This window comes from Rhodosalinus sp. FB01 (assembly GCF_041365715.1).
GTDB lineage: Bacteria > Pseudomonadota > Alphaproteobacteria > Rhodobacterales > Rhodobacteraceae > Rhodosalinus.
Genome location: NZ_JBGFSH010000004.1, coordinates 54,891 through 110,676 on the forward strand (window position 1 = coordinate 54,891; position 55,786 = coordinate 110,676).

A 55,786-nucleotide genomic window follows, 5' to 3' on the forward strand; every position below is an offset into this window, starting at 1 on the left:
TCCGATCTGCTGCTGACCACGGAACGCACGGCGCAGGACCGTCTTGAGGCGGAGGGCGTGTGCAGGACGCGCATCCGCTTCGTCGGCAACGTGATGATCGACACGCTGTGCGAGGCGCTGCCGCGGGCTCGCCCGGCGGCCGAAACCATCGCCGCGCAGGACGGCGCGGGGCGGTTCGGCAGCGCCTGGCGCGCGGGCTTCGGCGTCGTCACGCTGCACCGGCCTTCGAACGTGGACGACCCCGCGCGGCTTTCTTCCGGCCTCGCCGCGCTGGAGGGGATCGCGGCGCGGCTTCCGCTGGTCTGGCCGCTGCACCCGCGTACCCGCGCGCGCCTCGCGGACACGGCGCTCCTGCCGCGCCTCGAGGGCTGCAAGGGGCTGCTCGTCACGCCGCCGCTGGGCTACCTGTCGATGCTGGGGCTGCTGCGCGAGGCGCGGCTCGCGATCACCGACAGCGGCGGGGTGCAGGAGGAGACCACGGCGCTCGGCGTGCCGTGCCTCACGCTGCGCGACAGCACCGAACGGCCGGTGACCATCGCGGAGGGCACCAACACGCTGTTGGGAACCGACCCTGCCGCCCTCGGCCCGGCGGTGGCGCGGGCGCTCGCGGGAGGGGCCGGGCCGGTCCGCAGCCCCGAACTCTGGGACGGGCGCGCGGCCCCTCGCGTCGCCCGTGCCGTGCGGGACTTCCTGATCCCGGCCTGAGCGTGATGCGCATCCTGCTGCTCTGCCACTACTACCCGCCCGAGACGAACGCGCCCGCCGCGCGCAGTTCGGAACACGCGCGCCACTGGGCCGCGGCCGGGCACGAGGTGACGGTCGTGACCTGCGCGCCGAGCCATCCGCGCGGGCGGCTCTACCCGGGCTACCGGAACCGCCCCTTCCAGAAGGAAACGCTGGAGGGCTTACAGGTGGTGCGCGTCTGGAGCCACATCGCCCCCAATACCGGCGTGTCGCGGCGCGCGGCGAGCCATCTTTCCTTCGCACTCTCGGCGCTGGCCGCCCTGCCACGCCTCGGCCGGCCCGACGTGATCCTCTCGACCTCGCCGCAGTTCTTCTGCGGGCTCGCGGGCCTGCCCGCGCGGCGGATGACCGGCGCGCGCTGGGTGTTCGAGGTGCGCGACCTCTGGCCGGAAAGCATCCTGGCGGTGAACGCGATGACGCGCGGCCGCGCGATCCGCGGGCTCGAGGCGCTCGAGGCGCGGGCCTATCGCGCCGCGGACCACGTTGTGCCGGTGGCCGAGGGGTTCGTGCCCCACATCGCCGACCGCCGCGGCGGGGCGGAGGGGATCACGGTGCTGCGCAACGGCGTCGACCTCGCGGCGTTCCACCCCGCCGCGCAAGAGGACGCGGCGGGTGCGAAGGCGCGCTTCGGGCTCGCGGGGCGCTTCGTGGCCACCTATGCCGGCACGCACGGGATGGCGCACGGGCTCGACGCGGTGCTCGACGCGGCCGCGCTTTTGCGCCACGAGCCGGGGGTGGGCTTCCTGCTGGTGGGCGACGGGGCGGACCAGGCGCGCCTCGCCGCGCGCGCCCGGGCGATGGCGCTGCCCAACCTTCGGGTGGCCGGCCCGCTCCCCCGCGCGGAGATGCCCTCCGTCCTCGCGGCGAGCGACGCGAGCCTCGTGCTCCTTCGGGACCGGCCCGCCTTCGCCCGGGTGCTGCCCTCGAAGCTCGCGGAAGCCATGGCGGCGGCGAAACCGGTGGTGCTGGGGGTGCGGGGCGCGGCGCGCGCCGAGCTCGAGGCCGCGGGGGCCGGCCTCGCCGTGACCCCTGAAAGCGCCGAGGAGATCGCCGCGGCGGTGCTGCGCCTCGCCCGCGATCCCGCCGAGGCCGCCCGCATGGGGCGGCGGGGCCGCGCCCATGCCGAGCGCCATTTCGACCGGCGCCGGATCGCGGCCGAGTATCTCTCGCTGCTGGAGGAGGTGGCGGCGGCATGAGCACCCTTGCCGGACTGGCCCGCGCCTGCGCCTTCGGGCGGCATATGCCGCTGGAGAAACTCGCCCGGCGCGCCGAACTCGTCGCCCGCAGACGGCTCGCCGACCGGCTCGGGCCGCGCGCGCCCGCCGCCCCGGCCGCGCGGGCGGCCGCGGCACCGCCGCAGCCGCTTTTCGCCCCGCGGCCCGGCTGCGCGGTGGCGCCCCGGGGCGCGGGCTTCGCGGTCATGCTCCTCAACCGGTGCGTGGAGATGCCGGGGCCCGGGATCGACTGGCAGGCCCCCGGCCCCGGACCGCGCGCGCAACTCTGGCGAATGACGCTGCATTACATGGAGTATCTCGAGGGCGCGGAGGACGCGCTCTGGGCGCGGCTGGTCTCGGACTGGCTCGACGCCAACGCGCGGCCCCGGCCCGGCGCCTGGGCGGATGCGTGGAACGCCTATACGCTCGCCACCCGCGCCTGCGTCTGGATGGACGAGCTCGCCCGGCGGCGGGCGCGGCTGCCGGCGTCCCTCGTCGCGCGGGCCGAGGAGAGCCTTCTCGGCCAGCTCGCCTTCCTCGCGCGGCACCTCGAGACCGATCTGGGCGGCAACCACCTGATCCGCGACCTCCGTGCCCTGATCCGGGGGGCGGCATATTTCGAGGGCCGCGCGCCCGAAGGCTGGCGCCGCCGCGCCGTGGCGCGCCTGCGCCGCGAGGTCGCCCGGCAGATCCTGCCCGACGGGATGCATTTCGAGCGCTCGCCCTCCTACCACTGCCAGGTGATGGCGGACCTCCTCGATTGCCGCGCCGCGCTGGCGGCGGAAGGCGCGTGGCTCGACGGCCCGCTCGCCGCCATGGCGATCGCGGCGGCGGACCTCGCGCATCCCGACGGCGGCGTGGCGCTTCTGAACGACGCGGGGCTCTCCATGGCGCGCCCGCCGTCCGAGTGCCTCGCAGCCTATACCCGCCTGATCGGCCCCGCCCCCGCGCCGCGCGAGACCTTCGCCTTTCCCGACGCGGGCTGTTTCGGGATGCGCCGGGGCCCGCTCTACCTCGTCGCCGATTGCGGGCGGATCGCGCCGGACGATCTGCCGGCGCACGGCCACGGCGACGCGCTCGGCTTCGAGCTCTCTGTCGACGGCCGGCGGGTGATCGTGGACCAGGGCGTGTTCGAATATGCCGAGGGTCCGCGCCGCGACGCCGCCCGGAGCACGGCGGCGCACAACACGCTGGCGCTCGCGGGGGCGGAGCAGGCGGAGTTCTTCGGCGCCTTCCGCTGCGGCCGGCGCCCCGAGGTGACGCTGGAGCGGTGGGAGGCCGGGCCTAAGGGCATCAGCCTCGAAGGGCGGCATGACGGTTATCGCACCGCGCCGGGCCGGCCGGTCCACCGCCGCCGCTTCGACGCGCACGCAACCGGCGTCACCATCGAGGACCGGCTGGCGGGCGGCCCGACGGCCGATGCGACGGCGGGCTTTCTCCTGCACCCCGACATCCGCGCCGAGCCGGGCCCGGACGGAAAGGCGGTGCGGCTTCACCTTGGCGGGTGCGCCCGGCTCGTGGTGGCCGCCACCGCCCCCATCCGCCTGGAGCCCGCCATCTGGTGGCCCGATCTGGGGGTCGAGCGGCGCACGACCCGCCTCAACGTCCTCGCCGGGCGCGGACCGCTTCGCCTGATCACCCGCATCACGCTTCTGGAAGGGAACGCCCCATGAAACAGCTTCGCCAGGATTACCGCGGTGGCGCGCCCGAGGTCGTGGAGGCACCCGCGCCCCGCGCCCTGCCCGGCCGCATTCTGGTCGCCACGCGCGCTTCGCTCATCTCCTCGGGGACGGAACGCCAGATCCTGGAACTCGCGCAGGCGACGCTCGCCGGGAAGGCCGCCGCGCGGCCCGACCTCGTGCGCCAGGTCGTCCGGACGGCGCGTCGCGAAGGGCTGCGGCGCACCGCCGAGAAGGTGCGCGCCAAGCTCGACGATCCCGCGGCGCCGGGTTACAGCCTTGCCGGCGAGGTGCTGGAGATCGGTCGCGGGGTCGCGGGGCTGGCCGTGGGCGACCGCGTGGCCTGCGCCGGCGCGGGCTTCGCCAGCCACGCCGAGATCAACGCCGTGCCCCGCAACCTCTGCGCGCGGATCCCGAAAGGCGTGAGCGACACGGAGGCGAGCTTCGCCACCGTGGGCGCGATCGCGCTTCAGGGCGTCCGCCGCGCCGCGCCCGCGCTCGGCGAGCGGGTGGCGGTGACGGGGCTCGGGCTTCTGGGGCTTCTGACCGTGCAGCTGCTGAAGGCCAACGGCTGCCGGGTCCTGGGATACGATCCCGACCCCGCGCGCGCCGCCCTCGCGCGCGAGCTTGGCGCCGAACACGCCGTCAGCGCGGATCTCGAGGGCGCGGCCGCGGCTTTCACCGGCGGCGCGGGGGCGGATGCCGTGATCGTCACCGCCGCCACACGGTCGAGCGCACCGGTCAACGCCGCCGCCGCGATCAGCCGGCTCGGCGGACGCGTGGTCCTCGTGGGCCTGACCGGCATGGAAATCGACCGCGACCTCTTCTACCGGCGCGAGCTCGACCTGCGCCTCGCGCTCTCGACCGGTCCCGGCCGCCACGACCCGGATTACGAGATCGCGGGCCGGGACTATCCGCTGCCCCATGTCCGCTGGACCGGGCAGCGCAACATGGAAGCGTTCCTGGATCTCGTGGCCTCGGGCCGGCTGACGCCCGCGCCGCTCGTCAGCCACCGGTTCGCCATCGCGCACGCGGCGCAGGCCTACCACCTGCTGGGCGGCGGTGGGCCGCACCTCGCCATCCTGCTCGACTATCCCGCCCCGCCGCGGGCCGCGCCCGCGCGCCGCCTCTCGCTGTCGCGGACGGCGGCGGACACGCGCCCGGGCGTGGGCTTCATCGGCTTCGGCAGCTACGCGCGCGGCACCCTCCTGCCGGCCCTGCGCGCCGCCAGCGGTACGACGCTCACCGCCGTGGTCACCTCGCGCGGCCTCTCGGCGCGGTCCGCGGCGGACAGCGCGGGCTTCGCCCGTGCCGCCACCGAGCCCGGCGCGGTTCTGGAAGATCCGGGAACGCAGGCGGTGGTCATCGCCACGCGCCACGACAGCCACGCGGGCTACGCGGCCGCGGCCCTGCGCGCGGGCAAGCATGTGTTCTGCGAAAAGCCCCTCGCGCTCGATCGTGAGGGGCTCGACGCCGTGCGCGCGGCGGCGGCAGAGGCGCCCGGGCTCCTGACGGTGGGCTTCAACCGCCGCTTCGCGCCGCTCATGGGCGAGATGAAGGCGGCGCTCGCCGGCATGGCGGGACCGCTCCAGATCCTCTACCGGGTCAACGCGGGGCCGCTGCCGCCCGAAAGCTGGATCCACGGCACGGAGGGGGGCGGACGGCTCCTCGGGGAATGCTGCCATTTCCTCGACGCGATGGCCCATCTCGCGGGCGCGCCCGCCGTTTCGGTCCAAGCCGTCGCGGCAAGCGGCGCGGGAGACGCGGTGTCCGCGCTTCTGCGTTTCGCCGACGGTTCCACCGGCGCGCTCGTCTACGCGCCCATGGGCGACCCGGCCCTCCCGAAAGAGCAGGTGGAGGTCTTCGCGGCCGGCCGGGCGCTCCGGCTCGAGGATTTCACGCGCCTCGAGATCGCAGCCGGCGGACGGCGAAAGGTCTTGCGCCGCAAGCAGGACAAGGGGCAGCGGGCGCTGATGGCGGCCTTCGTCGCGGCGATCCGCGAGGGCGGCGCCCCGCCGATCCCCGAGCCCGAGATCTTCGCCGCCACCGAGGCGAGCCTCGCGCTCGAACAGGCGGTCCGCACGGGCCGTGCCGTGCCCCTTCAGCGGCAGGACGGGACATGAGCGCGCCCGGCCGCCATCTCGCCTGGCGGGTCGGCCGGCGGGTCTACTGCGCCGCGCGCGGCGAGCAGCGCCGCGACGCCATCGCCCGGAACGGCGAGGCGATGCTCCAGCGCCGCGCCATCGCGGCCACCGGCGCCGCGCGCCCCTTCGCCGTCCTCGACATCGGCGCGAACCGGGGCGCATGGACGGCAAGCCTGCTGGAGCAGCTTCCACCCGCACGGCGCGCGGCCGGACGCCTTGCCGTGCACGCCTTCGAACCGGTGCGCGAGACCGCGGCGCTCTTTCGCGCCGAGATCGCGGCGCGCGCGGGGGCGGTCACGCTTCACGAGACGGCCCTGTCGGACACCGAGGGCCAGGCCGAGATCGCGCTGGAGGGGCCCGGCGCGGGGACGAACTCGCTCCACCCGTCGCGCCCCGGGCTGGCACGGCAACGCGTGCCGACAGCGCCGCTCGCCGCCGTCGCCGACGCGCTCGGCCTCGAACGGATCCACCTGGCCAAAAGCGACACCGAGGGCCACGACCTGCGGGTGCTCACCGGCGCGCGCCCGCTTCTGGCCGCCGGGCGGATCGACATCTTCCAGTTCGAGTACAACCACCGCTGGATCTTCGGGCGGGCCTTCCTGCGCGATGTCTTCGACCTGATCGGCGGGCTCGACTATACGCTCGTCCGCGTGGATCCGGCCGCCTGCACCGTGTTCGAGGACTGGCATCCGGAACTCGAACGCTTCTTCCAGTCGAACTACGCGCTCGTCCATGCCCGCGCGCTCGACTGGCTTCCGCTCCGGCGCGGGCGCTTCGACCGGTTCAACGTGCATGGCTGACGGCGCGGCCCGGGCGCACCCGTCCGTCGCGGTGTTTTTCGGTGCCTCCGGTCGCGCCCAGCCCGCCTCGGGCGCGGTCCGGAGCCTCGAGGCGCTGACGTGCGATCTGTCGGACGAATTCGCTCTCACGCTCGCGGCAAGCGCCGATGTGTTCTGCGCGACCGCGCGCGGCCTTTCACGCGTGGTGCTGGCGCCGGGCGGCGCGCGTTGGCACCCGGTCCGGCGCCTTCTGGCGCGCGGCGATTTCGACCTTGTCCATCTCAACAGCCTGTTCGACCGGGAAACCACGCTGCCCGTGCTGGCGCTGCGCCGCGCTGGGCTGGTGCCGCGCATGCCGGTCTTGGTCTCGCCGCGCGGCGAATGCGCGCCGGGCGCGCTCGCGCAGAAGGCCGGCGCGAAGCGCGCCTATCTCACGGCGCTCCGCCGCCTGGGGCTCCTGGACGACGTGTGGCTCCACGCAACCGCGCTGCAGGAACGCCGGGATATCGCCGCGCTCGGTCTTCCCGCGAGGGGCATCCTCGACGCGCCCGACACCGCGCGGCTCGCCCCTCCGCCCCAAAGTCTCAAGGGATCGAGACACCGCGGGGGACCGCTCAGGATCGTCTTTCTGGGGCGCGTCGCGCCCGTGAAGAACCTGGTCTTCGCGCTGGAGACGCTCACGCGCGTCCGCGTCCCGGTCGACTTCGACCTGATCGGCCCCGTCGTCTGCGCGCGGCACAAGGCGGCCTGCGACGCGGCGATTTCGCGGCTGCCGCGCCATGTGCGCGCGACATGGAAGCCACCGATCCCGGCGGAGGAACCAATATCCATCCTAGAGGCTTATGACGCTTTCTTCATGCCCAGCCTGAACGAGAGCTACGGCCACGCCATCGCCGAGGCGCTGGCCGCCGGCCTGCCCGTCATCACCAGCGACCGCACGCCCTGGCGCGGTCTCGCCGAGGCACGGGCGGGATGGGACCTGCCGCTTGGCGAGCCCTTGCGCTTCGCCGCCGCGATCGATCGCTACGCCGCCCTGCCGCCCGAGGAACGGCAGCGCTGGCGGCGCGGCGCGCGCCGGCTGGCGGAGCGTCGCCATGCGGAGGCGGACGCGGCACGCGCCACCGCCGCCATGTTCCGCACCGCCATGTCGCCCGAGGCGCCGCGGCCGTGACGCCCACCCAGAGCCCGCGCTGGCAGATCGGCGCAACGCTTGTCCGCCCGGGCCGGGGCGGCATCGCCGCCGTGGCGCGCATCACGCTCCGCGCGCTTGTCGAGGCGGGGGCGGATGCGGCCCTTCTGTCATATCTCGACGACCGCCCCGGAATGGCGGCGGGCCGGACCATGCGCGTTGCGCGAGGAAGCCGCGCCCGGTTTGCCGCGGGCCTGCTGGCCGCCGCCGCCCGCAGCGACCTCTTCCTTTACGATTCCGTCGGCATGGCGCGCGCGCATCCGCGACTGCCGGGCCTGCGCCGGCCCTATGCCGTCTGGGTGCACGGGGTCGAAGTCTGGAACGGGCTGACCCCGGGCCGCGCCCGCGCGCTTCGGGGCGCGGATCTGCTCCTTGCCAATTCCCGCTTCACGCTCGCGCGTCTGGAGGCCCGCCACGGCCCGTTGCGCGCCGCGCGCGTCTGCGAGCTGGGCACGGAGGCTGACCGGCCGCCCGCCCCCCGGCCGCCCCGCCCGCCGGACGCGCCACCCGTGGTGCTCTGCCTCGGGCGGATCGACCGCGCGCAGATGTACAAGGGGCAGCGCGAACTCGTCGCCTGCTGGGCCGAGGTGGTGCAGGCGGTGCCCGGTGCACGGCTCGTGATCGCGGGCGGGGGCGACGGGGTGCCGCTCATCCGCGAGGCGGCCCGGCGCTCGCCGGCCGCGGGCTTCATCGAGGTGACAGGCCATGTGCGGGAAGGCGATCTCGAAGCGCTCTGGGCCCGCGCCGATCTCTTCGCCATGCCAAGCCGCGGCGAGGGCTTCGGCCTCGTCTATGCGGAGGCGATGCGCCGGGGCCTTCCGGTGATTGCGTCGTGCCAGGACGCGGGGCAGGAGGTCAACCGGCACGGCGAGACGGGATTGAACGCTGATCTCGACGCGCCGGGGGCGCTGAGCGCGGCGCTGATCGCCCTGCTGCGCGATCCGGGGCTCCGCGCTCGGCTCGGCGCGCAGGGCGCGCGGCACTGGCAGGCCCGCTTCCGGTACGGCGCGTTCCGCGACCGCCTGCTGCCGATCCTCGACGAGTTCGCCGCCACGACCCGCCCCACGCCACGAGGGGCCCGCGCATGACCGGGCCCGGCGCATCCCGCCCCGCCGCCCTGCCCGAGCATCGCCCGCCCCTTCGCATCCTCGCCGTGTCGGCGCAGTGGCAGGGCGCGAACGACTACGCGCTGGTGCGCGCACTGCGCCGCGCGGGCCACTCCGTCCGGGCGATCGCGGAAGCCGAGTTCCTGCCCGCCTGGCGCGCGCCCGCGCTGCGCGCGCTGCGCCGCGCGCTCCGCCCGCGCCTCGTGCGCGAGTTCAACGCGGCGCTCATGGCCGAGGCCGAGGCCCTGCGTCCCGAGATGCTCTTCGTCTTCAAGGGACCGATGGTGGCGGCGCGCACGCTCGAGCGGTTGCGCGCGAAGGGCGTGATCTGCATCCAGTTCTTCCCGGATGTGAGCGTCTTCACGCACGGGCCGGAACTGCCACGCGCGCTGCCCTGCTACGACTGGGTGTTCACCACGAAAAGCTTCGGGCTGTCCGACATGGCCGAACGCCTCGGCATCCGCGACGCGTCCTTCCTGCCGCACGCCTTCGACCCCGAAACCCACGCGCCAGCCGACCTTACCGAGGCCGACCGCGCGCGCCATGCCTGCGACGTGTCCTTCATCGGCGACCGCTCGCCGGAGAAGCAGCGCCTGCTCGCCGCGCTCGCCGCGGCCTGCCCCGACCTCGACCTGCGGATCTGGGGTCCCGACCGCTGGCGGCGGGCGCCGCCCGCGCTTCGCCGGACATGGCAGGGCGACCGTGTCACGGTGCGGGAATACGCCAAGGCCATCGGGCTTTCGAAAGTCAACCTCGGGCTTCTGACCGAGCGCCAGCCCGGCGCATCGAGCGGCGACGTGATGACGGCGCGCAGCTTCGAGATCCCCGCCGCCGGCGGCTTCATGCTGCACCAGCGCACGCGCGAGGCGACCGCCTTCTTCGAGGAAGGGCGCGAGGCCGCCTTCTTCGACGGCCCCGACGAGCTGGTGCACGAGGTGCGGCGTTACCTGGCCGAGCCGGAGGCGCGGCTTGCCATCGCGGCGGCCGGCCGGCGGCGCGTGATCGCCGACGGCCACTCCGCCGACGACCGCGCCCACGCGATCGTGGCGAGATATCGCGACCTGCGCGCCCGACGGAAGCCTTGTGCGCCATGGACCTGACGCGCGGCGTCACCGCCGGGCGCGGGGGCGCTCAGGGGATCGACGTGCCGTCCGCCGCGCGCCGCCAGACGGTCCCGTCCGAGAAGGCAAGCGCCGGCCCGCCGGTGTCGTCGGGCACGAATACGATGGCGCCCGCGCCGACCGCGACGGCATCGGGCAGCGCCGCGACGGAGAAACTGCCGACCCGCACGGGCCCTTCGGCGTGGATCGTGGCGCTCGGCGCGTCCGTGCCCACGCCGAGGCGCGGGCCTGCCGCATCCACCATCCAGCCGCCGGCGGTCGCGGCATGCCAGGCGCCGTCGTGGTAGTAGGCCGTCAGACGGAAACGCGCGGTCCCGCCCCCGTCCGCGCCACGAAACGCAAGCTGCCCGCGGGTTCCGTCGAAGGGGATGTAGTGGGCGAGCGCCGCGCTCGTCTCGCTGGCGAAACGCTTGCCGTCCGAGACGGCGAGCCCCTCGGGGAAGCTCGGCGGCGCGGCGCTTTCGGCAGGCGCATCCGGTGCGTCGCCGGATCGGACAGATCCCCGCCATGCGCAACGATCAGGTGATCCTCGTAAAAGCCCGGCCGTCCGGGGGCGACCGACCATATCCCCGCGGGATCGAGCGCGTTTCCCAGCACCAGCGCGGCGTCCTCCCCCTCGGCGTGGAGCGGGCCCTGCGGCTGCGCCGCGCCCACCGCGACGTGCCCCGTGGCCGCGTCCACGGCAAGCGCGGGGCGCCAGCTCACGCCATCGGCCGAAACCTTCACGCGCCAGTTGTCGTCCCCCGCGAGGCCGAATTCCGCCCGGCCGGAATAGCCCGACTGGAACAGCACCGAGGCGGTGGCCGCGGCGTCCTGCTTGTTCAGCGTCAGCCGCACGCCGCCAGAGCCGGGCGTCACGTCGTCATGCGAGAAGAGAACGCCGTCGGACTTGACGGAAAGCCGGTTCACCGCGTCGGGCTCGGTATTCACGCCGAAAAGCGTCGCCATGTCGGAGCTCGCGGCGACGCGCCACGCCGCCCCGTCCCAGACCAGAAGCCTGGCCTCGTCCGCGACCCAGGCAAGCCAGCCCGCCTTCGGCGCGAAGAAATGCCACGCCCCGTCGAGGAAGGCGGCGAGCGCCTCCTCCTGCCCGGCCCAGGCGCCGGCCCCGGGCGCGGCCACGATGTGGCGGGTTCCGTCCGCGGGCGCGGGCGGCGGGCTCGTCTCGCCCCGCGAGGCGACGCCGATCTGAACCACCGCGTCGAGCACGCGCAGCGCCTCGTTGTGGGTGACATGTTTCTGGGCCTGGTTGGGCAGGATATAGGGAAGCCCCAGCGCGGGCGACTGATCCATGGGACGGCTCCTGGCTTGCCGGACCCGCGGGGGCGCGGGCGCGGCGTGTTCGGGTGGCGGTGATCTCGCGCAGAAAGCTTGAGACCGCCCTGCCTCACCGCACGCAGGCAACGGGGCTTCTGGGGGCGGGGGTGCGCCTCGCCGCCGTCCGCGCGGTCAACCTCGGCGCCGGGATCGCGCTGACCGTGCTGCTCGCCGGGGCGCTCGGGGCGGATGGCTACGGGCAATATCTCTTCGCGCTGGCGCTTGCGCAGATCCTCGCGATGCCGGTGCTTGCAGGGCTGCCCACTCTGGTCGTTCGCGAAACGGCGGTCGCGCGCGCAACAAACGACCGGGCCACGCTGCGGGGGCTGCGCCGCTGGGCATTCGGCCTCGTCGCCGGGACGAGCGGGTTGCTCGGGCTCGCGGCGCTCGGCTGGGCCCTCGTCGCGGCCCCCAACGGTGACGGCGCGGGCGTGGCGCTTCTGGCCGTGCCGCTCGTCGCGGGCCTCGGATTTCTGCGCGTCGCGGCGTCCCTTCTGCAAGGTCACGAGAAACCCCTCGCGGGCGCCCTGCCCGACGGCGCGCTCCGCCCGCTTCTTCTTCTGGCTTTCGTCGCGCTGGCGCTGGCCGCCGGTGGCCTTTCGCCCCCGGGCGCCATGGCGCTTCACGCGGGCGCGGTGGCCGGGGCGCTTGCGTGGACGCTCCTTGCGATGGCGCGCCTTGCGCCGGCGCCGGCCACTGCTCACCCCCGTTACGCCGCCCGCGCCCGGCTGCGAAGTCTCCTGCCGCTCTCGCTCATCACCGCCGCGGCCCTCGTCAACGCCCGGCTCGATCTCTTGATGCTGGGTGTTCTGGAGGGGTCCGAAAGCGTCGCCGTCTACGGGATCGCGGCGCAGATCGCGGGCACGGCGCTCATCGGCCAGCAGATCGTGGCGACGGTTCTTCAACCGCGCCTCGCCCGGCTCTGGGCGGCGGGGGCGCGGGACGAGCTGCAGGCCCTCGCGACCCGCGCGGCGCGGCTCGCCGCCCTGTCGGTCGCGGGCGCCGCGCTTGCCGTGGCCCTCGCCGGTCCGCCGGCGATCGAGGCGCTGGTCGGCCCCGCCTTCGCCGCGGCGGCGCCGCTTGCGGTCTTCCTCTGCGTCGGCCTGCTGGTCGTCGCCGCCACGGGGCCGGCCGACGCGCTTCTGAACATGGCCGGGCACGAGATGGCGACGGTGAAGGCGGTGGCGGCCGGCGCGGCGCTCAACGCGGCGCTCAACGCGGTCCTCATTCCCGCCTTCGCCACGCCGGGCGCGGCGGCCGCCTCTGTCGTCTCGCTCGCGCTCGCGCATCTGCTTCTCGCCCGCGCGGCCGCCACGCGCCTCGGCATCCGGACATGGGCGCGATGAACGACGCCTCCGCCCGGCACGCGGCGGCCCGGCTTCGGGCCGCCTATCTCGGAGCGCTTCTCGCGCTCTGGCCGCTCTCGGGCCTCTGGATCGGGCTCTCCGCCCTGACGCTTCCGCCGGGCGCGGCGGGCGCGGTCAACGGCACGCTGCCGGTCCTCTTCATCCTCATCCTCGCCGGTCTCGTCCGCCAGGTCGCCCGCACCATGCCGGAGGCGGTCTGGTCCGCCGCGTTCTGGTTTCCGGCGCAGGCGGCGGTCTTCTCGGGCTTCGGCCCGCTGGTGGAGGTCTACGGAACCGCCTCCACGCGCGCCGCGCTCGCCGCGCATCCGCTGGCGCTCTCGCCCGAACGGCTGCTCGAGGCGGGCGCCCTGGCCGCCGTCGGGGTCACGCTGGTCCTGTCGGGCCTGTGGCTGCACATGATCGCCGCGCCGCGCGACTGGGCGCGCGGCCGCACGCGCGCGCGGGGAACGGTGGACGCCCTCCGCCTCGGGCTCGCTTTCGTGATCGCGGGCGGCGCGCTCAAGTATCTTCTGATCAACCCGGGGCAATGGGGGCTGACCGGTCGCGTGGTGCCCGGCGCGGTCAGCAATCTCGGCGCGCTGACCGATGTCGGGTTCGCGCTTCTCGCCTTCGCCGCCGCCGCGGGGCATCGCGGCGCGCGGGCCGCGTTCCGGGCGCTCTGGCCTTTGCACCTCGCCCTTTCGGCGCTGTCCTTTGCAAAGCTCGACATCATGCTCGCCCTGGTGCTGCCGGCGATCGGTGCGTTCCTCGCCCACCGCAAGCCCGGGCGGCTGGTGATCTCGCTCGCGCTCGCCGGCGCGCTTTACACGGCCGCGCAGCCCTACGTGCATCACGGGCGCGCGGCCGTGGCGGACGCCACGGGAACGCTCAACGGCGCGGGCTACGCCGCGCGGGCGGGCATCGCGCGGGACTATCTGCGCGACCCTGGCGCCGGGGCGGCGGCCGCCGGGGCGAGCGGCCGGCAGGGCTGGTGGACACGCCTCAGTTTCGCAGGCCCCCAGGCCTTCGCCATCGAGGCCCGGGCACGCGGCCTGTCCTATCTGCCGCTGGCCGATGCGTGGGTCTATCTGGTGCCGCGGGTCCTCTGGCCGGGAAAACCGGTCCTTCCCGGCCCCGGTCTCGAGGTCCACCGGCTGGTCACGGGCGCGCCGGATGCCGAGAGTTTCCTGGCGCTCTCGATCTACGGCGATCTCTACTGGCAGTTCGGCTGGGCCGGGCTCTGGCTCGGCTGTCCCCTTGTCGGATGGCTCTTCGCCATGATGTCCACGCACGCGATAGGGGCGGTCAGAGCGCGCGCCTTCATCATGCTGCCCGCGGTTCTGCTCGCGCTCGAGATGGCGATCCTCGGGCCGAACCGCTTCGTGGTGACCGGCATCCTGGGTCCGCTCCCGATCTACCTCGCCTATATCGGCGCGGCGGGGGCGCTGGGCTGGCTCGCCCGGTGGCTCGGCCACGGCCCGGCGCCTATCAGCCTTGCCCGCCGGCGGCGCGCTCAGGGCTGGTAGTAGGCGCGCCCATAAGCGGCATAGGCGCCCGACCTGCCCGCATGGCCGAGACGCCGCATTCCGGCCGGATCGACCCGGCTCAGCACCATCCCCCGCGGCGCGGCGCGCACCAGGTCGAGTTGCCGCAGCCCCTCGTCGAGCTGCTCGCGCGTGGTGCGGTTCCAGCGCACGACGTAAACCACCGCATCCGCCAGCGGCGCCACCAGCCGCGCATCGGGCACGGCAAGCACGGGCGGCGTGTCGATGATGACGTGATCGTATCGCGTCCGGGCCGCCTCGATCAGCCGGGCGAAGCCCGGCGCGGCCAGCAGGTCGGCCGCGTCGCCGGTGCGGGGGCCGGCGGGCAGCACGTCGGCACCCAGCGCGGGGTTGGGCCGCGCCGCTTCCTCCAGGCTCGCGAAGCCGGTCATCACCGCGCCAAGCCCCGCACCGCCCGCGCCGCCCAGATACTGGCCAAGCACGCGGCGGCGAAGGTCACCCTCGACCAGAAGGACCCTGCGGCCCAGCCGCGCGAGGTCGTGGGCGAGCGCGACGGCGATCGTGCTCTTGCCCTCTCCGGGGACCGAGGACAGCAGCGCCACGACGCGGGGCGGGCGCACCGGATCGGAGAACAGAAGCGAGGTGCGCAGGCTGCGCACCGCCTCGGCGCCCGGAGAGGCGGTCTTTGCCTCGAGATAGGACAGCAGCCGCGCCCGCCGGCGCACGGGCAGGCAAGGGACTTCGCCGAGGACGGGCGCGCCCGCCGCGCGCCCGAGCTCCTCCGCGGTGCGAAAGCCCTCGCGCGCGGCGTCCCGTGCAAGGACGAGCGCCCCGCCGGCGACAAGGCCCGCCAGACCGGCCAGTGCCAGAACGACAGCCATCCGGGGCGCGACCTGCTCCGCGCCTTCGGCAAGCGCGACGATCCGGCTGTCGGGACGCTGCAGGCCGCGCTGCACCGTGGTTTCCTTGAGCCGGGCGAGAAAGCTTTCGTAAAGCACCCGTGTCGCGTCGAGGTCGCGCGCCATCTGCTCCGCGCGCACGCGATCGGCCGCCTGGCCTTCGCTGCGCTCGGTCAGGCGCGCCTCGGCCTCGGCGAACCGCGCCGCCGTCGCGCGGGCCTGCGCGGCCTCGGCCTCCGCCGCCTCGGCAAGACGCGCGGCGCGCGCGCGGACCGCGTCCTCCGAGGCGCCCTCCTGGCGCATTTGTGCCAAGGCACCGGTCTCGGGCGCCTCCGCGCCCTGGGTCACGGCGCGCAGCGACGCCGCACGGGCCGTCGCCTGCGCCGCGGCCGCCGCGGCCTCGGCCCGCGTCCGGCGGTGCTCGGCCAGCTGGAACGACACCGCCTCGAGCGCCGCGGGCCCGCCAGAGACGTCGCGGTCCGCACCCAACCGCGTCAGCTCGGCCTCCTGCGCGCGAAGCTCCGCATCGAGTTCCCGCACCCGTCGCGACAGCCAGTCCGCAGCCTCGTCCGTGGCGCGCAGCTTCTGCTCCACTTGCCGCGACAGGTGCAATTCGGCCAGAGTGTTGACCATCCGCACGGATTTCGCGGCATCCCTCGTCGTCGCGGACAGGGTGAAGACGTAGCTCCGCGGCTGGCCCGCGACGGTGAGAGCGGCGCCTGCCGCCTCCACGACGCGGCGGCGCGTCTCGCCCTCGCCCGGCGGCGGCGGCACGCGCCCGAGACGGTCGCGCAGGGCGTCGAACATGCGCGTCGGCCACCAGCCGGGGGCGGGGCGCAGGTCCGCGTTGAACTCGGGGTCGCCGGAAAGCCCCAGGTCCGCGACAAGCCGGCCGATCAGCGCGGGAGAGCGGATCGCCTCGAGTTCGGTGTTTATCGCCGCGGTTCCCACGGGAAGCCCGCCCACCACCTGTTCCAGGTCGACCACGCGCGCGCCCTGCACGTCGAGCGCGAGCGTGGCCGTGGCGCGGTAACGCGGCTCGGCCAGGTAGCCGAGATAGGCCGCCCCGAGTGCCAGCGCGAGGAGCGTCGTCGCCGCCATCGTCCGCCGCCCGCGCCAGAGCGCGCCCAGACGGTCGGACAGGCCGGGCTCGTCCGGTTCCGGCGCAGCCGCCGGCAGCGTGATGGGGCGCTGGCCCGAGCGGACGAACTGAAGCTCCTGCACCGGGCGCGCCCTCAGATGCCGCGCGCACGGAGCACGACGAGAAGCGTGCGCCAGACGATCCACGCCTCGAGCCGCCAGCCCGCCTCGGCGATGTAACGCAGGTCGGCCTCGACCTTGCGACGTACCGCCTCCGGCGTTTCGGCGTAGCCCTCGACCACCTGGGCGAGACCGCTGATGCCCGGCAGCACCGCATGGCGCGCGCGATAGCCGGGAACCGAGAACAGGTGGCGCCGCGCGTGATCCAGCATGTCGGGACGGGGGCCGATCAGGCTCATCTCGCCCCGCAGCACGTTCACGACCTGCGGCAGCTCATCGAGACGGGTGCGCCGCAGCAGACCGCCAAGCGGCGTGATGCGATGCCGTTCGGCCGTGGCCAGCGCACCCGCGAAGGCGTCCGGCCCGGGCCGCATGGTGCGGAACTTGTAGACACGAAACGGCCGGCAATGGCGTCCCAGCCGTTCCTGCGCGAAAACGAGCGGCCCGCGGTTCAGGACCAGGTTCAGGCAAAGCAGCAGGGCCGCCACGGTGACCAGAACCGGTAGCAGCATCACGGAAAGCACCAGATCGAAGGCGCGCTTTGCCCTGCGGAACGTCGCCCCGGAAGATCCGGACGGCGCAACGCTCACCGCCGTGTCGCAGCCTCGATCCGCCCGCACCCGGTCGGCGTGAAGATATTGTATTGGCAGCATCGCGGCGCTCCGGTACCATCGGCGGTCTCTCCGGTGCATTAGGGTGCGGTTAACCCTAACAAATCGTTAATCGCACCGGTGCAGCCGCGATCCCCGTTTCGCGTGCGCGTCTCCCGGCCTAGGGTGACGGGCGATTCCCTTTTCGGCCAAGGCGCGGATCACCCCATGCCCTATGTCACGCTCATCCTCGCGGTGCTGGCCGAAACCATCGGCACCACGGCGCTCCAGGCGAGCCAGCAGTTCACGCGGCTGGTGCCCTCGGTCATCGTGGTCGTGGCCTACGCCACGTCCTTTTTCCTGCTTGCCCAGGCGCTCAGGTTCTTTCCGGTGGGGATCGCCTACGCGATGTGGTCCGGCCTCGGCATCGTCTTCATCGCGCTGATCGGGCTTGCGCTTTTCGGGCAGCGGCTCGACTGGCCCGCCGTGGCCGGGATCGCCCTCATCCTCGCGGGGATCCTGGTGATCAACCTCTTTTCCGACACCGGGCCGCACTAGGGGCTGGCCTTTCCGGGCCCGCGCCCCTATCAGGCCCCGACAACAACTTCCGGACCTCCCCGACATGGACATTCGCAACATCGCGATCATCGCGCATGTGGACCACGGCAAGACCACGCTCGTGGACGCGCTCCTGCGCCAGTCCGGCACGTTCCGCGAGAACCAGGCCGTGGCCGAGCGCGCGCTCGATTCCAACGATCTCGAGCGCGAGCGCGGCATCACCATCCTGGCCAAGGCGACCTCGGTCGACTGGAAGGGCACGCGCATCAACATCGTCGACACGCCCGGCCACGCCGATTTCGGCGGCGAGGTGGAACGCATCCTGTCCATGGTCGACGGCGTGGTGCTCCTGGTGGACGCGGCCGAGGGACCGATGCCGCAAACGAAGTTCGTGACCGCGAAGGCGCTCGCGCTGGGGCTGCGGCCGATCGTCGTGCTCAACAAGGTGGACAAGCCCGCGGCGGAACCCGACCGCGCGCTCGACGAGGTGTTTGATCTTTTCGCCAATCTGGGCGCCGACGACGACCAGCTCGATTTCCCGCATCTCTACGCCTCGGGCATCGCGGGCTGGGCCGACACCGAGCTCGACGGTCCGCGCAAGGATCTGTCCGCGCTTTTCGCGCTGATCGTCAACCACGTGCCGAAGCCGCGCCAGCTGCACCGCGAGGGCGAGGATTTCCGCATGCTCGCCACAACGCTCGGCGCCGATCCCTTCCTGGGCCGCATCCTGACGGGCCGGGTCGAATCCGGCCGGATCAAGGCGGGCGCGACGGTTCAGGCGATCAGCCGCATGGGCCAGAAGATCGAGCAGTTCCGCGTCTCGAAGATCATGGCCTTCCGCGGCCTCTCCCAGCAGGAAATCCCCGAGGCCGTGGCCGGCGACATCGTCACGCTCTCGGGCATGTCGAAGGCGACCGTCTCGGACACGATCTGCGCGCTCGCGGTCGAGGAGCCGCTGCCCGCCCAGCCGATCGACCCGCCCACGATCTCGGTCACCTTCGGGATCAACGACAGCCCGCTCGCCGGGCGCGACGGCAAGAAGGTGCAGTCCCGCGTGATCCGCGAGCGGCTGATGCGGGAAGCCGAATCGAACGTGGCGATCCGGGTGAGCGACACGCCGGGCGGCGAGGCGTTCGAGGTCGCCGGCCGGGGCGAGCTTCAGATGGGCGTCCTGATCGAGAACATGCGCCGGGAGGGGTTCGAGCTCTCGATCTCGCGCCCCCGGGTGCTGATGCGCGAGGAAGACGACACGACGCTCGAGCCCATCGAGGAAGTCACCATCGACGTGGACGACGAGTATTCCGGCGCGGTGATCGAGAAGGTGACCGGCCCTCGCAAGGGCGAGATGGTGGAGATGCGCCCCGCGGGCGCGGGAAAGACGCGGATCGTCGCCCATGTCCCCTCGCGCGGGCTCATCGGCTATCACGGCGAGTTCCTGACCGACACCCGCGGCACCGGCGTCCTGAACCGCGTGTTTCACGGCTGGGCGCCGCACAAGGGCCCGATCCCCGGCCGCAGGGCGGGCGTGCTGATCTCGATGGAGGACGGCGAGGCGGTGGCCTACGCGCTCTGGAACCTCGAGGAGCGCGGGCGGCTTTTCATCGGCCCGCAGGAGCGCGTCTACCAGGGCATGATCATCGGCGAGCATTCGCGCGAGAACGATCTCGAGGTGAACCCGCTCAAGGGCAAGAAGCTCACCAACGTCCGGGCGAGCGGCTCGGACGACGCGGTACGGCTCACGCCGGCCACGCGGCTGACGCTCGAGGAGGCCATCGCCTACATCGACGACGACGAACTCGTCGAGGTGACGCCGAACGCGATCCGCCTGCGCAAGCGCCACCTCGACCCGCATGAGCGCAAGCGCGCCGCGAAATCGGCCTGAGGCTTGCCGCGCGGGGCCAGGGCGGCCTAGTCTCGTGCATGAGACCGCGCCCGATCCTTTCCGCGCTCGCGATGGCGTTCCTCCTTGCACCCGCCCCGCTGGCGAGCGGCACCCTCAGCTGCCCGGGCGGCAGCCTCACGGTGGCAAGCCCGGACGCCGCCCTGAACGAACGCATCTGCCGCGTGGCGGAGGCGGGCGCGGAGCAGCTGGCCGCCTGCGGGCTGCCGATCCGGGCGCCGCTCGTGATCCTCGCGGTGCCGGAGATCGCGCATGGCGACGTTTCGTGCCTCGGCGCCTATGATTGCGACCGGCTGGAACTCCGCTTCGTGACGCCGGCGGCGCTCGACGCCGCCCTCGCGCCGGACAGCGTGCTGCGCGACATCCCGCGCGAGGCTCTCTTCGACAGCCTCGTGGTGCATGAACTCGCCCACGCCGCGCTCGCCCAGCAGCCCTGCGCCGCGCCGCCCTGCCTCGCCGAACACGAATACGTCGCCTACACGATGCAGATGCAGGCCCTCGCGCCCGAGCACCGCGCCATCGTCACCGGCGCGGCGCGCGGGCTGGACCGTGTGACCGAAGAGCGGCTGAACGAGTTCATCGCCGTCGCCGCGCCGGACACCTTCGCCGCCTGGGCGTGGACGCATTTCTCGCGGCCGGAGAACGGCTGCGGCTTCGTTGCGCGGCTCATCTCCGGAGAGGCGCAGCTCGGGCTCGACGCCTACTGAACGCCCCGTCTCAGGGCGCGATCAGGATGCGGTCGGCGACGCGCAGGCCGTCCTCGCCGCGCTGCACCACCACGATCTCGCCCGAGCCGGGCGCGACGCCGGTGAGCGCGCGGATGTTCACGTAATGCGTCACGAGCATCGCCCGCTGGCCTTGGGGGAGCGCGTCGAGGAGCGCCCGCGTGGCCGCCGTCTGCGCGGCGGGATCGCCGCGTCCGCCGAAGAAGGAATTGAGCGGCGGGCGCTCCGCCAACGTGCCGAGTTCCAGAAGCTCCGCGGTCTCGCGGCAGCGGCACCACTGGCTGGTCCAGACGTGGTCGAAGACGATGCCCGCCTCGCGCAGCGCCGCGCCGCTTCGGCGGGCCTGCGCGCGGCCGTCCTCCGAGAGATTGCGCTGGGTTGCGCAGTCCCCGAGCGTGAAGCCTGCCGGGTCGCCCGTTCCCGGCGCGAGCGCGTGCCGCATGAGCGCGACCGCCCCCGGCGCCTTCAGTGCGGAAAGATCCTGCGCGGCCACGGAGAGCGGCAGACAGATGACCAGCACGGCGGCGATCAAGCGGCGCATCGGGACCCTCCCTTCGCTATCGAGACCTTAGGACCGGGCGGCCGACCGTCCAGCGGGCACGCTACCCGGTGGTCTCGACGATGAGAAGCTCGCGCTCCGAGGCGCCGCGGGCGTGGCTCAGCGCCTCCTGATACTCGGGAGAATGGTAGCACGCCTCGGCCGCCTCGACGGAGGGGAACTTCGCCACGACGTTGCGCGGCCGTTCCTGGCCCTCGAGCTGCACATAGCGCCCGCCGCGGGCGATGAACTGCCCGCCATGCTTGGCGATGGCGGGGCCGGCGAGTTCGGCGTATTTCCCGTACCCCTCGGGGTCGGTGACGGTCACATGGGCGATCCAGAGCGCGGGCATGGCTGTCATTCCACTTCTTCGGCGGGCGCGCCCGCGATCACGGTTTCGGCGGCCTTGATCGCCGCATCGGCGTTCGCGGGATCCTTGCCCCCGCCCTGGGCCATGTCGGGCCGGCCGCCGCCACCCTTGCCGCCAAGCTCGGAGACGGCTGCCTTCACGATCTCGACCGCCGAGAGCCGGTCCGTCAGATCGTCGGTCACCCCCGCCGCCACCGCCGCCTTGCCGCCGGCGTCGGCGATGAGCAGCACCGCGCAAGATCCGAGCCGCGCCTTCATCTCGTCGATGAGCGGTGGAAGATCCTTGCCCGAGACGCCCGAGAGCACCTGCGAGACGAACGACACGCCCTGCACGTCCTTGGGCGCGGGCTGGCCAACCCCCTGCCCGGCCCCGCCCGCCATGGCGAGATCGCGGCGAAGCTGCGCCACCTCGTTCGAAAGCTCCCTGAGCTTGGCCTGATCGGCCCGGACGCGCTCGACCAGGTGCTCGGGCGTGGTGCGCAGTTCGGCCACCGCGTCCTCGACGAGCTTGCGCAGCCGCGCGACATGGGCGCGCGCGGCCTCGCCGGTGAGCGCCTCGACCCGGCGCACGCCTGCGCTCGAGGCGCTGTCGCCCAGAAGCACGAATTCCCCGATGTCGCCCGTGCGCCGGACATGGGTGCCGCCGCAAAGCTCGATTGAATAGGTCCGCCCGTCCCCGCCCTTGCCGGAGCCCGGCTGCATACCCATCGACACCACGCGCACCTCGTCGCCGTATTTCTCGCCGAAAAGCGCCTGTGCGCCGATGGCGCGGGCGTCGTCCGGGGTCATGATGCGCGTCTCGACCGGCGCGTTCTGCCGGATGTAGGCGTTCACCTCGTCCTCGACGCGGGCGACCTCCGCCTCGGTGAGCGGCTTGGCGTGGGAAAAGTCGAACCGCAGCCGGTCCGGCGCGTTGAGCGAGCCCCGCTGCGCCACGTGATCCCCGAGCGCCTCGCGAAGCGCCTCGTGCAGAAGGTGCGTGGCCGAATGGTTGGCGCGGATCGCGGTGCGGCGGTCGTGATCGACCTCGAGCCGGGCGGGCTGCCCGGGCGCCAGTACACCCTCCTCGACCTCGGCGAAGTGGATGAAGACCCCGGCCACCTTCTTCGTGTCGGTCACGCGCGCCGTGGCCGCGTCGGTGGCGATGACGCCGGTGTCGCCCACCTGGCCCCCGGCCTCGGCGTAGAACGGGGTCTGGTTCAGCACGATCTGCACCGCCTGGCCGGGATGCGCCTGCGCCACCTCGCCCCCGTCCTGCACCAGCGCCAGCAGCTGGGCCTCGGCGGTCTCGGTGTCGTAGCCCAGGAAATCGGTGGCGCCGTGGGTCTCGGCGAGATCGTACCAGATCGCGGCGTCCTTCGCCTCGCCAGAGCCCGACCAGGCCGCGCGGGCCTTTGCCTTCTGTTCGGCCATGGCGGTCTCGAAACCCTCGGCATCGACCGCGCGGCCCTTCTCGCGCAGCGCATCCTGGGTCAGATCGAGCGGGAAGCCATAGGTGTCGTAAAGCCGAAACGCCGTGCGGCCCGGCAGCGACGCGCCGTCGGGCAGCTCCGCAAGCTCCTCCTCCAGAAGCTTCAGCCCCCGGTCGAGCGTCTGCTGGAAGCGCGTCTCCTCGAGCTTCAGCGTCTCCTCGATGAGCGCCTGCGCGCGGCCGAGCTCGGGATAGGCCGCGCCCATCTTGGCGACGAGCGCGGGCACCAGCCGGTGCATCAGAGGCTCCTTCACGCCCAGGAGATGGGCGTGGCGCATCGCCCGGCGCATGATCCGGCGGAGCACGTAGCCGCGCCCGTCATTCGAAGGCATCACCCCGTCCGCGATCAGGAAGGAGGTGGAGCGCAGATGGTCCGCGATCACCCTGTGATGGGTGCGCCCCGGCCCGTCGGGATCGGTGTTCGACGCGTTGGCCGAGGCCTCGATCAGGCTGCGCATGAGGTCGGTGGCGTAATTGTCGTTGGTGCCCTGCAGGAGCGCCGCCACCCGCTCGATCCCCATGCCGGTGTCGATCGACTGCGCCGAGAGCTCGCGCCGCGTGCCGTCCTCGAACTGCTCGTACTGCATGAAGACGAGGTTCCAGATCTCGACGAAGCGGTCGCCGTCCTCCTCCGGGCTGCCCGGGGGGCCGCCCCAGTACTGCTCGCCGTGGTCGAAGAAGATCTCCGAGCAGGGGCCGCAGGGGCCGGTGGCGCCCATCATCCAGAAATTGTCGTCGGTGGCGATGCGCAGGATGCGATCGTCGGGCAGGCCCGCGACCTTCTTCCAGAGATCGGCCGCCTCGTCGTCCGTGTAGTAGACGGTGACGAGCAGCCTGTCCTTCGGGATGCCGAGTTCCTTCGTGACCATCTCCCAGGCGAAGGGGATCGCCTGCTCCTTGAAGTAGTCGCCGAAGGAGAAATTGCCGAGCATCTCGAAGAAGGTGTGGTGCCGCGCGGTGTATCCGACATTGTCGAGGTCGTTGTGCTTACCCCCCGCGCGCACGCATTTCTGCGCCGTGGCCGCACGGGTGTAATCTCGGTGCTCGAGCCCCGTGAACAGGTTCTTGAACTGCACCATCCCCGAATTCGCGAACATCAGCGTGGGGTCGTTGCGCGGCACCAGCGGGCTCGACGGCACGATCTCGTGACCCTGCCGCTTGAAATAGTCGAGGAAGGTGGTGCGGATATCGTTGAGGCTTTGCATCGGGCGGGCGGTCTTCCGGACGGTTGATGGCATCCCCGACGGCTCGGGCGCGGCGCTGCGGCACGGGGCCCTGCCGGGTTCCGGAACCTCTATCCCCGTGCCGCGGCGCTGTCCATGCGAAAGGGGTCGGCCGCAGCGCCGCGCCGGCCGCTTTCCGGGTCCGGAGGGAAGGCCCTCAGCCTTCCATCACCTCGCCGTCGCCGTCGCCGCCCTCGGCCATATGGAAATCGAGCCCGTGGGCGGCGCGGATCTTGTCCTCGATCTCGAGCGCGACGGCCGTGTTCTCTTTCAGATAGGTCTTGGCGTTCTCGCGGCCCTGGCCGATGCGCTCGTCGCCGTAGCTGAACCAGCTGCCGGATTTATCCACCACCCCGGCCTTCACGCCGAGATCGAGAAGCTCTCCGGTCTTGGAGATGCCCTCGCCGTACATGATGTCGAACTCCACCTGCTTAAACGGCGGCGCGACCTTGTTCTTGACCACTTTCACGCGCGTGGCGTTGCCCACGACCTCGTCGCGGTCCTTGATCGAGCCGATCCGGCGGATGTCGAGGCGGACGGAGGAGTAGAACTTCAGCGCGTTGCCGCCCGTCGTCGTCTCGGGGGAGCCGAACATCACGCCGATCTTCATGCGGATCTGGTTGATGAAGATCACCATGCATTTCGACCGCGAGATGGAGCCGGTCAGCTTGCGCATGGCCTGGCTCATGAGGCGGGCCTGCACGCCCACGGACGAATCGCCCATGTCGCCCTCGAGTTCGCTCTTGGGCGTGAGGGCGGCCACCGAATCGACCACCACCATGCTGACGGCGCCGGAGCGTACCAGCGTATCGGTGATCTCGAGCGCCTGCTCGCCGGTGTCGGGCTGGCTGATCAGCAACTCGTCGAGGTCGACGCCGAGCTTGCGGGCATATTGCGGATCGAGCGCGTGTTCCGCGTCCACGAAGGCGCAGACGCCGCCCGTCTTCTGTTCCTCTGCGACGCAATGCAGCGTCAGCGTCGTCTTGCCGGAGCTTTCCGGGCCGTAGATCTCGATGATGCGCCCCTTGGGCAGGCCGCCGATCCCGAGCGCGATGTCGAGCCCGAGCGATCCGGTCGAGGTGGCCTCGATATCCTTCACCGGGTTGTCGGCGCCGAGCTTCATGATCGAGCCCTTGCCGAACTGGCGCTCGATCTGGGCGAGCGCGCTGTCGAGCGCCTTCTGCTTGTCCGCGCTTTTCTTGCTGTCCATGGAGAGAAGGTCTGCCGTTGCCATTGGGTTTCGTCCTTATTTCACACGCCGCGCCGAGCGGCAATGATTGCCTTTGTTCACTTTGTGTTCTTGCTTCCCTTGTGAGACCAAAAAGCGAACATTTCAAGTAAAATCCCTCTTGCCCGTACTTTCCCGCACAACGGTTAAGAAGTAGTTTAACCGTGCAGGTCACGGGAGGTCGGACGCGCGCCATGCTGGTTTTCGCGAAGCAGGGACTGGTGTTTCTCGCCGTGCCCAAGACCGGTACGACCGCCTACGCGGAGGCCCTCGCCCCCCATGCGAGCCTCGTTGTGCGCGACCCGCCCGAGCTCAAGCACGCGCCGATCTGGCGCTACAACCGCTTCTTCAGGCCGATGCTGGAAAAGTTCGCGGGCGAGATGGAGACCATCGCGGTCGTGCGCGAACCGGAAAGCTGGCTCGGGAGCTGGTATCGCTACCGGCGGCGGCCCTTCACGCGGGGCAAGCCCGTCTCCACCGAACGGCTCGGCTTCGACGCGTTCGTCCAGGGCTACCTTTCGGAGCCGCAGCCCGCCTGGGCGCGGGTCGGCAGCCAGTCGGCATTTCTCGCGCCGCGGCGCAATGGCACGGCAGCCGATCATGTCTTTCGCTACGAGGCGCCCGGATCGCTGCTGGATTTCCTCGAGGCGCGCTTGGGCGTCCGGCCGGCGCCGGCCCGGCGCAATGTGTCGCCCGAGGCGCCGCTCGAGCTTGCGCCAACAACGCGCGCGGCGTTGCGGGAGGTCTGCGCGGAGGATTACGCGCTTTGGGAGGGAAGCCGGTGAGTGCCCGGAAACGGTGGCCGCCCCGGGTCAGTGCAGCTGGCGCTGCACGGTTTCGGTAAGCTCATCGAGCGAGAAAGGCTTCGGGAGAAACACCGCGTTCGGGATGTCTGTGCTCTCGCGACCGAAGCTTTCCTCGGCGTAGCCCGAAACGAACACCACCCGAATGCCGGGATGATCGCGCAGCGCCTCGCGCACCCAGCTCGGCCCGTCGCGTCCCGGCATCACCACGTCGGTCACGAAGACATCGACGTCGAGGTCGCTCCCGCGCAGCGTTTCGAGCGCCTCCTCCGCCGATCCGGCCTCCAGCACGGTATGTCCCCGCAGCCTTAGCGCACGCGACGCGAAGGCCCGCACGGGCACCTCGTCCTCGACCAGCAGCACGACCGCCTCGCGGTGTGCCAGGGCGCGCCCGGCCTCGGGCGCGGCGCCGTCCCGCGGGCTGGCCTCGGCCGCATCGGCCGGGGCGGGAAAAAGCAGCGTGAACGTCGCACCCTCCCCGGGGCCGCTGTCCACGAAGACGAAGCCGCCGGTCTGCTTGACGATGCCGTAGACCGTGGAAAGGCCGAGCCCCGTGCCCTCCCCGGTCCGCTTGGTGGTGTAGAAGGGCTCGAACACCTTGCCGATCTTGTCCGGCGGAATGCCGACGCCCTCATCCGTGACCCTGACCGCGACGTAATCACCCGGCGGCACCTCGGCGCGGTCGCGCCGCCAGGGGTCGGCGAGGTGGAGGCGCTGCGTTTCGATCCGGATCTCCCCGCCACGCGGCATGGCATCGCGCGCGTTCACAACGAGGTTCATCAGCACCTGCTCGAGCTGGCGCTTGTCGGCGCGGATCGGCGGCAGATCGGGATCATGCACCAGCGTGAGCGACACGCGTTCGCCCACCAGTCGGTTCAGCAGATGGGTAAGATCCGCCAGCGTGTCGCGCAGGTCGAGCCGTTCCGGCCGAAGCGTCTGCTTGCGCGAGAAGGCGAGAAGCTGACCCACCAGCGCCGCGGCGCGGTTCGCGTTCTGGTGGATCTGGACAAGATCCCCGTAGTCGGGATCGCCCTGGTCGCGGCGCAGCAACAACAGATCGCAGTGCCCCGAGATCGCGGTCAGCAGATTGTTGAAGTCGTGCGCCACCCCGCCGGCGAGCTGCCCGATCGCCTGCATCTTCTGGCTTTGCACGAACTGCGCCTCCAGCGATTTGAGCTCCGTCGCGTCGTGCAGGACAGCCAGCAGCGCGGACGCCCCGCGTTCCGTGATCGCGCTCAGCGTGACCTGCACGAACACCTCCTGGTCGCGCCGCGTCAGCCGCAGGAATTCCGAGCGCACCACGCCCCTCACCGCTTCCTCCAGCCAGGTGTCCAGGGGGCGGCCCAGCCCCTCCATCAGGTCGGCGAGCCGCGTGCCGGGCACGGGGTCGCTGCCCAGAAGCCTTTGCGCATCGCCGTTGGCGGCGAGAACCCGCCCGTCGGCGCCAAGCTTCAGCAGCGCGACGGGCAGCCTGTCGATCGTCTCCCGGTCGGAGGCCGGCACGGGGTCCGTCCGCGCGGGCGCGGGAAACAGATAGAGATCGCGGCGGCCGCCACCGCCCTCGCCCTCGGCCACGAGGCAATCCAGGGAGCCCTCGGCGGCAGCGACCCGGGCCACCTCTCCCGACACGGGCGGCGCGTCGAAGATCTGGCTCAGCGATTTCACCCGCGCGCCGAGCAGACTCCGCGCCGCGTCGTTCATGAACAGGATCGCGCCGCCGCGCCCGGCGGTGAGCCGCGGAATGCCGAGCGTGTCGCCGCCGCCCGCCGCGGCGGCGCGGTCCCCGAAACTTTCGACCCGCCACAGCAGCGCCCCCGGGCCGATCCGTTGCGCCGAGAGCCGCAGATTGCCCTTGCGGGTCACCACGTCCTCGCGCGCAGCACCCGCAGCCTGCGCCTTGAGCGACAGCCGGCCGAGCACGGCCGAGGGGCTGGCCAGCGTGCTGCGGAGCGCACCCGCCAGCGTCTCGTGCGCCTCTGCGTTGTAGAGACGTTCCGCCGCGGCGTTCCAGAGGCAGAGCGCCCCGGCCTCGTCGGACAGAAGGCACGGCACCGCGTCGTGCCGGACGAACTCCGCGATCGCGGCGAAGTTGCGGCGCCGGCGGCGCGCCGACCAGGTTTCCGCCGCGCGGATGATCGCCGACAGCACCAGAAGCGTCGCCCCCGCTGCGAAGGCCCCGGCGGCGAAGGCGGGCGACGGGGCCATCGCGCCCGCGGCGACCATCAAGATGCCGATGAGCGGGAGCAGCCAGAAGCGGCGCGACATCTGCCAGTCGGCACGCGGAGACGTCGCGAGAGAGAGCATCGTTTCGGACACCGGGTCGGGGCACCTTTTCGATTCGAGCCACGGGCCATTACGTCCGGCGATGCTTAAGCGCCACTTAACGCCGGACGAAGACACCTCTGAGTTGCATAATGCGCGGCCTCACTGGGCCGTCAATACCGCGAGAAAGAAACCATCGCCGCTTGGGCCCGGCAACCACAGGTGGCAATCGGTCCGCACCCAACCGGGGTTTCGGGCAAGAAACGCCTCCACCTGTGCGCGGTTCTCGCCCTCGAGGACCGAACAGGTCGCATAGGCCAGCCGCCCGCCCGGGGCCACGAGCTGGGCCGCGGTCTCGAGGATGCGGGCCTGCAGAGCCTCGAGCCCGGCAAGACCTTCGGGATCGAGCCGCCACTTGGCCTCGGGATCGCGCCGCCAGGACCCGCTTCCGGAACATGGCGCATCGCAGAGCACGATATCGAAAGGACCCTCGGCCGCAGGATCGTCCACGATCCTGACATCGGCCTGCGCGCGCGCCGCACGCGCAGGCAGATCGCGCATGCGCCGCGGATGCGCGTCATGCGCCCAGACCGGCGCCCGCGCCAGCGCGGCGCGCGCCAGCGTCTTCCCTCCGCCTCCGGCGCAGTAATCGCGCCCCCGCCCCCCCGCGCGCGGCGCAAGCCGCGCGACCACGGCCTGGCTGGCCGCGTCCTGCAGCTCCACCAGCCCGTCGAGATAGGCCCGGCTGCGCGCGACAAGACGCGCGCCTTCCGTGACCTCGAGGGCGGTCTCGACGGTCTCGACGGGGCGCGCGCAAATCCCCTCTCCGGCGAGCGCGGCCACGGCGCCCGCGCGGTCCGTCCGCAGCAGGTTCACGCGCAGATGCACCGGCGCCCGGTCGCGAAGCGCGCGCGCCGCGCCATCCGCGTCTGTCCCGAGCGAAGCCTCGAACCGGTCCCAGAGCCAATCGGGCAAATCGCGCGCGGCCGCCCCCTCGGGCGGGTTGCCGGCGGTTCGCTCGGCCTCCGACAGGGGAGGCGGCGCGTGGCCGACACCCGTGAAGACGCTGTCCGGATCCTCGCCCGCGTCCCGCAACCGTCCCAGCATCAGCCCGCGCCCGTTGTCCGCCCCGCCCCGCGCGGCATAGGACCGCCGCCTGCGCAGCGCGTCGAAGACGAGATCGCGAAGCGCCCGGCGATCCTTCGATCCGGCGAAGCGCGAGCGCCGCGCCCAGCCCGAAAGCGCCGGCTCGGCCGGTGCGCCCGCGAGGATCTCGTCGAGGACCTCGGCGGCGGCCGCGACCCGCGCCGCGGGCGTCACGCGCCGCCCCCGCGCCTGCGCTCAGCCAAGGCGGTAGTTCGGGCTTTCGCGGGTGATCTGCACGTCGTGCACGTGGCTTTCCTTGAGCCCCGCGCCCGTGATCCGCACGAACCGGCAGCCGCGGCGCATCTCGGGCACCGTGCCGCAGCCGGTGTAGCCCATCGCCGCGCGCAGCCCGCCCACGAGCTGGTAGACCACCGAGGAGGCCGGGCCCTTGTAGGGCACCTGCCCCTCGATGCCCTCGGGCACCAGCTTGTCCGACGCCGCGTCCTTCTGGAAATACCGGTCGGCGGAGCCGTGCGCCATGGCCCCAAGGCTTCCCATCCCGCGATACGACTTGAAGCTCCGGCCCTGGTAGAGGATCACCTCGCCCGGGCTTTCGTCGGTGCCCGCGAGGATCGAGCCCACCATCGCGCAGGACGCCCCGGCCGCGATCGCCTTGGCGAGATCGCCCGAGAACTTTATGCCGCCATCGGCGATCACCGGCACGTCCCCCGCCGCGGCGGCGCAGTCCATCACGGCGGTGAACTGCGGCATGCCAACGCCGGCGACCACGCGCGTCGTGCAGATCGAGCCGGGCCCGATGCCCACCTTCACCGCATCCGCGCCCGCGTCGATGAGGGCGCGGGTGGCCTCGGCGGTCGCGACGTTGCCCGCGACCACCTGCACCTCGTTCGACAGCCGCTTGACCCGCGTGACCGCTTCGGCGACGGCGGCGGAATGGCCGTGGGCGGTGTCGATCACGATCAGGTCGCAGCCCGCGTCGATCAACGCCTCGGACCGCTCGAAGCCCGCATCGCCCACCGTGGTGGCCGCCGCGCAGCGCAGCCGGCCCAGCCCGTCTTTGCAGGCCGTGGGGTTCAGGACCGCCTGCTCGGTGTCCTTGAGCGTCAGAAGGCCGGTCAGCCTGCCCGACGCGTCTGTCACCAGCAGCTTCTCGATCCGCCGCGCCTTCATGAGGCTCTTGGCCTCCTCGCGGTCCGCGGGCTCCCGCAGGATGGCGAGGTTCTCTGAGGTCATCATCACCCGCACGGGCGTGTCGTCGTCGGTGGCGAAGCGCATGTCGCGGTTGGTGACGATGCCGACGACATGGCCCCGCTCGTCCACGACGGGAAAGCCGGTGACGCGGTAACGTTCCTGCAGCGCCTTCGCATCGGCGAGCGTCTGGTCGGGGCGCAGGGTGATCGGGTTGTAGACGATGCCGGACTCGAAGCGCTTCACGCGACGCACCTCCCGCGCCTGCACCTCCACGTCGAGATTGCGGTGGATGACGCCCATGCCGCCCGCCTGGGCCATGGTGATCGCCATCTGGCTTTCGGTCACCGTGTCCATCGCCGAGCTGAGCAGCGGGATGTTGAGCGCGATCGCCTTCGTGACATGGGTGGCCGTGCTTGCCTCGCCCGGCAGCACCGAAGAGGCGCCCGGTACAAGCAGCACGTCGTCGAAGGTAAGCGCCTCGCGAATCTCCATATCCGTCCTGTCCTAGGCTGGGATCGTTTGGCGCTTCCCTATTGCATGGATGGCGGGGAGGCGAAAGACCGATTCCGGCTGGACGGGCCGCCGGTCGGGCGGCAGGCTACGGGTGACGTGGAACGGGGGTCCGAATGGCCGGACATGGTTACGAGACGGGGCGGCTCGACCTGCCCTTCACCGGTATCGCGAGCTTCGGCAAGCGCGAGATCCAGACCGACTGGGGCGCGATCGCGGCCGACGCCGCGATTTTAGGCGCGCCCTTCGATGCAGGCACCCAGTGGCGCGCGGGGGCGCGGTTCGGGCCGAGGGCGGTGCGCGACGCCTCCACGCTTTTCAGCTTCGGCCACGCCGGCGCCTACGACCACGAGGACGACGCGACCTACCTGCCCGCCTCTGTGCGCATCGCGGATATCGGCGACGCCGATATCGTCCATACCGACACCGAGAAGAGCCACGCCAACATCGAGGCGGGCGTGCGCGCGATCCTCGACGCGGGCGCGCTGCCGGTGGTGATCGGCGGCGATCACTCGGTGAACATCCCATGCATCCGCGCCTTCGCGGGGCGCGGCGACATCCACGTCCTCCAGATCGACGCGCATCTCGATTTCGTGGACGAGCGCCACGGCGTGCGCCACGGCCACGGCAACCCGATGCGCCGCGCCGCCGAGCAGGCGCATGTCACCGGACTGACGCAGCTCGGCATCCGCAACGTGAGCTCCACCGCGCGCGAGGGCTACGAGGATGCCCGCCGCATGGGCTCGGACATCCTGTCGGTGCGGCAGGCTCGCCTTCTGGGTGCGCGGGCGCTGGCCGAAAGGCTGCCCGAAGGCACGCGGATCTACGTCACCATCGACATCGACGCCTTCTGCCCCTCGATCGCGCCCGGGACCGGCACGCCCAGCCATGGCGGCTTTCTCTACTACGAGGTGCTGGAGCTTCTTCAGGAGGTCGCGCGGCGTCACGAGGTTGCGGGCCTCGACCTCGTCGAGGTCGCGCCCGACTACGACCCGTCGGGCTCCACCCAGATCCTCGCCGCACAGCTTCTCCTGAACTTCCTCGGCTTCATCTTCCACGCTCGCGGCGCGCGCTGAGACGAGGACCGCGAGCGGGGCGGCACGGCCCCGTCCCGCGTCGCTCGCGTTTCGCGCCGTCCGGGGGAACGGACACGGCGCGGGCGCGCGGGGATCGCCATCGGGACCGGCCTCCGGGGGCCGGCCGCCCCGGGCGCGGCGTGGCGCGTCAGCCCCGGCCGCGGATCGAAAGATGACGCGGCCATGCAAGATTCTGCCGGTTGCGGGCCGACACGCGGCCTTCGACGTCCTATGTTCGGGCGGCGCATCGAAATGAGCGAGGTCCACACAGCATGAGTACCGATCCCCTCGTCGTCTTCACGCCTTCGGGCAAGCGGGGGCGCTTTCCGGCGGGCACGCCCGTCCTGACCGCGGCGCGCCAGCTCGGCGTCGATCTCGACTCTGTCTGCGGCGGGCGGGGCATCTGTTCCAAGTGCCAGGTGACGCCCTCCTACGGCGAATTCTCCAAGCACGGCGTCACGGTGCGCGAGGGCGCGCTTTCGGAGTGGAACGCGGTCGAGGCGCGTTACGACAGCAAGCGCGGGCTGAAGCCGGGCCGGCGCCTGGGATGCCAGGCACAGATCCTGGGCGACGTGGTGATCGACGTGCCGGCCGAAAGCCAGGTCCATCGGCAGATCGTGCGCAAGTCCGCCGCCGTGCGCGCGATCGAGATGGACCCGGCCACGCGGCTTCACCTCGTCGTGGTGGACGAGCCCGACATGCACGAGCCGACCGGCGACCTGGAGCGCGTGGCGCGCGCCCTCAAGGCGCAATGGGACGTGGAGGACATCGCCGCGGACCCGACCCTGCTTGCGAAATTGCAACCCGTTCTGCGGAAAGGCGGCTGGCAGATCACCGTGGCCTTGCACAAATCTCACAAGGAGGCGGTTCCGCGCATCCTGGAGGTCTGGCCGGGCCTACACGAGGGCGGGCTTTACGGCCTCGCCATAGATCTCGGCTCCACGACCATCGCCGCGCATCTCACCGACCTCGACACCGGCGAGGTCAAGGCGTCCTCGGGGATCATGAACCCGCAGATCCGCTTCGGCGAGGACCTGATGAGCCGGGTGAGCTACGCCATGATGAACGAGAACGGCGCGGCCGAGATGACCCGCGCGGTGCGGGAGGCCATTGACGCGCTCGCCGTCGAGATCGCCCGCGAGGCGGAGATCGACCCCGCGCTCATCGTGGAGACGGTCTTCGTCTGCAACCCGGTGATGCACCACCTTTTGCTCGGCATCGACCCGGTGGAGCTCGGCCAGGCGCCCTTCGCGCTGGCGACCTCGGATTCGATCTCGATGAACGCGCGCGATCTCGGTCTCTGCGCCATCAACCCGCGCGCGCGCAGTTACATCCTGCCCTGCATCGCCGGGCATGTGGGGGCCGATGCGGCCGCTGTGGCTCTTTCCGAAGAACCCGGCAAATCCGAGGACTTGGCGCTCATCGTGGATGTGGGCACGAACGCCGAGATCCTGCTCGGCGACCGCTCGCGGGTGCTGGCCTGCTCCTCGCCCACCGGCCCGGCCTTCGAGGGCGCTCAGATCAGTTCGGGCCAGCGCGCCGCGCCGGGCGCCATCGAGGCGATCCGCATCGACCCCGAGACGAAGGAGCCGCGCTTCCGCGTCATCGGCTGCGATCTCTGGTCCGACGAGGACGGCTTCGCCGACGCCATCGCCGAGACCGGGATCACCGGCATCTGCGGCTCCGGCATCATCGAGGCGGTGGCGGAACTGCGCATGGCCGGGATCATGGACGCGGGCGGGCTCATCGGCTCGGCTGCGCAGACCGGCACGGCGCGCTGCTTCGCGGAGGGGCGGACCCACGCCTATCTCGTCCACGACGCCACCGCCGAGGGCGGGCCGCGCATCGCGGTCACCCAGGGCGACATCCGCGCCATCCAGCTTGCCAAATCGGCGCTTTACGCGGGCGCGCGCCTGCTCATGGACGAGCGCGGGGTGGACAAGGTGGACCGCGTGGTGCTCGCCGGGGCCTTCGGCGCGCACATCTCCCCCAAGCACGCCATGGTGCTCGGCATGATCCCCGACGTGCCGCTCGACAAGGTGACCTCCGCCGGTAACGCCGCCGGCACCGGGGCGCGCATCGCGCTTTGCAACGTCGGCGCGCGGGCCGAGATCGAGCGCACGGTGCGGCGCATCACCAAGGTGGAGACCGCGATCGAGCCCCGCTTCCAGGAGCATTTCGTGGCCGCCAACGCGATCCCGCACGCGACCGATCCGTTTCCGGAACTCTCTCGCATCGTGCCGCTGCCGCAGGTCAGTTTCAACACGGGCGGCGGGGAGGACGACGGCGGGCGCCGGCGACGGCGCCGGCGGGCCTGACGCCGCGCACGGGGCCTTGACCGGCCGCGGGGCACGCTGCTAGATAACCGCGCTGGGCCGGGCGGGTATGATGTAATGGTAGCCTGTCAGCTTCCCAAGCTGAACGCGCGGGTTCGATTCCCGCTACCCGCTCCAAGGCCGGCCCCGGATCCTTCCCGAGACATCACGGAAATCGGGCCCGCGTGCCCTGACATGCCGCGTCGGCGACCCCCGCGCGCCAAGGGTGTGCAGCGGGTCTTTGGCCCTCCGTTCGCGCAATGACCGGATGGGGCGCGGCCGTCGCAGGCATCGCCGCGCGCGCCTCAGACCTCGGCGCGCAGCCGCGTGCGCAGCGCCGCGATCCGCTCGGCCACGCCGGGCGTGGGCGGGCCCTCGCGCGGCGCGTCTCGAAGCGTGGTGAACCAGTGCTCCGGCGGGTTGCGGCCCAGCCGGTGCGTCCAGCGCAGCCCGCGAAGCACCTCTTCGGCCGCAGGCGGCAAACGCTCGGGGATCTCGTGGCCCGCGAGCGTGGCCCAGACACTGGTCCAGGCGCGCCCGACCGACCAGGGGTTGTAGCCGCCGCCCCCGAGCACGATCAGCCGCGGCGCGAGCGGGCGAAGCGCGCGCACGGCGGCCAGATGCGCGTTGTTGGACCAGGCGAGGCGCGACAGCGGATCCTCCGTCACCGCGTCCGCGCCGCATTGCAGCACGATCGCGTCGGGCCGGTGCCGCGCGACGGCGGGCAGAATCAGTTCGTCGAGCGCCCGCGCGGCATCGCCGTCATGGGCGCCGCGCGGCAATGGCAGGTTGAGGGCGACACCGCCCGCGTGATCCGCGAGCGCGCCGGTGAAAGGCCAGCGCCGCTCCTCGTGGGTGGACACGAGCAACATGCCCTCGGCGCCCGCGAATGCCGCCTCCACCCCGTCGGCATGGTGGGCGTCGATGTCCACATAGGCGAGCCGCCCGAGGCCCAGCGTGCGCAGGCGCGTCAGAGCCAGCACCGGGTCGTTGAGGTAGCAGAACCCGGCAGCCCGATCCGCCATGCCGTGATGCGTGCCCCCGCCGGGATTGTGGACGACCCCGCCGCCCGCCACGAGCTCCGCCGCGAGGAGCGAGCCGCCCGCGGCGGTGGCCGGCCGCCGGAACATCTCGGGGAAAACGGGATTGGACGGGGTGCCGAGCCCGTGACGCGCGCGGGTCGCCGCATCGACCGACTGGGTTTCCTCGGCGCGGGCGAGCGCGGCGATATAGGCGGGCGTGTGGAAGGCAGCGAGCGCCGCGGGCCGGGCGCGCGGGCTCTGCCGGAACTGTCCGGGCGCGATCCAGCCCAGCCGGCGCGCCAGGTCGGTGACGGTGGGCACGCGGGGCACCCGCAGGGGGTGATCCGGCCCGTAGCTCGAGCCGCGGTAGATTTCCGAACCTATGAAGAGGGGCATGTCCATACCGGGCATTCTAGCGTCCGCGCCGGCCGCGGCGAGCGCGGCCCGCCATCGCAGGGCGGAGCGTCCGGTGGCGCGCGGCGCGGGCACGCGGCGGGGAAGGGCCCCTACCCTTCGGCCTTCTCCGCAAGCTCCAGCCATTCCTCCTCGGCCGCGGAAAGCTTTTCCTGCCGCGTGGCGAGCGCCTCTGTCGCCTTGGCGAACTTGACCGGATCGCGCGCGTAAAGCTCGGGGTCGGAGAGAAGCCCCTCCAGCCTGCCGATCTCGGCCTCGAGTCGCGCGATCTCGTCGGGCAGCGACTCCAGCCGGTGCTTCTGGGTGAAGGACAGCTTCGCCGCGGCGGCCGCGCCACCTTCGTGAGGTTTCCCGCCGGACTTCTTCGGTTTGCCCTTCGCCTTCTGGCCACCCCCCTCGGGCGCGAAGGGATCCCCGCCGCGCTGGGACAGGTAGTCCGACCAGCCCCCGGCATAGACGGTGGCGTGGCCGTCGCCTTCCATCGCGACCGTCACCGTCGCCACGCGGTCGAGGAAGTCCCGGTCGTGGCTGACGACCAGAACCGTGCCGTCATAGGCGTCGAGCAGTTCCTGCAAGAGATCGAGCGTCTCCACGTCGAGGTCGTTCGTCGGCTCGTCGAGCACGAGCAGGTTCGATTCCCGCGCCATGAGCCTGGCCAGCAGAAGCCGCGCGCGCTCGCCCCCCGACAGCGCACGGACCGGCGCGCGCGCCTGCCGCTCGTCGAACAGGAAGTCCTTGAGATAGCCCACGACGTGGCGCGGCTGACCGCGCACGATGATCTGGTCGGCCTGTCCCGACACCCGCATCTCGGGATCGCCGGTCAGGTTCTCCCAGAGCGAGGCGTCCCAGTCGAGCCGCGCACGCGCCTGGTCGAAGATGGCCGGCACGAGGTTCGTGCCGTGCCGGACACGCCCCCGATCCGGCGGCACCTCGCCCATGAGCATCTTCAGAAGCGTCGTCTTGCCCACGCCGTTCGGACCCACGAACGCCACCCGGTCGCCGCGCAGGATGCGAAGCGAGAAGTCGCTGAGGATGGTCTTGCCGTCGTAGGATTTCGCGATGCCTTCGGCCTCGATCGCGCGCCGCCCCGAGGCCGGCCCCGATTCGAGCGCCATGGCCGCCGCGCCCTGCCGGCGGATCATCGACGCGCGCTCTTCGCGCAGGGATTTCAACGCGCGCAGCCGGCCCTGGTTGCGCTTGCGCCGCGCGCTGATGCCTTCCACCGCCCAGCGCCCCTCGGCACGGATCTTGCGGTCCATCTTGTGGCGCGCCTGGTCCTCCTCCTCCCAGACCTTGTCGCGCCAGGCCTCGAAGCCGCCGAAGCCGACCTCTGCCCGGCGCACCTGCCCGCGGTCGATCCAGAGCGTCGCGCGCGTCAGCGCATCGAGGAAGGCGCGGTCGTGGCTGATGACGACGAAGGCCTTGCGCGTGGCCGAAAGCTGTGCCTCGAGCCAGCGGATCGCCGCGATGTCGAGGTGGTTCGTCGGCTCGTCGAGAAGCATGAGCTCGGGATCCTCGGCCATCAGTCGCGCGAGCGCGGCGCGGCGCCGCTCTCCGCCCGACGCGGCCGCGACCTCGCGGGCGGGATCGAAAGCAAGGCCCTCGGCGGCCTGCTCCACGCGGTACTCCTCTCCCGGTTCCAGGCTGGCCGCGGCGAAGTCGCCGAGCGTGGCGAACCCCGCCATCTCGGGCTCCTGTTCCATGTAGCCCACACTCACGCCCGGAGGCACGACCCGCGCACCGGCATCGGGCTCCACCAGGCCGGCCATGACCTTCAGCAGCGTCGACTTTCCCGATCCGTTGCGCCCGACGAGTGCGAGCCGGTCGCCGGGATGCACCACGAGATCGAGATCCGCGAAGAGGGGCTCCCCCCCGAAACCGAGGGAGATGCCCGAAAGTTGCAGGAGCGGAGCCTTCACCATGACGCGCAGCTAAGCGCGGCGCGCGCGAAGGTCAACGTGGATGGCTACTGCGCGACGGCGCGAAGAAGCCGCTTGCGCGCGGGCGGGATCGCGCCGATCTCGAGCCCGGTGAAGACGTGCAGCGTGTTCATGTGGTCGTCCACGACCGCGTGGTCGCTCACCCATCCCCCCATCAGCAGGTAGCTTCTGAGAAGCGGCGGCATCCGCAGCATGGCCTGGCGCGTGTCGGGCTTGCACCGCGCAAGGCGCTGCGCGAAGCGGAAGACGTTGGGCGCCTTCACCCTGGGCAGCCAGCGCTTCGGTGCGAGGTGCCGCTCCTTCAGCATGGCGAAGGCGTCGAGGTAGCGTGCGGCGTCGGTGCCCGGGAAGGAGGCGCAGCCGAACAGAAGATCCACGCCCGTCTCGTCGACATACCGCGTCAGCGCCCCCCAGGCCACGCGCAGGATGTCCGGGTCCTGGATGTCGGGATGGATGCAGAAGCGTCCCATTTCCGCAAGGCGCCCCTCATACGCCTCGAGCGCCGAAAGCTCATAGAACTGCGCGGAGTAGCTGCGCGATATCTCGCACCCGCCGTGAAGCGGCAGGATGCGGAAACAGCAGACCAGCCTGCCCCCCCGCGCCTCCTCGACGAGAAAGTGCGTGCAGCGCCCGTCGAAGTCGTCCGCATCGAGGCCGCCGCCATCGGCACGATGGCCCGCGAAGGCAAGATGGCGCAGGCGTTGCGCGGCGCGCAGGTCTTCGACGCCTTCGGCGATCCGGGCGCGGTAGCGCCCTTTGCTCAACCCGATCATGGTATGGCCCCGTGCGCGTTAACCTGCAGGAAGAGGCTACGAAGCCCGTCCCTGACAGACAAGCATGACGGCGGCGTGACGCAAGGGCACCGGTGCGCGTCAGTCGATGAAATCTTCCGCCGAGAACGCGCCGATGCGGCGCAGGAGTTGGCGCAGGAAGCCCACGCTGCTGCCGGTCTCGGTGACGCGGCGAGAGAGCGTGACCACGCGCCCCTGCTCGAGGCCGAAGCGCTCGATGTTGCGCACCGTTCCGGTGGCGTCGAAGCTGATCGCGAGCACCTCGCGGCTGACTTCCTCGGGCGCGCGCCACGCGAAGCGGCGGACGCGGCTTTCGACGTAATAGAAGCCGCTCACATCCGTGAGGCCGGCGGTGCTGGGCGTGCCGATGGTCTCGGACACCGTGTCGCGCGTGTCCAGGCCGACGACGATCGCGTCGAGGTCTTCCTGTGGCGGAATATAGCCGTGCGTGCGATACTGAGCACTGCAAGCGGACAGGCCGGACAGCACCGCGATCGCGAGGGCGGCTCTCAGCCCGAAACTCCTAAGCCTCATTGCGGCCCTCTTGTCTTGCCTGTCCACGGCTTCTATCCCGCATAGCGAAGGATGAAAAGCCGTTCAAGCCAGGGGAGCACGCGCACCCATGACCGACCCCTCCCGGCCGTCAGACCCGTCGCCCCGGATCCTGCGCCTTGCAGAACTGCCGCAGGACGCGCCCACCGCATTCGCGCTCGAACCCGATGCCGGGACACGCGCGGCGCTTGCCGAGACGCTCGGGATAGACGCGATCCGAAAGCTGCGCTTCACGGGCACCCTCGCGCCGGAGGGCCGGAGCGACTGGCACCTCGAGGGCGTGCTCGGCGCGACGGTGGTGCAGCCCTGCGTCGTCACGCTCGCGCCCGTCGCAACGCGAATCGACACCACGGTGACGCGCCGCTATCTCGCGGGCTTCGACATGCCCGAAACCGTGGCCGAGGTGGAGATGCCCGAGGACGTCACCTCCGAGCCCCTGCCGGAGCGCGTGGACCTGATGGCGGTGATGACGGAGGCGCTGGCCCTCTCGCTGCCGGACTATCCCCGCGCCCCAGGCGTGGAGCTCGGCACGGCGCAGGCGGCGCCGCCCGGCGTCGCGCCGCTTTCGGACGAGGAGCTGAAACCCTTCGCGGGCTTGCAGGGCCTGCGCGACAAGCTGCGCCGCGACTCCTGAAAGGACCGCCTCTCGCGCGGCCCGAGAAATGCCTTGCGCGGCGCGGGATTCGCTGTATTTTCGCGCCTTCATCCGGATTTGGGGTTGCCCTCCGGGCGCGATCACGGCTAAGCGCCGGCTCACGCCAATTGCGCGCGCCCCGCGCGGGCTTCCACCGCGCCGACCGACACATAGAGAAAGCCGAGGTCTGTCATGGCCGTTCAACAGAACAAAGTTTCGAAGTCGCGCCGCAACAACCGCCGCGCGCACGACGCGCTGGTAGCGGTGAATCCCAACGAGTGCCCGAACTGCGGCGAGCTGAAGCGCCCGCACCACGTCTGCGCGTCCTGCGGCCACTATGCCGACCGCGAGGTGGTCGTGATGGCGGACGAGATCGACCTGGACGAGGACGCCGCCTGAGGCACACTGCGCGGGCCCCCGGATGAGCGAACGCGAGCATCATCGGCGCGGGGGCGCTTCCTCCACGGTCATCAGCGTGGACGCCATGGGCGGCGACCGCGGGCCGGCGGCGGTTGTCGCGGGCCTTGCAAGGTCGGCCACCAAGAACCCGGACATCCGGTTCATCCTGCACGGCCCGAAGGACGAGCTCGAGCGGCTCGTCGCCAAACGCCGGCTCTCCGACATCTGCGAGATACGCGACGCCCGAGGGGTCGTGCGGATGCAGGACAAACCGAGCCAGGTGATGCGCCAGGGCAAGGGCACGTCGATGTGGTCGACCATAGAGGCCGTCCGGGACGGAGAGGCCTCCGTGGCGGTGAGCTGCGGCAACACCGGGGCGCTCATGGCGCTTTCGATGGTGCGCCTGCGCAAGATCGAGGGCGTCAACCGGCCCGCCATCGCGGTGCTCTGGCCCTCGCGGAACCCGCAGGGCTTCAACGTGATGCTGGACGTGGGCGCGGATGTCCGCGCCGATGCCCGCGATCTGCTGCAATACGCGTTGATGGGATCGTCCTACGCGCGCAACGGGCTCGGGATCGCGCACCCGCGGGTCGGGCTGCTGAACGTGGGCACAGAAGAGCACAAGGGTCGCTCCGAGCTCCGGGAAGCGCATGAACTCATCGCCGCCAACGCGCAAGCGGCCAGTTTCGAGTTCGTTGGCTTCGTGGAGGGCGGCGACATTCCCGGCAAGCGCGCGGACGTGATCGTGACGGACGGGTTCACCGGCAACGTCGCGATCAAGACCGGCGAAGGCACCGCGCACCTCATCGGCGACCTGCTGCGCGAAGCGTTCCGATTTTCGCCGCTGTCGCGCATCGCGTCGGTTCTGGCCTACACGTCGCTTCGGCGGCTGCAGAAGAGGATCGATCCACGTCGCGTCAACGGCTGGGTGTTTCTGGGGTTGAACGACACGGTGGTGAAATCGCACGGGTCGGCCGACGCGACCGGCGTGTCGGCGGCGGTGAAGCTGGCCTTCCAGCTGGCGCAATCGGGCTTCTCGGACCGGCTCGCGGCGCGAGTGGCCTCGGCCAGCCCGACCGCGCCGGTCCAGCCCGCGCAGGACAGGAACGGAACACACGGATGACGACACGCGCGATCGTCAGGGGCGTCGGGCACTCCCTGCCCGAACGGGTGGTCGAGCACGCCTGGTTCGAGAGCTTTCTCGACACGAGCGACGAGTGGATACGCTCCCGCTCGGGGATCGAGCGCCGGCATTTCGCGGCCGAGGGGCAGACCACCTCCGAGCTTGCCGCCCGCGCCGCGCGCGCCGCGCTCGAGGATGCGGGCCTTGCCGCCTCCGAGATCGACGCGATCATCGTCGCCACCTCGACGGCGGACTTCACCTTCCCCTCCGCCGCCACGATGGTGCAGGCCGAACTCGGCATGACGACGGGCTTCGCCTTCGATGTGCAGGCCGTCTGCGCGGGGTTCGTGTTCGCGCTTGCGAACGCCAACGCGCTCATCGTCTCGGGGCAGGCCCGGCGCATCCTCGTGATCGGGGCCGAGACCTTCTCGCGGCTCATGGACTGGGAAGACCGGTCGACATGCGTGCTTTTCGGAGACGGGGCGGGCGCGCTCGTGCTCGAGGCGGCGGAAGGCACGGGCCAGCCGGAAGACCGCGGGATCCTCGCATCCGACCTGCATTCCGACGGACGTTTCCGCGAGATCCTGCACGTCGATGGCGGCGTCTCCACCGGTCGGACGGGGCATCTGCGCATGCTCGGCAAGGAGGTCTTTCGCCACGCGATCGAAAAGCTGGCCGACACCGCGCACCGGGCAATGGACAAGGCGGGCGTGAACTCTTCGGACGTGGACTGGGTGGTGCCGCACCAGGCCAACATCCGCATCATCCAGGGCACCGCCAAGAAGATGCAGCTGCCGATGGACAACGTGGTCGTCACCGTCCAGGACCACGGCAATACCTCGGCCGCGTCGATTCCCCTCGCCCTCTCCGTCGGCCGCGCGCGGGGCCAGATCCGCGAGGGCGACCTCGTCATCACCGAGGCGATCGGCGGCGGCCTTGCATGGGGTGCCGTGGTGCTGCGCTGGTAGGCGGATGACTGCCGCTTCTGCACTGCCGCACAAGCTGTTGATATTGACTCGGAAATTTTCCTGCCCCTAAGGTCAATCCGTTAACGGTTGGAGGGACGGCATGAGCCAGCGCACACTCACCCGAATGGATCTGAGCGAAGCCGTCTTCCGCGAGGTGGGGTTGTCGCGCAACGAATCGGCCCAGCTCGTCGAAAGCGTGCTCGATCACATGTCCGACGCGCTCGTGCGGGGTGAGCAGGTGAAGATCTCTTCCTTCGGAACCTTCTCGGTGCGCGACAAGGCCGCCCGGGTCGGCCGGAACCCCAAGACCGGCGAGGAGGTGCCGATCCTGCCGCGGCGGGTCCTGACCTTCCGGCCCTCGCACCTGATGAAGGATCGCGTGGCGGCCGGAAACCGCCGCTGAGGACGCCCCCGATGGCCACCAAATCGCCCGACGCGTTCCGCACGATCAGCGAGGTGGCCGAGTGGCTGGAAACGCCGGCCCACGTGCTGCGGTTCTGGGAAAGCAAGTTCTCGCAGGTGAAGCCGGTGAAACGTGCCGGCGGGCGGCGCTATTACCGTCCGTCCGACATGGCGCTGATCGGCGGCATCAAGACCCTGCTGCACGACGAGGGCATGACCATCAAGGGCGTTCAGAAGCTCTTGCGCGAGCAGGGCGTAAAGCACGTGACGAGCTTCTCCCCGCCGCTGGCCGGTGAGGCGCCCGAGCGGGAGCCGGAAGAGGTGCATGTCCTGCCGTTCCAGCCCCGGCGGGCGGGCCGCACGCGCGGCCCGGTGGAGGACGCCGAGGAATTGCCGCTCTTCCCGCCGGAGGAGGAAACCGCGAGGGCGTCCCCGACGACCGACGCGGCAGACGACGTGCCCGCCCGGGCGCGCAAGGCGGAAGAGACGGCGCCCGCGGCCGTGGCGGAGGAAGAGGCGGCCTCCGCCGCGGCCGCGCCGCAGGGCGCCACGCCGCCGCCCGGCGACGCAACGCACCCGCCCCTTGCGCCGCCGCCGCGCGACAGCGGCGTTCCGTCCTTCCTGCGCCCGCGCGCCACGGCCACCGGGACCGATGCACCGGCGGCGCGCGACGCGCCTTTCGCGGACGGGCCCGGAACAGGCGACGCGTCACCGGCGATACGGGCCGTAACCACGCCACCCGACCCGGCGGACGACGCGCTTCCCGCCGCAGCGGGCCTCCTGTCCCGCCTCGCCAAGATTCATTGGCTCCCCGGCACGCAAACCGAGGCCGCGGCCGCGATCGCGTCCGAGTTGCGAACTCTCGCCGCGCGCCGCGCCGATGCGGCCCGGCCCTGATCCCGGGATCGCGACTCCGTGGCAATTCACCCTTGCTCTCGCGCAGGAAACAGGTATGAAACCGCCCTGTTCGGGCTATGGCGCAGTCTGGTAGCGCGTCCGTCTGGGGGACGGAAGGTCGCAGGTTCAAGTCCTGCTAGCCCGACCAATTTCCCCCTTTGCAACCGGAAACCCGGTTCGATCCAGGAAGGGTCCGCATGACCGGCGTGATGCCCTGCCAGGCCATTCGCGCGATGATCGCCGAGGGTGCGATCGCCACGGACCGGCCCATCACCGACACGCAGGTCCAGCCGGCGAGCCTCGATCTGAGGCTGGGGCGGCGAGCATGGCGTGTGCGCGCCTCTTTCCTCGCCGGTGCCGGGCGACCGGTGGCCGCGCGGCTCGATCGCTTCACCATGCACGAGATCGACCTGTCGGCGGGCGCCGTGCTCGAGAAGGGCTGCGTCTATGTCGCCGAGATCGAGGAACGGCTCGCCCTGCCCCCGGGCGTCAGCGCCGTCGCGAACGCGAAAAGCTCTACCGGGCGGCTCGACCTTCTCACCCGCGCGATCACCGACGGCGGCACCGAGTTCGACCGCATTCCCGACGGCTACGCCGGCCCGCTTTACGCCGAGATCTGCCCGCGCTCCTTCTCGGTGCTGGTGCGGCCCGGCATGACGCTGAACCAGATCCGGTTCCGCGAAGGCCATGCCGTGCTCGACGACACGGCGCTGCGCGCGCTTCACGCCGAAAACCCGCTGGTGTCGGGCGAGGCGGTCATCTCCGAGGGGCTCGGCTTCTCGGTGGATCTGCGGCCCGCGCAGGGCACGCTCGCGGGCTGGCGCGCCAAGCCCCACACCGGGCTCATCGACCTCGACCGGATCGGCCACTACGCCCCCGCCGACTACTGGGAGGAGGTGCACGCCGAGGACGGGCAGATCGTCCTCGATCCCGGCGCCTTCTATATCCTGGTGAGCCGCGAGACGGTGCATATCCCGCCCGGCTACGCCGCGGAGATGGCGCCCTATCTCGCCATGGTGGGTGAGTTCAGGGTGCATTACGCGGGTTTCTTCGACCCGGGCTTCGGGCACGACGCGGCGGGCGGCACGGGCGCGCGCGGAGTGCTGGAGGTGCGCTGCCACGAGGCGCCCTTCGCGCTGGAGCATGGCCAGGTGGTCGGGCGGCTCGTCTACGAGCGCATGGCCACGCCGCCGGACCGGCTTTACGGCGCGGGCATCGCGTCGAACTACCAGGGCCAGGGCCTCAAGCTGTCCAAGCACTTCCGGGCCGCCTGACGGGCGCCCGCGGCAGCCTCCTCAGAAACGGCCGATACGCCGCGCGAGGCGCATGGAGCGCTTGAGATGACCTGCGCGCTTCCGGTCCGACCGTGGCGCCGGACGCTGCGCGCCGCCGTCCCCGGACCCGGTTCCGGAGCCTTTCGACATCTTGTCGATTCCGGCGTCGAGCCCCTTGTTGACGGCCTTGCGCATGACCATGCGCACCAGCATGCTGAAGAGCCGGTCAGGGTTCATCGCTGCCTCCCGAGTTTCCTGAGATTTGTCTTTGCCTCCGATCTAGCCCGCAATCTTGCCGTTTTCAGGGCTTCCCGGCCGAAACGCGCCGGTCTGGCTATTCCTCGAACATCTCGCCCTGGCCGGGATCGCCCGCATCGTCCTCCTCCTCGGCCTCCGCCTCGCCCGCGCCCGGCAGCGGGCGGCTGTCCAGAAGGCCCGCGGCGCGCAGTTCCGCAAGCCCCGGCAGATCGCGCGCGGATTCGAGGCCGAAATGGTCGAGAAACGTCTCGGTCACGACGAAGGTCACCGGGCGCCCGGGACTCATCCGTCGCCGGCCGAAACGGATCCACTCGAGCTCGAGCAGCTGGTCCACCGTCCCGCGCGAGACCGAGACGCCGCGGATTTCCTCGATCTCGGCCCGGGTGACGGGCTGGTGATAGGCGATGATCGCGAGCGTCTCGATCGCCGCGCGCGAAAGCTTGCGGGTCTCGACCGTCTCGGTCTGCATCAGGAAGCCCAGATCGGGCGCGGTGCGAAAGGCCCACGCGTCGCCCACCCGCACGAGGCGAACGCCTCGCCCCTCGTAGCGCCGGCGCAGGTGCTGCAGCGCCTCGGCCGGGTCGGAGCCCTTGGGCATGCGCTCGGCCAGATCGCGCGCCGAGACGGGCTCGGCCGAGGCGAAGAGCATCGCCTCGACCATGCGCTCCTGCTCGCCCATGGGCGGCGCATCGAAGAGGACGGGCTCCTCCTCGCCGTCGCCGTCTGCCGCGCGCGTGTCGTCACTCATCGCGCGCGGCCCTCCGGCGAAGCTGAATGGGCGCGAAGGCTTCCGATTGACGCAGCTCGATGCGCCCCTCCCGGGCCAGTTCCAGCGTCGCGGCGAAGGTCGCCGCCGTGGCGGAGCGGCGCCGCCCCGGATCCTCGCGCCAGCCCTCCGGCAGGTAGGCGGAAATGTCGGTCCAGGTCCCGGCGAACCCGATCATCCCGCGCAGCCGGTCGAGCGCCTCTTCCATGGTGTAGACCGCCTCGCGGTCGAAGGCGTAGGGGCGGAACTCCTCGCGGGTGCGGATGCGGGCATAGGCCTGCATGAGATCGAGCAGCGTCGCGGTGTAGCGCACGCGCCGGACCCGCTCCACCTCTTCGGGCAGGCCGCGCGCGAACACGTCGCGGCCCAGCCTGTCGCGGCCCATGAGCCGCGCCGCGACCTCGCGCATGGCCTGCAGCCGTTCGAGCTGGAACGCCAGATGCGCCGCCATCTCCTCGCCCGAGGGGCCTTCTTCCGCCGGGTCGGGCGGAAGCAGGAGGCGCGATTTGAGAAAGGCGAGCCAGGCCGCCATCACGAGGTAGTCGGCGGCGAGTTCGATGCGCAGCGCGCGCGCCTCCTCGACGAAGGCAAGGTACTGCTGCGCAAGCTCCAGCACGGAAATCCGGCGCAGGTCCACCTTCTGACCGCGCGCCAGCGACAGCAGCACGTCGAGCGGCCCCTCGTAGCCCTCGACATCCACGATCAGCGCCTCGGCGGCAAGCCGCGCCTCGACGCCCCCCTCCTCGTGACCGCTGCCTTCATCCATCGCCGAACCCTCCGGGCACGGCACCGAGCTTCGCCTCGAGCGCCCGAATGTCAACCGGCGCGTCGGCGGCCCGGCGCAGCGCGAGCGCCCTGGCGCCGCGCGCGCGGGCGGCCTCGCCCATCGTGCCCGCGGCCTCGGCCACCGCCTCCATCTCGCGCAGCGCGCCGTTGCAATGCAGGACCACGTCGCACCCGGCCGCGATCGCGTCCGCCGCGCGGCGGGCGACCGACCCTTCGAGCGCCTGCATCGAGATGTCGTCCGTCATCAGAAGCCCGCCGAACCCGATCTCCTCGCGGATGAGGCGGATCACCGCGGGCGAGGTCGTGGCGGGACGCTCGTCGAGGTCGGCGAAGACCACATGCGCCGTCATGCCGAGCGGCAGATCGGCAAGCGCGGCGAAGGGCGCGAAATCCGTTTCGCGCAGCGTGCAGGCAGGTTCTTGCACCCGGGGCAGCGCGAGGTGGCTGTCGGCCTCTGCGCGGCCATGACCGGGGATGTGCTTCAAAACCGGCAGCACCCCGCCCGCGAAGAGCCCCTCGGCCACGGCGCGGGCATTCGCGGCGACCTCCTGCGCCGTCGTGCCGTAACAGCGATCCCGCAGGAACGGATGGGTCCGGGGCGTGGCGATGTCGGCAAGCGGCGCGCAGTTCACGTCGATGCCGAGCGACTGCAACTCGGCCGCGATCAGACGGTACCGCAGCCGCATCATGTCGGCCGCCCTGCCGCGCGCGGCACGCACCGCGTCGAGCGGCGGCGGCAGGCGGCGGCCCACACCTTGGGGCAGCCGCGACACGCGCCCGCCCTCTTCGTCGATGAGAATCGGCGCCGCGCGGCCCACGGCATCGCGCAAGGCCGCGGTAAGGCCGCGGATCTGCTCCGGGCTTTCGCAGTTGCGCGCGAACAGGATGAATCCGAACGGGTCGGCCTCTCTGAAGAAGCGCGCCTCGGCCGGCGCAAGGTGCGGCCCCGCGCAGCCGAAGATCGCCGCGCCGCGGCCGACCGGTGGGGTCACCGGGTGACCACGGGGATGCAGTCGGCGTTCGCGGCCATCAGCGCCGCGCAGAACCGCCGCGCGTCGGCAAGATCCTCGAAGCCCATCGCGCGGAGGCGATAGAAGATCCGCCCACCGCTTTCGGCGCGTTGCACGACCCGGGTCTTGCCGGCGAGATAGGGCTCGAACCGCCCGGCGATCCGGCCCCATTCGGCGCGGGCCACCTCGGCGCTCTCGAACGCGCCGAGCTGCACGAGGCGCGTGCCCACGGGCAGCTCCGCGGGATCGGCCTCCGGCACCTCGGCGCGCGCGGGGGCGACCCGGCCGGCGCCGGATAGTGCCGCGAGATCGAGGTTTTCAGGCCGCAGGCGCGGGCGCACCGACCGCGCCGGAACGCCCGGAAGCGCCTCGACCTGCGCACCGGTCTCGTCCTGCGCCTCGGCGGCCGGGGCCGTGCCGGGCGCATCGGCCACGACGGCGGCCACCACCGCATCCACCGCGGCGCTCACCGCCTCGTCGCGCGAGGGCGCCGGCGTGTCCACGCGTAGCGCGGCCGGAACCGCTGTGACGCGCGCAAGCTCCCGCTTGGTGCCCACCGGAAGATCCGGCCTGTCCTCGGCGTCCAACCGGGTCGCAAGATCGCGCAGCGCCGCGCTTGGCGCGCCCATGCCTGCCGCGAATCCCGGTCGCAAGTCGTCGGCGGGCTCCGGCGCCGACGCGGCGGCGAGGGCGCCGAGGGCGAGGTCGTCCTCGGCCAACGCGACGGGCGTCGGCGCGAGGCGCAGTTCCTCGGGCGGCGGTTCGGCCGTGCCGCTCGCGGCGACGGCGTTGACGGACAACCCCTGATGGGCCGCGGCCTGGCCGCCGGGCTCGGCGGGCGAGACGCGCATCGGCCCCTCGGCGGCGCGCACCACGGGCACGCCGCTCACGTCACGCATCACGAGTTTCGTGCCCCAGACGCCCGCACCGCCCAGAAGGGTCAGCGACACCAGCGCCGCCACGACCTGCGCGGCCCCGCCGATCCTGGGCGCCGCCTCCGGCGCGAGGGCATCGTTTTCGGAGGTGGACTCACCAAGGGCGGGCGACGAGGCGCCCGCGTGCATCTGCTGATAGCTCATGTCTGCCTCGCTTGCCCGACGATGCGTGCCGCCGGGTTCTGTTCGTTCCGCCTCTGCCCGGGCGGCCGCGCGGCTTTCTACCGCATCTCCTCGACCGGGCGCACCCCAAGGATACCCAGACCCGCCGCGATGACAACGGCTGTGGCGCGCACGAGCGCCAGTTTCGCTTGACTCGTGGCAGAATCGCCCTCCTGCAGGAAACGCAGCGCGGGCTCGTCGTTGCCGCGGTTCCACAGGCTGTGCAGCTCGCTCGCCAGATCGTAGAGGTAGAAGGCCACGCGGTGCGGCTCGTAGACCCGGGCGGCGATCTCCACGAGACGCGGCCACTCGGCGATCTTGCGCGCCAGCGCAAGCTCCGCCTCGTGATCGAGGCGCGACAGATCGGCCCGCGCGAGCGTGGCGTCATCCGCCTCGATCCCGGCCTCCGCCGCCTTGCGCAGGACCGAGCACACCCGCGCATGGGCGTATTGCACGTAGAAGACGGGGTTTTCCTTCGACTGCTCCAGCACCTTGTCGAAATCGAAATCGAGCGGCGCGTCGTTCTTGCGCGTCAGCATCACGAAGCGCGTGACGTCGGCGCCCACCTCCTCGACCACGTCACGCAGCGTCACGAAGGTGCCCGCGCGCTTGGACATCTTGAAGGGCTCGCCGCGCTTGTAGAGCTTCACGAGCTGCATGAGCTTCACGTCGAGCGGGACGCGGCCGTCCGACAGCGCCGAGACGGCGGCCTTCATCCGCTTGACGTAGCCGCCGTGATCGGCGCCGAACACGTCGATCAGCCGGTCGAAGCCGCGCTCGATCTTGTCGTAATGATAGGCGATGTCGGGGGCGAAATAGGTCCAGCTGCCGTCGGATTTCATGACCGGGCGGTCCACGTCGTCCCCGTGCGCGGTGGAGCGGAAGAGCGTCTGCTCGCGCGGCTCCCAGTCCTCGGGCGTCTTGCCCTTGGGCGGCTCCAGCACGCCCTCGTAGATCAGCCCCTTGCTCCGCAGCGCGTCGAGGGCCGCCTCGATCCGCCCGGTGCCGTAGAGCGACTTTTCCGAGAAGAAGACGTCCATCCGAACGCCGAGCGCATCGAGGTCGGCGCGGATCAACTCCATCATGCGCTCGGTCGCGAAGGCGCGCACGGGGGCAAGCCACGTCTCCTCGGGCTTGCCGACATAGGCGTCGCCCGCCTCGGCCTTCAGCGCCTCGCCGACCGGGACGAGGTAATCGCCGGGATAGGTCCCGTCCTCGAAGGCGACCTCGTGGCCATGGGCCTCGAGATAGCGCAGGTAGACCGAGCGGGCGAGCGTATCGCCCTGCGCGCCCCCGTCGTTGATGTAGTACTCGCGCGTCACCTCGTAGCCCGCGTAATCGAGAAGCGAGGCGAGCGCGGCGCCGAATACAGCGCCGCGGGTGTGGCCCACATGCAGCGGCCCGGTGGGGTTGGCCGAGACGTATTCCACGTTCACCCGCTCGCCCGCGCCCAGTTCCGAGCGGCCGAACCCGTTGCCGGCCGCGAGCGCGCGGCGCACGACCTCCTGCCAGACGGAGGGCGACAGGCGCAGGTTGATGAAGCCCGGCCCGGCCACCTCTGCCATGGCGATGCGCGGATCGGCGGCCAGCCGCTCGGCGAGCGCGGCGGCGATATCGCGCGGCTTCGCGCCGGCGGGCTTGGCGAGGACCATCGCCGCGTTGGTGGCCATGTCGCCATGGGCGGGATCGCGCGGCGGCTCCACCGTCACGGCCGCAAGGTCGAGACCGTCGGGCAACGCCCCGTCGGCCACCATGGCGCCCAGCGCCCCGGTCACGGTGTCACGGAGTTCGGAAAACAGGTTCATCGGCGTCCCTCTCGCTCGGCGGGCGGTGTAGCATGCAGGGTGGGCGCGTCAACGCCGCGCGACCGTCACGCCGGGCGCGCGGCGGGCGCCCGACGCCCGCGCCCCGCGACGGCACCGCCGGCCGGGATCCCCATGACGTGCGGGCTAGCGCAGGCCCGGGCGCAGGTCCGCCATGTCCTGCCCACCCAGCAGCCGGGCATGGCTTTGCAGCGCGAAGCGGTCCGTCATGCCGGCGATGTAGTCGGCCACGATGCGCGCGAGCGTCGTCTCGTCGGCGGCGGCCGCCACGTCCGCCTGCCAGCGCCGGGGCAGGAGCGCGGGCCGGGCCAGGTAGAGGGGGAAGAGATCCTGCACCACCCGCGTGGCCTGCGCGCGCGTCTCGACGACTTCCGGCGCGCGGTACATCCGTTCGAAGAGAAAGGCCCGGATCTGCCCGAGATCCGCGCAAAGCCCGTCGGAAAAGCGCACCACCATGTGCCCGGCCTGCCGCACCGCGTCCACGTCCGCGGGCTCGAGCGCGTCCAGCGCGGCGCGGGTGGTGGCGATCACGTCCTCGACCATGACGCCGAAGAAGCGCCGCAGCGCCTCGTGGCGCCGCCGGTAGGGCTCGAGCCCCGGCCACGCCCGGTCCACCTCCGCGAAGCAGTCGGCCAGCACCGGCAGCGCCGCGATCTCCTCCAGCGTGAAGAGATCGGCGCGCAGCCCGTCGTGCAGGTCGTGGCTGTTGTAGGCCACGTCGTCCGCCAGCGCCGCCACCTGCGCCTCCGCGCTGGCATGGGTGTCGAGTTCCAGATCGTGGACGGCGTCGTATTCGGCAAGCGCGTAGGGGATCGCGCCCGTCACGGGCCCGTTGTGCTTGGCAAGGCCCTCCAGCGTCTCCCAAGTCAGGTTGAGCCCGTCGAAGGCGGCGTAATGGCGCTCCAGCCGCGTGACGATGCGGATCGCCTGCGCGTTGTGGTCGAACCCGCCATAGGGCTGCATCAGCGCGTCGAGCGCGTCCTCGCCGGTGTGGCCGAAGGGCGTGTGACCAAGATCGTGGGCAAGCGCCACCGCCTCGGTCAGCGCCGGGTCGAGGTCGAGCGTACCGGCGATGGTGCGCGCCACCTGCGCCACCTCGAGCGAATGCGTCAGACGGGTTCGGAAATAGTCCCCCTCATGCTCGATGAAGACCTGTGTCTTGTGCTTGAGCCTGCGGAAGGCCGAGGCATGGATGATCCGGTCCCGGTCGCGCTGAAAGCAGGAGCGGAACGCGCTTTCCGGCTCTGGCACGAGCCGTCCACGGCTCCTCGCCGGGTCGGACGCGTATCGGGCGCGCATGGGTCCCCTCCTTGTCGCATGTCCCGCGACCTCATATATTTGAGGCGATCGAGGAACTGAACCGTCGCAACGAGGCCCAGATGCAACTTCCTCCGAAAGTGACAGAACGCGCCTTCGCGCGACTGGCCGAGATCGGCGCCTCCCGCGAGGGTCAGGCGCTGCGCGTGGCCGTCGAGGGTGGTGGCTGCTCGGGCTTCCAGTACGACATCCGCCTCGACTCGCCCGCCGAGGACGACCTCGTGCTGGAGGGCGGGGGCGAGAAGGTGGTGGTCGATTCGGTGTCCCTGCCCTTTCTCGAGAACGCGGTGATCGACTTCACCGAGGAACTGATCGGCGCGCGGTTCACCATCGAGAACCCCAACGCCTCGAGTTCCTGCGGCTGCGGCACCTCCTTTTCCATGTAGCGCCGTGTCACAGCCGGCGCGTCACCCGGAACGCCCCCTCCGCGAAGGTGACGGCCCAGCGGCGGGCGGGGATCGCGGTGCCCGCAGCGGTGAAATGAGGCGCAAGGTCCAGCACCCCGCCCGCGATCTCGCCCGGCACTTCCACACCGTCCGAAAATCGCACCATGCAGACGCCCTCGAGCGGGCCCTCGACCCGCCCCCGCGCGCCGGGAAAGAGATGCGTTCGCGCCGTCGTCAGGATCGTGGCCATCCGCCTTCCCTTTTCGCGACTTGTCGCGGCCTATAGGTCCGAACCACGGCCCCGGACGCCTGCACGACGCCGGCCCGGGGCCAACCTTACTCCATCTGCGCGGCCGGGCTCGCACGCGGCCAGCAGAATGGCAGCGCATGACGCGCGAGGAAAGGGCCGCAGAAGCCCCGTGCGACCCGGCGCCGGCCCGATGTCTCGGGGGCGGGCGCGCGCGGAGCCGCTCTTCCCCGCCTTGCGCCCGGACCGGCGAACCGGCTAGCTGGGGCGAGGCCAAGAGGAGCGCGCCGATGAAGATCGCCACCTTCAACATCAACGGGATCAAGGCCCGGCACCAGGCGCTTTGCGACTGGCTGGACGAGGACCGCCCCGACGTGGTGCTTCTGCAGGAGATCAAGTCGCTCGACGAGAGCTTCCCGGCCGAGCTTTTCGAGGAGCGCGGCTATACCGTCGAGACCCATGGCCAGAAAGGCTTCAACGGGGTGGCGATCCTTTCGCGGCTGCCGCTCGAGGACGTCTGGCGCGGGCTGCCGGGCGACGAGGACGACACGCAGGCCCGCTGGATCGAGGCCACGGTGATGGCCGATGTTCCCGTGCGCGTGGCCGGGCTCTACCTGCCCAACGGCAACCCCGCGCCGGGGCCGAAATACGACTACAAGCTGGCCTGGATGGCCCGTATGCGCACACGCGCGCACGAGCTCTTGGCGCTGGAAGAGCCCGTGGTGCTTGCCGGTGATTACAACGTCATCCCCCAGGACGAGGACGCGGCCAGTCCCGAGGCCTGGCGCGAGGACGCGCTGGCGCTGCCGGAAAGCCGGGCGGCGTTTCGCCGCATCCTTCACATGGGCTACACCGAGGCCGTCCGCGCGCGGGTGCAGGGCCCGGGCCATTACAGTTTCTGGGACTACCAGGGCAACGCCTGGGCGCGGAACAACGGGATCCGCATCGATCACCTGCTGCTCTCGCCCGAGGCCGCCGATCGGATGACCGGCACGGGCATCGAGGCCGCGCTGCGCGGGCGCGAGAAACCCTCCGATCACGTGCCGGTCTGGATCGAACTGTCGGTTTGAGCCCGGAACGCGAACCGCACCCGGTCACGCCTCGGCGGTGACGTCGTGCCCGTAAAGCCAGTCGAACCCCGCCAGCATCGCGCCGGGCGCGAACCGCCCGCCAAGCCCCAGCGCGGCATGGGCAAGCCCGCGCACCGGGCCGGGCCGCAGGTGGTAGCGCCGGGCATTGCGCTCCGCCGCGCCAACCACACGCTCGGCACGGGCGCGCCGCCGCCGCTGGTAGGCCGCGAGCCCGGAGGCGCGATCCTCGGCGCGCGCAAGCGCGTCAGCCAGGACCCACGCATCCTCGAGCGCGAGATTGGCGCCCTGCGCGAGGAACGGCAGCGTCGGATGCGCCGCATCGCCCAGGATCGCAACGGACCGGCCATGCCAGCGTTCGGCCACCGGATGCCGGAAGAGACCCCAGACATGCACCTTGTCCAGCGCGCCGAGGATCGCCGGCACGTCCCCGCCGAAGCCCGCGAAGGCCGCGCGCAGGTTCGCCGGGTCGTCCGCGTGGGTCCAGCCCTCCTCGGCCCAGCGGCTGCGCTCCTCCACCGCCACCAGGTTGAGGGTGCGCCCGTCGCGCAGCGGATAGACCACCATGTGCCGTCCCGGCCCCATGAGCACCCGGGCCTCCGCAGGCTGGCCGATGACGTTGGGCAGAAGCGCGCGCCACGCGACCTGGCCGGTGAAGCGCGCGGGCGGCGCCGATCCCAGCGCGTGGCGCGCGCGGGAGTGCAGACCGTCCGCGCCGAGCACCAGATCCGCCCTGTGCTCCGCGCCGTTCTCGAAGACGATCCGCGTGCGCGGGCCGTCCTCCACCGTCGCGACCCGTTGCAGAAGCCGGACCCGGACGCCCGCGGCGCGGGCCGCGGCGGCGAGCAAATCGACGAGATCCGCGCGGTGGACGAAATGGTACCCCTGCTCCGGCCCGATGCGCGCGAGGTCGAGGCGCAGAACCTCGCCGCCGTCCTCGCCGCGCCGAAGGCTCACCGCGTGGGCGCGGGGCGCGCGCGCCGCGAGCTCCGCCTCGAGGCCGAGCGCGCGCAGCACGCGAAGCCCGTTGGGACTGATCTGCAATCCGGCACCCACCTCCGCGATCTCGGCGGCCTGCTCGAACAGGGTGACGGAGGCGCCGCGCCGGCCGAGCGCAAGCGCGGCGGCAAGCCCCGCGATGCCGCCGCCCACCACGGAAATTTCAAGCGCGTCGAGCTGCATCTCTCGCTTCCCAAAAGGAAAACGCCGGAGGCTCCCCCGGCGTTCTCTTGTCTCTCGGTCCCGGTCGGCCTCGCGTCAGTCGTCGCGGTGTACCTTCTCGCGGCGCTCGTGACGCTCCTGCGCCTCGAGGCTGAGCGTGGTCGTCGGGCGCGCGACGAGACGTTTCAGCGAGATCGGCTCTCCCGTCTCCTGGCAGTATCCGAACTCGCCCTCCTCGATCCGGCGCAACGCGGCGTCGATCTTCGAGACGAGCTTGCGCTGACGGTCGCGGATCCGAAGCTCGAGCGCGCGGTCGGTCTCTTCGCTCGCGCGATCGGACACGTCGGGAATGTTGCGGGTCGCGTCCTGAAGGCCCGCAATGGTGTTCTTGCTGTCGGAAAGAAGCTCGTTCTTCTGTCGCATCAGTTCGCGCCGGAACCATTCGAGCTGGCGTTCGTTCATGAACGGCTCGTCCTCGGCGGGCTTGTAATCCTCGGGAAGGAACACTTCGGCCTTCATCTTCTGCGCTCCCTTTTCATGACCCACTTCAGCCATGGAATACTTGTCAGACATGTGGCACCCCTCGACGCGGCAATTACCCGAAGGCACTGGCAATGTCACTACACAAACACGGGTCGGCCATGGTTAATTCGGGCGCGGGCGCGGCGCTGCAAGGACGTTCGGCAATGGCTTGGAGCAGATGATGAAATTCACCGGAACCGGCGAGTACGTGGCGACGGAAGACCTGACCGTCGCGGTGAACGCGGCCGTGGCGCTGGAGCGCCCGCTTCTCGTCAAGGGCGAGCCCGGCACGGGCAAGACCGAACTCGCGCGGCAGGTGGCGGGCGCGCTGGGCCTGCCGCTCATCGAATGGTCGGTGAAATCCACCACCCGCGCCCAGCAGGGGCTTTACGAATACGACGCGGTGAGCCGCCTGCGCGACAGCCAGCTCGGCGACGCGCGGGTGAACGACGTGGCGAACTACATCCGCAAGGGCAAGCTCTGGGAGGCGTTCGAGGCCGACGGCAAGGTGGTGCTGCTCATCGACGAGGTCGACAAGGCCGACATCGAGTTCCCCAACGACCTCCTGCAGGAGCTCGACCGGATGGAATTCCACGTCTACGAGACGGGCGCGACGGTCCGCGCCCGGCATCGGCCCATCGTCATCATCACCTCCAACAACGAGAAGGAGCTGCCGGACGCCTTCCTGCGCCGTTGCTTCTTCCACTACATCCGCTTCCCGGACCCGGAGACGATGAAAC

General features: G+C 71.6%; 51 protein-coding genes and 2 tRNA genes (2 of these 53 only partly in view). 28 read left to right on the forward strand and 25 right to left on the reverse strand.

Features of this window, described 5'->3' with window-relative positions:
- The 8 genes in view from wecB to AB6A65_RS07275 are tightly spaced (at most 5 nt apart) and all read left to right on the forward strand, a layout consistent with a single transcriptional unit that may run on beyond the window.
- On the forward strand, positions 1-705 hold the 3' portion of the coding sequence (gene wecB, locus AB6A65_RS07240; RefSeq protein ID WP_371037703.1) for a non-hydrolyzing UDP-N-acetylglucosamine 2-epimerase. It extends 432 nt beyond the left edge of the window; only the last 705 of its 1,137 coding nucleotides appear in the window; its start codon lies beyond the left edge, outside the window; it ends in the stop codon at positions 703-705.
- Positions 706-710: 5 nt separating this feature from the next.
- Entirely contained in the window at positions 711-1,940 is a 1,230-nt protein-coding gene (locus tag AB6A65_RS07245) for a glycosyltransferase family 4 protein (protein WP_371037704.1), read from the forward strand.
- On the forward strand, positions 1,937-3,631 hold the full coding sequence (locus AB6A65_RS07250) for a heparinase II/III family protein (protein ID WP_371037705.1): 1,695 nt from the start codon (positions 1,937-1,939) through the stop codon (positions 3,629-3,631). The genes AB6A65_RS07245 and AB6A65_RS07250 overlap by 4 nt, the downstream gene beginning before the upstream one ends.
- Positions 3,628-5,760, forward strand: coding sequence for a bi-domain-containing oxidoreductase (locus tag AB6A65_RS07255; protein ID WP_371037706.1), 2,133 nt, complete (start codon positions 3,628-3,630; stop codon positions 5,758-5,760). Before AB6A65_RS07250 ends, AB6A65_RS07255 begins: the two co-directional genes overlap by 4 nt.
- Positions 5,757-6,581: an FkbM family methyltransferase gene (locus tag AB6A65_RS07260; RefSeq protein WP_371037707.1), complete on the forward strand. Its 825-nt coding sequence runs from the start codon at positions 5,757-5,759 to the stop codon at positions 6,579-6,581. The genes AB6A65_RS07255 and AB6A65_RS07260 overlap by 4 nt, the downstream gene beginning before the upstream one ends.
- A complete protein-coding gene (locus AB6A65_RS07265; protein ID WP_371037708.1) occupies positions 6,574-7,731 on the forward strand; it encodes a glycosyltransferase in 1,158 nt (385 codons plus the stop codon). The genes AB6A65_RS07260 and AB6A65_RS07265 overlap by 8 nt, the downstream gene beginning before the upstream one ends.
- Positions 7,728-8,837, forward strand: coding sequence for a glycosyltransferase family 4 protein (locus AB6A65_RS07270; protein ID WP_371037709.1), 1,110 nt, complete (start codon positions 7,728-7,730; stop codon positions 8,835-8,837). Before AB6A65_RS07265 ends, AB6A65_RS07270 begins: the two co-directional genes overlap by 4 nt.
- The gene (locus AB6A65_RS07275; RefSeq protein WP_371037710.1) at positions 8,834-9,955 is read left to right on the forward strand and encodes a glycosyltransferase; all 1,122 of its coding nucleotides are present in this window, start codon (positions 8,834-8,836) and stop codon (positions 9,953-9,955) included. Before AB6A65_RS07270 ends, AB6A65_RS07275 begins: the two co-directional genes overlap by 4 nt.
- A 31-nt stretch (positions 9,956-9,986) precedes the next feature.
- On the opposite strand, the gene AB6A65_RS07280 is transcribed toward AB6A65_RS07275, so the two are convergent.
- Positions 9,987-10,220 carry a hypothetical protein gene (locus AB6A65_RS07280; protein ID WP_371037711.1) on the reverse strand — a complete coding sequence of 78 codons (234 nt, stop codon included), beginning with the start codon at positions 10,218-10,220 and terminating at the stop codon, positions 9,987-9,989.
- 50 nt (positions 10,221-10,270) lie between these two features.
- A complete protein-coding gene (locus AB6A65_RS07285) occupies positions 10,271-11,269 on the reverse strand; it encodes a DUF2793 domain-containing protein (RefSeq protein ID WP_371037712.1) in 999 nt (332 codons plus the stop codon).
- Between the two features lie 59 nt (positions 11,270-11,328).
- On the opposite strand from AB6A65_RS07285, the gene AB6A65_RS07290 reads away from it, so the two are divergent.
- The gene (locus AB6A65_RS07290) at positions 11,329-12,639 is read left to right on the forward strand and encodes a lipopolysaccharide biosynthesis protein (RefSeq protein WP_371037713.1); all 1,311 of its coding nucleotides are present in this window, start codon (positions 11,329-11,331) and stop codon (positions 12,637-12,639) included.
- Positions 12,636-14,165, forward strand: coding sequence for a hypothetical protein (locus AB6A65_RS07295; RefSeq protein WP_371037714.1), 1,530 nt, complete (start codon positions 12,636-12,638; stop codon positions 14,163-14,165). Before AB6A65_RS07290 ends, AB6A65_RS07295 begins: the two co-directional genes overlap by 4 nt.
- On the opposite strand, the gene AB6A65_RS07300 is transcribed toward AB6A65_RS07295, so the two are convergent.
- Both AB6A65_RS07300 and AB6A65_RS07305 read right to left on the reverse strand, forming a co-directional pair.
- Entirely contained in the window at positions 14,153-16,267 is a 2,115-nt protein-coding gene (locus AB6A65_RS07300) for a Wzz/FepE/Etk N-terminal domain-containing protein (protein ID WP_371037715.1), read from the reverse strand. The genes AB6A65_RS07295 and AB6A65_RS07300 overlap by 13 nt on opposite strands.
- Before the next feature lie 11 nt (positions 16,268-16,278).
- Positions 16,279-16,956 (reverse strand): sugar transferase, encoded by a 678-nt coding sequence (locus tag AB6A65_RS07305; RefSeq protein ID WP_371037716.1) that lies wholly within the window; start codon positions 16,954-16,956, stop codon positions 16,279-16,281.
- 165 nt (positions 16,957-17,121) lie between these two features.
- Here AB6A65_RS07305 and AB6A65_RS07310 point away from each other — a divergent pair, with 165 nt between their 5' ends.
- The 3 genes from AB6A65_RS07310 to AB6A65_RS07320 all read left to right on the forward strand — a co-directional run bounded on the left by AB6A65_RS07310 (position 17,122) and on the right by AB6A65_RS07320 (position 20,058).
- Positions 17,122-17,451, forward strand: coding sequence for an SMR family transporter (locus AB6A65_RS07310; protein ID WP_371037717.1), 330 nt, complete (start codon positions 17,122-17,124; stop codon positions 17,449-17,451).
- Positions 17,452-17,515: 64 nt separating this feature from the next.
- Positions 17,516-19,333 carry a translational GTPase TypA gene (gene typA / locus AB6A65_RS07315; RefSeq protein WP_371037718.1) on the forward strand — a complete coding sequence of 606 codons (1,818 nt, stop codon included), beginning with the start codon at positions 17,516-17,518 and terminating at the stop codon, positions 19,331-19,333.
- Positions 19,334-19,371: 38 nt separating this feature from the next.
- The gene (locus AB6A65_RS07320; RefSeq protein WP_371037719.1) at positions 19,372-20,058 is read left to right on the forward strand and encodes a DUF6639 family protein; all 687 of its coding nucleotides are present in this window, start codon (positions 19,372-19,374) and stop codon (positions 20,056-20,058) included.
- 10 nt (positions 20,059-20,068) lie between these two features.
- Here AB6A65_RS07320 and AB6A65_RS07325 read toward each other — a convergent pair whose 3' ends face one another.
- The 4 genes from AB6A65_RS07325 to recA all read right to left on the reverse strand — a co-directional run bounded on the left by AB6A65_RS07325 (position 20,069) and on the right by recA (position 24,911).
- Entirely contained in the window at positions 20,069-20,617 is a 549-nt protein-coding gene (locus AB6A65_RS07325) for a histidine phosphatase family protein (protein WP_371037720.1), read from the reverse strand.
- Between the two features lie 61 nt (positions 20,618-20,678).
- A complete protein-coding gene (locus AB6A65_RS07330; protein ID WP_371037975.1) occupies positions 20,679-20,966 on the reverse strand; it encodes a DUF1330 domain-containing protein in 288 nt (95 codons plus the stop codon).
- A 5-nt stretch (positions 20,967-20,971) separates the two neighbouring features.
- The gene (gene alaS, locus AB6A65_RS07335) at positions 20,972-23,659 is read right to left on the reverse strand and encodes an alanine--tRNA ligase (protein ID WP_371037721.1); all 2,688 of its coding nucleotides are present in this window, start codon (positions 23,657-23,659) and stop codon (positions 20,972-20,974) included.
- 175 nt (positions 23,660-23,834) lie between these two features.
- Positions 23,835-24,911, reverse strand: a complete 1,077-nt coding sequence (gene recA / locus AB6A65_RS07340) for a recombinase RecA (RefSeq protein WP_371037722.1) — start codon at positions 24,909-24,911, stop codon at positions 23,835-23,837.
- A 188-nt stretch (positions 24,912-25,099) separates the two neighbouring features.
- Here recA and AB6A65_RS07345 point away from each other — a divergent pair, with 188 nt between their 5' ends.
- Positions 25,100-25,690 carry a gamma-glutamyl kinase gene (locus tag AB6A65_RS07345; RefSeq protein WP_371037723.1) on the forward strand — a complete coding sequence of 197 codons (591 nt, stop codon included), beginning with the start codon at positions 25,100-25,102 and terminating at the stop codon, positions 25,688-25,690.
- Positions 25,691-25,717: 27 nt separating this feature from the next.
- On the opposite strand, the gene AB6A65_RS07350 is transcribed toward AB6A65_RS07345, so the two are convergent.
- The 3 genes from AB6A65_RS07350 to guaB form a co-directional block, all read right to left on the reverse strand.
- Entirely contained in the window at positions 25,718-28,024 is a 2,307-nt protein-coding gene (locus AB6A65_RS07350) for an ATP-binding protein (RefSeq protein WP_371037724.1), read from the reverse strand.
- Positions 28,025-28,132: 108 nt separating this feature from the next.
- A complete protein-coding gene (locus AB6A65_RS07355; RefSeq protein ID WP_371037725.1) occupies positions 28,133-29,290 on the reverse strand; it encodes an RsmB/NOP family class I SAM-dependent RNA methyltransferase in 1,158 nt (385 codons plus the stop codon).
- Positions 29,291-29,311: 21 nt separating this feature from the next.
- Positions 29,312-30,760 carry an IMP dehydrogenase gene (gene guaB, locus AB6A65_RS07360; protein ID WP_371037726.1) on the reverse strand — a complete coding sequence of 483 codons (1,449 nt, stop codon included), beginning with the start codon at positions 30,758-30,760 and terminating at the stop codon, positions 29,312-29,314.
- Positions 30,761-30,894: 134 nt separating this feature from the next.
- On the opposite strand from guaB, the gene speB reads away from it, so the two are divergent.
- From speB to AB6A65_RS07375, 3 genes are all read left to right on the forward strand, one after another.
- Entirely contained in the window at positions 30,895-31,854 is a 960-nt protein-coding gene (gene speB / locus AB6A65_RS07365; protein ID WP_371037727.1) for an agmatinase, read from the forward strand.
- A 272-nt stretch (positions 31,855-32,126) separates the two neighbouring features.
- Positions 32,127-34,172, forward strand: coding sequence for an ASKHA domain-containing protein (locus tag AB6A65_RS07370; protein WP_371037728.1), 2,046 nt, complete (start codon positions 32,127-32,129; stop codon positions 34,170-34,172).
- A gap of 61 nt (positions 34,173-34,233) precedes the next feature.
- A tRNA-Gly gene (locus AB6A65_RS07375) sits at positions 34,234-34,307 on the forward strand.
- A 167-nt stretch (positions 34,308-34,474) separates the two neighbouring features.
- On the opposite strand, the gene AB6A65_RS07380 is transcribed toward AB6A65_RS07375, so the two are convergent.
- The 4 genes from AB6A65_RS07380 to AB6A65_RS07395 form a co-directional block, all read right to left on the reverse strand.
- Positions 34,475-35,593 (reverse strand): acetoin utilization protein AcuC, encoded by a 1,119-nt coding sequence (locus tag AB6A65_RS07380; RefSeq protein ID WP_371037976.1) that lies wholly within the window; start codon positions 35,591-35,593, stop codon positions 34,475-34,477.
- A 104-nt stretch (positions 35,594-35,697) separates the two neighbouring features.
- Complete coding sequence (locus AB6A65_RS07385; protein WP_371037729.1) at positions 35,698-37,527, reverse strand: ABC-F family ATP-binding cassette domain-containing protein; 1,830 nt, start codon at positions 37,525-37,527, stop codon at positions 35,698-35,700.
- A gap of 44 nt (positions 37,528-37,571) precedes the next feature.
- Positions 37,572-38,318, reverse strand: coding sequence for a GNAT family N-acetyltransferase (locus AB6A65_RS07390; RefSeq protein ID WP_371037730.1), 747 nt, complete (start codon positions 38,316-38,318; stop codon positions 37,572-37,574).
- Positions 38,319-38,417: 99 nt separating this feature from the next.
- Positions 38,418-38,897 carry an outer membrane protein assembly factor BamE gene (locus AB6A65_RS07395; protein WP_371037731.1) on the reverse strand — a complete coding sequence of 160 codons (480 nt, stop codon included), beginning with the start codon at positions 38,895-38,897 and terminating at the stop codon, positions 38,418-38,420.
- A gap of 61 nt (positions 38,898-38,958) precedes the next feature.
- Between AB6A65_RS07395 and AB6A65_RS07400 the strand changes: the two genes are divergently transcribed.
- The 8 genes from AB6A65_RS07400 to AB6A65_RS07435 all read left to right on the forward strand — a co-directional run bounded on the left by AB6A65_RS07400 (position 38,959) and on the right by AB6A65_RS07435 (position 44,585).
- On the forward strand, positions 38,959-39,522 hold the full coding sequence (locus tag AB6A65_RS07400; RefSeq protein WP_371037732.1) for a DUF177 domain-containing protein: 564 nt from the start codon (positions 38,959-38,961) through the stop codon (positions 39,520-39,522).
- Between the two features lie 192 nt (positions 39,523-39,714).
- Positions 39,715-39,921 (forward strand): 50S ribosomal protein L32, encoded by a 207-nt coding sequence (rpmF, locus tag AB6A65_RS07405; protein WP_371037733.1) that lies wholly within the window; start codon positions 39,715-39,717, stop codon positions 39,919-39,921.
- A gap of 22 nt (positions 39,922-39,943) precedes the next feature.
- Positions 39,944-41,044 carry a phosphate acyltransferase PlsX gene (plsX, locus tag AB6A65_RS07410; RefSeq protein WP_371037734.1) on the forward strand — a complete coding sequence of 367 codons (1,101 nt, stop codon included), beginning with the start codon at positions 39,944-39,946 and terminating at the stop codon, positions 41,042-41,044.
- Positions 41,041-42,012: a beta-ketoacyl-ACP synthase III gene (locus AB6A65_RS07415; protein ID WP_371037735.1), complete on the forward strand. Its 972-nt coding sequence runs from the start codon at positions 41,041-41,043 to the stop codon at positions 42,010-42,012. Before plsX ends, AB6A65_RS07415 begins: the two co-directional genes overlap by 4 nt.
- Before the next feature lie 100 nt (positions 42,013-42,112).
- Positions 42,113-42,415, forward strand: coding sequence for an integration host factor subunit alpha (gene ihfA / locus AB6A65_RS07420; protein WP_371037736.1), 303 nt, complete (start codon positions 42,113-42,115; stop codon positions 42,413-42,415).
- Positions 42,416-42,426: 11 nt separating this feature from the next.
- Positions 42,427-43,311 carry a MerR family transcriptional regulator gene (locus tag AB6A65_RS07425; protein ID WP_371037737.1) on the forward strand — a complete coding sequence of 295 codons (885 nt, stop codon included), beginning with the start codon at positions 42,427-42,429 and terminating at the stop codon, positions 43,309-43,311.
- A 71-nt stretch (positions 43,312-43,382) separates the two neighbouring features.
- A tRNA-Pro gene (locus AB6A65_RS07430) sits at positions 43,383-43,459 on the forward strand.
- Positions 43,460-43,508: 49 nt separating this feature from the next.
- On the forward strand, positions 43,509-44,585 hold the full coding sequence (locus tag AB6A65_RS07435; protein ID WP_371037738.1) for a 2'-deoxycytidine 5'-triphosphate deaminase: 1,077 nt from the start codon (positions 43,509-43,511) through the stop codon (positions 44,583-44,585).
- A 21-nt stretch (positions 44,586-44,606) separates the two neighbouring features.
- Here AB6A65_RS07435 and AB6A65_RS07440 read toward each other — a convergent pair whose 3' ends face one another.
- The 7 genes from AB6A65_RS07440 to AB6A65_RS07470 all read right to left on the reverse strand — a co-directional run bounded on the left by AB6A65_RS07440 (position 44,607) and on the right by AB6A65_RS07470 (position 51,624).
- Positions 44,607-44,822: a hypothetical protein gene (locus AB6A65_RS07440; RefSeq protein ID WP_371037739.1), complete on the reverse strand. Its 216-nt coding sequence runs from the start codon at positions 44,820-44,822 to the stop codon at positions 44,607-44,609.
- 97 nt (positions 44,823-44,919) lie between these two features.
- Entirely contained in the window at positions 44,920-45,591 is a 672-nt protein-coding gene (scpB, locus tag AB6A65_RS07445) for an SMC-Scp complex subunit ScpB (protein ID WP_371037740.1), read from the reverse strand.
- Positions 45,584-46,375, reverse strand: coding sequence for a ScpA family protein (locus AB6A65_RS07450; RefSeq protein WP_371037741.1), 792 nt, complete (start codon positions 46,373-46,375; stop codon positions 45,584-45,586). The genes scpB and AB6A65_RS07450 overlap by 8 nt, the downstream gene beginning before the upstream one ends.
- Complete coding sequence (locus AB6A65_RS07455) at positions 46,368-47,387, reverse strand: glycoside hydrolase family 3 N-terminal domain-containing protein (protein WP_371037742.1); 1,020 nt, start codon at positions 47,385-47,387, stop codon at positions 46,368-46,370. Before AB6A65_RS07455 ends, AB6A65_RS07450 begins: the two co-directional genes overlap by 8 nt.
- Positions 47,384-48,484, reverse strand: a complete 1,101-nt coding sequence (locus AB6A65_RS07460) for an SPOR domain-containing protein (RefSeq protein WP_371037743.1) — start codon at positions 48,482-48,484, stop codon at positions 47,384-47,386. The genes AB6A65_RS07455 and AB6A65_RS07460 overlap by 4 nt, the downstream gene beginning before the upstream one ends.
- Before the next feature lie 77 nt (positions 48,485-48,561).
- Positions 48,562-50,307, reverse strand: coding sequence for an arginine--tRNA ligase (gene argS / locus AB6A65_RS07465; RefSeq protein WP_371037744.1), 1,746 nt, complete (start codon positions 50,305-50,307; stop codon positions 48,562-48,564).
- A gap of 144 nt (positions 50,308-50,451) precedes the next feature.
- Positions 50,452-51,624 carry a deoxyguanosinetriphosphate triphosphohydrolase gene (locus tag AB6A65_RS07470; protein WP_371037745.1) on the reverse strand — a complete coding sequence of 391 codons (1,173 nt, stop codon included), beginning with the start codon at positions 51,622-51,624 and terminating at the stop codon, positions 50,452-50,454.
- 80 nt (positions 51,625-51,704) lie between these two features.
- Here AB6A65_RS07470 and AB6A65_RS07475 point away from each other — a divergent pair, with 80 nt between their 5' ends.
- Entirely contained in the window at positions 51,705-52,028 is a 324-nt protein-coding gene (locus tag AB6A65_RS07475) for a HesB/IscA family protein (RefSeq protein ID WP_371037746.1), read from the forward strand.
- 7 nt (positions 52,029-52,035) lie between these two features.
- Here the strand turns inward: AB6A65_RS07475 and AB6A65_RS07480 are convergent, their stop codons facing one another.
- On the reverse strand, positions 52,036-52,278 hold the full coding sequence (locus tag AB6A65_RS07480) for a hypothetical protein (protein WP_371037747.1): 243 nt from the start codon (positions 52,276-52,278) through the stop codon (positions 52,036-52,038).
- Between the two features lie 287 nt (positions 52,279-52,565).
- Here AB6A65_RS07480 and xth point away from each other — a divergent pair, with 287 nt between their 5' ends.
- Positions 52,566-53,345, forward strand: a complete 780-nt coding sequence (gene xth / locus AB6A65_RS07485; protein WP_371037748.1) for an exodeoxyribonuclease III — start codon at positions 52,566-52,568, stop codon at positions 53,343-53,345.
- A gap of 24 nt (positions 53,346-53,369) precedes the next feature.
- Here xth and AB6A65_RS07490 read toward each other — a convergent pair whose 3' ends face one another.
- Together AB6A65_RS07490 and dksA are read right to left on the reverse strand one after the other, a co-directional pair.
- Positions 53,370-54,545 carry an FAD-dependent monooxygenase gene (locus AB6A65_RS07490; RefSeq protein ID WP_371037749.1) on the reverse strand — a complete coding sequence of 392 codons (1,176 nt, stop codon included), beginning with the start codon at positions 54,543-54,545 and terminating at the stop codon, positions 53,370-53,372.
- 75 nt (positions 54,546-54,620) lie between these two features.
- Positions 54,621-55,043 carry an RNA polymerase-binding protein DksA gene (gene dksA, locus AB6A65_RS07495; protein ID WP_371037750.1) on the reverse strand — a complete coding sequence of 141 codons (423 nt, stop codon included), beginning with the start codon at positions 55,041-55,043 and terminating at the stop codon, positions 54,621-54,623.
- Positions 55,044-55,227: 184 nt separating this feature from the next.
- Here dksA and AB6A65_RS07500 point away from each other — a divergent pair, with 184 nt between their 5' ends.
- A protein-coding gene (locus AB6A65_RS07500; protein WP_371037751.1) for an AAA family ATPase crosses the window boundary here: on the forward strand, positions 55,228-55,786 show its 5' portion. The gene runs 281 nt beyond the window's last position; the window shows 559 of its 840 coding nt (coding positions 1-559); its start codon is at positions 55,228-55,230; its stop codon lies off the right edge, out of view.

Coding starts and splice junctions, on each gene's coding strand:
- AB6A65_RS07245 (WP_371037704.1), top strand. CDS start 711: ATGCGCATCCTGCTGCTCTGCCACTACTACCCGCCCGAGACGAACGCG.
- AB6A65_RS07250 (WP_371037705.1), top strand. CDS start 1,937: ATGAGCACCCTTGCCGGACTGGCCCGCGCCTGCGCCTTCGGGCGGCAT.
- AB6A65_RS07255 (WP_371037706.1), top strand. CDS start 3,628: ATGAAACAGCTTCGCCAGGATTACCGCGGTGGCGCGCCCGAGGTCGTG.
- AB6A65_RS07260 (WP_371037707.1), top strand. CDS start 5,757: ATGAGCGCGCCCGGCCGCCATCTCGCCTGGCGGGTCGGCCGGCGGGTC.
- AB6A65_RS07265 (WP_371037708.1), top strand. CDS start 6,574: ATGGCTGACGGCGCGGCCCGGGCGCACCCGTCCGTCGCGGTGTTTTTC.
- AB6A65_RS07275 (WP_371037710.1), top strand. CDS start 8,834: ATGACCGGGCCCGGCGCATCCCGCCCCGCCGCCCTGCCCGAGCATCGC.
- AB6A65_RS07280 (WP_371037711.1), bottom strand. CDS start 10,220: ATGGTGGATGCGGCAGGCCCGCGCCTCGGCGTGGGCACGGACGCGCCG.
- AB6A65_RS07285 (WP_371037712.1), bottom strand. CDS start 11,269: ATGGATCAGTCGCCCGCGCTGGGGCTTCCCTATATCCTGCCCAACCAG.
- AB6A65_RS07295 (WP_371037714.1), top strand. CDS start 12,636: ATGAACGACGCCTCCGCCCGGCACGCGGCGGCCCGGCTTCGGGCCGCC.
- AB6A65_RS07305 (WP_371037716.1), bottom strand. CDS start 16,956: ATGCTGCCAATACAATATCTTCACGCCGACCGGGTGCGGGCGGATCGA.
- AB6A65_RS07310 (WP_371037717.1), top strand. CDS start 17,122: ATGCCCTATGTCACGCTCATCCTCGCGGTGCTGGCCGAAACCATCGGC.
- typA (WP_371037718.1), top strand. CDS start 17,516: ATGGACATTCGCAACATCGCGATCATCGCGCATGTGGACCACGGCAAG.
- AB6A65_RS07320 (WP_371037719.1), top strand. CDS start 19,372: ATGAGACCGCGCCCGATCCTTTCCGCGCTCGCGATGGCGTTCCTCCTT.
- AB6A65_RS07325 (WP_371037720.1), bottom strand. CDS start 20,617: ATGCGCCGCTTGATCGCCGCCGTGCTGGTCATCTGTCTGCCGCTCTCC.
- AB6A65_RS07330 (WP_371037975.1), bottom strand. CDS start 20,966: ATGCCCGCGCTCTGGATCGCCCATGTGACCGTCACCGACCCCGAGGGG.
- alaS (WP_371037721.1), bottom strand. CDS start 23,659: ATGCAAAGCCTCAACGATATCCGCACCACCTTCCTCGACTATTTCAAG.
- recA (WP_371037722.1), bottom strand. CDS start 24,911: ATGGCAACGGCAGACCTTCTCTCCATGGACAGCAAGAAAAGCGCGGAC.
- AB6A65_RS07345 (WP_371037723.1), top strand. CDS start 25,100: ATGCTGGTTTTCGCGAAGCAGGGACTGGTGTTTCTCGCCGTGCCCAAG.
- guaB (WP_371037726.1), bottom strand. CDS start 30,760: ATGGAGATTCGCGAGGCGCTTACCTTCGACGACGTGCTGCTTGTACCG.
- speB (WP_371037727.1), top strand. CDS start 30,895: ATGGCCGGACATGGTTACGAGACGGGGCGGCTCGACCTGCCCTTCACC.
- AB6A65_RS07370 (WP_371037728.1), top strand. CDS start 32,127: ATGAGTACCGATCCCCTCGTCGTCTTCACGCCTTCGGGCAAGCGGGGG.
- AB6A65_RS07380 (WP_371037976.1), bottom strand. CDS start 35,593: ATGGACATGCCCCTCTTCATAGGTTCGGAAATCTACCGCGGCTCGAGC.
- AB6A65_RS07385 (WP_371037729.1), bottom strand. CDS start 37,527: ATGGTGAAGGCTCCGCTCCTGCAACTTTCGGGCATCTCCCTCGGTTTC.
- AB6A65_RS07390 (WP_371037730.1), bottom strand. CDS start 38,318: ATGATCGGGTTGAGCAAAGGGCGCTACCGCGCCCGGATCGCCGAAGGC.
- AB6A65_RS07400 (WP_371037732.1), top strand. CDS start 38,959: ATGACCGACCCCTCCCGGCCGTCAGACCCGTCGCCCCGGATCCTGCGC.
- rpmF (WP_371037733.1), top strand. CDS start 39,715: ATGGCCGTTCAACAGAACAAAGTTTCGAAGTCGCGCCGCAACAACCGC.
- plsX (WP_371037734.1), top strand. CDS start 39,944: ATGAGCGAACGCGAGCATCATCGGCGCGGGGGCGCTTCCTCCACGGTC.
- AB6A65_RS07415 (WP_371037735.1), top strand. CDS start 41,041: ATGACGACACGCGCGATCGTCAGGGGCGTCGGGCACTCCCTGCCCGAA.
- ihfA (WP_371037736.1), top strand. CDS start 42,113: ATGAGCCAGCGCACACTCACCCGAATGGATCTGAGCGAAGCCGTCTTC.
- AB6A65_RS07425 (WP_371037737.1), top strand. CDS start 42,427: ATGGCCACCAAATCGCCCGACGCGTTCCGCACGATCAGCGAGGTGGCC.
- AB6A65_RS07435 (WP_371037738.1), top strand. CDS start 43,509: ATGACCGGCGTGATGCCCTGCCAGGCCATTCGCGCGATGATCGCCGAG.
- AB6A65_RS07440 (WP_371037739.1), bottom strand. CDS start 44,822: ATGAACCCTGACCGGCTCTTCAGCATGCTGGTGCGCATGGTCATGCGC.
- scpB (WP_371037740.1), bottom strand. CDS start 45,591: ATGAGTGACGACACGCGCGCGGCAGACGGCGACGGCGAGGAGGAGCCC.
- AB6A65_RS07450 (WP_371037741.1), bottom strand. CDS start 46,375: ATGGATGAAGGCAGCGGTCACGAGGAGGGGGGCGTCGAGGCGCGGCTT.
- AB6A65_RS07460 (WP_371037743.1), bottom strand. CDS start 48,484: ATGAGCTATCAGCAGATGCACGCGGGCGCCTCGTCGCCCGCCCTTGGT.
- argS (WP_371037744.1), bottom strand. CDS start 50,307: ATGAACCTGTTTTCCGAACTCCGTGACACCGTGACCGGGGCGCTGGGC.
- AB6A65_RS07470 (WP_371037745.1), bottom strand. CDS start 51,624: ATGCGCGCCCGATACGCGTCCGACCCGGCGAGGAGCCGTGGACGGCTC.
- AB6A65_RS07475 (WP_371037746.1), top strand. CDS start 51,705: ATGCAACTTCCTCCGAAAGTGACAGAACGCGCCTTCGCGCGACTGGCC.
- AB6A65_RS07480 (WP_371037747.1), bottom strand. CDS start 52,278: ATGGCCACGATCCTGACGACGGCGCGAACGCATCTCTTTCCCGGCGCG.
- xth (WP_371037748.1), top strand. CDS start 52,566: ATGAAGATCGCCACCTTCAACATCAACGGGATCAAGGCCCGGCACCAG.
- AB6A65_RS07490 (WP_371037749.1), bottom strand. CDS start 54,545: ATGCAGCTCGACGCGCTTGAAATTTCCGTGGTGGGCGGCGGCATCGCG.
- dksA (WP_371037750.1), bottom strand. CDS start 55,043: ATGAAGGCCGAAGTGTTCCTTCCCGAGGATTACAAGCCCGCCGAGGAC.